Origin of the sequence: Massilia sp. (genome assembly GCF_046293535.1) — a bacterium.
In the GTDB taxonomy this organism is placed as follows: Bacteria; Pseudomonadota; Gammaproteobacteria; order Burkholderiales; family Burkholderiaceae_D; genus Telluria.
In genome coordinates, this window is record NZ_JBKBOV010000033.1 from 1 (window position 1) to 56,622 (window position 56,622).

The following is a 56,622-nucleotide window of genomic DNA, read 5'->3' on the forward strand; positions in this document are numbered from 1 at the left end:
CTCCGCCACCGTCGGCGCCGGCCCGCCCGGCGCCAATGCCGCGGCCGAGCTGCGCCGCCAAGGTTTCAGCGGCCGCGTGCTGCTGGTGGGCGACGAGCCCCACGCGCCCTACGAGCGCCCCCCGCTGTCCAAGGACGTGCTGCTGCGTCCGCAGGACACGCGCTGCGCGGTGCACCCGGAAGGCTTCTACGAGGAGCAGGGCATCGAGCTGAAACTGGGCGTGTCCGCGCTCGCGCTCGACGCTAGAGCGCGCATCCTGCGCCTGGCCGACGGCCAGGATATCGCCTACGACAAACTGCTGCTGGCGACCGGCGCCCGCGCGCGCCGCCTGCCGCTGCTCGATGCGCTCGGCGCCAACGTGCACACGCTGCGCACGCTCGACGACGCGCGCGGCCTTGGCGCCGAACTGCGCCCGGGGCGCCGCGTCGTGCTGGTCGGCGCCGGCGTGATCGGGCTGGAACTGGCCTCCAGCGCGGTCGACCTGGGCGCCCGGGTCACCGTGGTCGAGCCGACCCGCACGGCCATGGGCCGCTGCGCGCCGCCGCTCCTGAGCGGCTTCCTGTGCGATGCGCACCGCCGCCGCGGCGTCAGCCTGCGTTTCGGCGCAGGGGTCGACAGCGCGCGCCGCGAGAACGGCGACATCGTCCTGGACCTCCAGGACGGCACCCGGATCGTGGCCGACGCCGTGGTCTACGGCATCGGCGTCGAGCCCGACGTCGCGCTCGCGCGCGGCGCCGGCCTGGAACTCGACGGCGGCATCGTGGTCGATGCCGGCTGCCGCACCTCAAACCCGCACATCTACGCGGCCGGCGACGTCGCCGTGCGGCGCGGCCAGCCGCGCCGCGAGACCTGGGAGAACGCCCAGAAGCAGGGCATCGCGGCGGCGCGCGCCATGCTCGGCCTGCCGCTCGACGCGGAAGGCGCGCCCTGGTTCTGGACCGATCAATGCGGCTACAACGTCCAGTGCGTGGGCGACATGGCGGCGCCGCGCTGGATCGTGCGCGGCGACCTGGGCGCGCCGCCCTGCGTGCTGTTCGGGCTCGACCTTGATGGCGCGCTGGTGGGCGCCATCACCGTCAACCTGGGGCGCGAGATGCGCAGCGCGCGCGAACTGGTGGACCGGCGCGCCCGGCTGGCGCCGGAAGTGCTGCAGGACCCCGGCCAGGCGCTGCGCGCGCTGGCCAAGGCGGCAGCCGAGCCGCAGCCGGCCTGACGCCCGGCGCCCTGAACGGCGCCGGCCCCGAGCGGACCGTCGCCGACCACATATTCACCGATCCGTCCCATGACGGCTGGAGTTTGACGATGCCCATCCATCTTGAATGTCTGTCCCATACGCCGCTGCACGGCTACTTCGATCCGGCGCCGGAGGTGCTCGCCGAAGTCGAGCGCGTGCAGGCGGCGGCGCGCGAGCGCGTGCTGGCCTACGACCCGGAGCTGGTGGTCGTGTTTTCCCCGGACCACTACAACGGCTTCTTCTACGACATGATGCCGCCGTTCTGCATCGGCGCGGCCGCCGACGCGATCGGCGACTATCAAAGCCTGGCGGGGCCGCTGGACGTGCCGCGCGCGCTGGCCAGGGAACTGGCCGAGAGCGTGCTGGCCGCCGACATCGATTGCGCCTTGTCCTACAGGATGCAGGTCGACCACGGCTGCGCGCAGGCGCTCGAAGTGCTGACCGGCGCCCTGGACCGGTTTCCGGTGATTCCGGTGTTTATCAACTCGGTGGCGCCGCCGATGGCCAGCCTGCGCCGCGCGCGCCTGCTCGGCGAAGCGATCGGCCGCTTCCTGGCGCGCAGCAACAAGCGCGTGCTGGTGGTCGGTTCCGGCGGCATCTCGCACGAGCCGCCGGTGCCGGAACTGGCCGGCGCCGACGCGGAACTGGCGAACCGCTTGATCGACGGGCGCAACCCCACGCTTGAAGCGCGCCGCCAGCGCCAGGAGCGCACCGTGGCCGCCGCCCGCGCCTTCGCGGCCGGCACCAGCAGCATGCGTCCGCTCAACCCCGAGTGGGACCGCGCCTTCCTGGAACGGCTGGCCGGCGAACTGCCGGCGGTCGACGGCATGACCGACGCGGCCATCACCCGCGACGGCGGCAAATCGGCCCATGAGATCCGCACCTGGGTCGCCGCCTTCGGCGCGCTGTCGGCCTGCGGCCCTTACCGTGCCTCGATCGACTTTTACCGCCCGATTCCCGAATGGATCGCGGGTTTCGGAGCCATGCACGCCGTCCCCCTGACGGCGGCATAAACCGGACAAGCAAAGGAGAAAGCCTTGACCTCCCCACAACTCATCGACACCCTCGCGGCCAGGCTGCGCGAGGCGGAACAATCGCGCCAGCCGGTCGCACCGGTGCGCGGCGACATCAAGCCCGGCGACATGGCGCTGGCCTATGCCGTGCAGCAGGCCAACGTGGAAGCGCGCCTGGCGTGCGGCGAGCGCATCGTCGGCCGCAAGATCGGCCTGACCTCGACCGCGGTGCAGCGCCAGCTGGGCGTGGACCGCCCCGATTTCGGCGCGCTGTTCGCCAGCATGGCCTGCGGCGACGGCGAGACCGTTTCCCTGGGGCGCCTGATCCAGCCGAAGGTCGAAGCCGAGATCGCGCTGGTGCTCGAGCGCGACCTGGTGCACGAGAAGCACAGCTTCGCCGACATCCTCTCCGCCAGCGCCTACGCGCTGGCCGCGATCGAGGTGGTCGACAGCCGCATCCGCGACTGGGACATCCGCTTCGTCGATACCGTCGCCGACAACGCTTCGAGCGCGCTGTTCGTGCTGGGTTCGCGCCCGGTACGGCTGGACCAGCTCGACCTGGCGGGCTGCCAGATGACGTTGCAGCGGGACGGCGAACAGGTGTCCAAGGGCGTCGGCGCGGCCTGCCTGGGCAACCCGCTGAACGCGGCGGCCTGGCTGGCCGACACCATGGTGGCGCTCGGCACGCCCCTGCGCGCCGGCGACGTGGTCCTCACCGGCGCCCTCGGCCCGATGGTGGCGGTGACCGGGCCGGGCACCTTCACGGCCCAGATCGACGGGCTGGGCGGCGTGCGCGCGGTATTCGGCGAGTAAGCAGACAAATACAAGGACTGAAGCGATGAGCAAGAAACTCAAGGCCGCGATCATCGGATCGGGCAACATCGGCACCGACCTGATGATCAAGATCCTGCGCCACGGCCGACACATCGAGATGGCGGCGATGGTCGGGATCGACCCGAACTCCGACGGGCTGGCGCGCGCGGCGCGCATGGGCGTGGCGGTCACCCACGAAGGCGTGGAAGGCCTGGCCCGGCTGCCGGCCTTCGCCGACATCGACGTCGTGTTCGACGCCACCTCGGCCTCGGCCCACGTGAAGAACGACGCCTTCCTGCGGCAGCTGAAACCCGGCATCCGCATGGTGGACCTGACGCCGGCCGCGATCGGCCCCTACTGCGTTCCGGTGGTGAACGGCGACGCGCACCTGGACGCGCCCAACGTGAACATGGTCACCTGCGGCGGCCAGGCCACCATCCCGATGGTGGCGGCGGTGGCGCGCGTGGCGCCCGTGTCCTACGGCGAGATCGTCGCCTCGATCTCGAGCCGCTCGGCCGGCCCCGGCACCCGCGCCAACATCGACGAGTTCACCGAGACCACCTCGCGCACGATCGAGCAGGTCGGCGGGGCGCGCAAGGGCAAGGCCATCATCGTGCTCAACCCGGCCGAACCGCCCTTGATGATGCGCGACACCGTCTACTGCATGACCGAACTGGACGCCGACCAGGACGCGATCCGGCGCTCGGTGGCCGAGATGGCGGCCGCCGTCCAGCAATACGTGCCCGGCTACCGCCTCAAGCAGGAGGTGCAGTTCGACCGCTGCGAACAGGGCCTGAACCTGCCCGGCATCGGCCGCACGGCCGGCCTGAAGGTCTCGGTGTTCCTGGAGGTCGAAGGGGCCGCCCACTATCTTCCGGCCTATGCCGGCAACCTCGACATCATGACCAGCGCGGCCCTCAACACGGCCGAACGCATGGCCGAACGTCGACTTTCCGCAAGCGCGGCTTAAGCGAGGAATGCACATGTTCGACAAGACCAAGAAGATCTACGTCTCCGACGTCACCCTGCGCGACGGCATGCACGCGGTCCGCCACCAGTACAGCCTGGAACAGGCGGTGGCGATCGCCCGGGCCCTCGACGCCGCCGGGGTCGATTCGATCGAAGTGGCCCACGGCGACGGCCTGCAGGGCGCGAGCTTCAACTACGGCTTCGGCGCCCATACCGACCTGGAATGGATCGCCGCGGTGGCCGCGAACGTCCGGCACGCCAAGGTGGCGACCCTGCTGCTGCCGGGCATCGGCACCATCCACGACCTGAAGAACGCCTACGAGGCCGGCGCGCGCGTGGTGCGCGTGGCCACCCACTGCACCGAGGCCGACATCTCGCGCCAGCACATCGAGTACGCCCGCGAACTGGGCATGGACACGGTGGGCTTCCTGATGATGAGCCACATGACCACGCCGCAGGAACTCGCCCAGCAGGCGAAAAAGATGGAAAGCTACGGCGCCACCGCGGTGTACGTGGTCGATTCGGGCGGCGCGATGAACATGTACGACATCGCCGAGCGCTTCAAGGCCTTCAAGGACATCTTGAAGCCCGAGACCCAGACCGGCATGCACGCCCACCACAACCTGTCGCTGGGCGTGGCCAATTCGATCGTGGCGCTCGAGCACGGCTGCGACCGGATCGACGCCAGCCTGACCGGCATGGGCGCCGGCGCCGGCAACGCGCCGCTGGAAGTGTTCGTGGCGGCGGTCGACCGCATGGGCCTGGCCCACGGTTGCGACGTCCGCAAGCTGATCGACGCGGCCGAGGACATCGTGCGTCCGCTGCAGGAGCGTCCGGTGCGGGTCGACCGCGAGACCCTGGCGCTCGGCTACGCGGGCGTGTACAGCAGCTTCCTGCGCCACTCCGAAGCGGCGGCCCAGAAGTACGGCCTGCCGGCCTTCGACATCCTGGTCGAACTCGGCAAGCGCCGCATGGTCGGCGGCCAGGAAGACATGATCGTCGACGTGGCGCTCGACATGCTCAAGCGCCGCGCCCAGTAACACAGCCATTGACACACAAGGAGACACACGATGAGCAACAGTGCAATCAAGTTCGATGAAGCATCGACCAGCAAATTCGTCCGCACCGAACATGGCGGGCAGGAGTTGAACATCCACTACAACGACGTCGGCAGCGGCGCCGAAACGGTGGTGATGCTGCACGGCTCCGGGCCGGGCGCGACCGGCTGGGCCAACTTCCACCGCAACATCGAGCCGCTGGCGCAGGCCGGCTACCGCGTGATCCTGATGGATTGCCCGGGCTGGGGCAAGAGCGATTCGATCGTGAACACCGGTTCGCGCTCGGAACTGAACGCCGCCTTTCTCAAGGCGCTGCTCGACGCGCTGGCGCTCGAACGGGTGCACATCGTCGGCAACTCGATGGGGGGACACAGCGCGGTGGCCTTCGCGCTGGCCCACCCGGAGCGCGTCGGCAAGCTGATCCTGATGGGCGGCGGCACGGGCGGCCCGAGCCTGTACGCGCCGATGCCGACCGAAGGCATCAAGCAGCTCAACGCCGTCTACCGCGAGCCGAGCATCGAGAACCTGAAGCGCCTGATGAACGTGTTCGTGTACGACGCCAGCGCGATCACCGACGCGCTGATGGAGCAGCGCCTGGCCAACATCCTGGCGCGCCGCGACCACCTGGAGAACTTCCTGGCGAGCCTGGCCGCGAACCCGAAACAGTTCACCGACTACGGCCCGCGCCTGGGAGAGATCAAGGCAAAGACCCTGGTGATCTGGGGCCGCGACGACCGCTTCGTGGCCATGGACACCGGACTGAAACTGATCGCCGGCATCCCGGACGCGCAGCTGCACGTCTTCAACCGCTGCGGCCACTGGGTCCAGTGGGAACACGCGGACGCGTTCAACCGCATGGTGCTGGACTTCCTGGTCCACTGAACAGTGATGCCGGCTTGACGTAGCGCCGGTTCGACGATGGATGGAGGAGCGGCGCGGCGGCAAACGGCGCGGCGCCGCGCCCTCCGCCAGGAAAGCCCTTGCTCTCCTGGGGATGCGGTTTGGAGCGGTTCAGTTCGGCTTGCGACGGCGCAGCGCCAGACCGGCCAGGCCGATCGCGAGCAGGCCCAGGCTGGCGGGTTCCGGCACGTCGGCGCTGCGCTCGAAATTGGTGGTGGTGGTGAGGCCGGCAATGGTCCACGAGATGTTGTCGACCGCACCGTTGTAGGCGCCCCAGCCGCTGCCCACGCCGGAGCTGAAACCGATGATCAGCGCGTTCGGCATGAACGCCTGCCAGTCGGCCAGGCTGCTGTCGAACGCGTATCCGTTGCCGTTGAGGTCGTATTCGCTGCCCAGGCCGAGGCTGAAATTCCACATCTTGGTGCTGGCGCTCACGGTATCGGACTGCCAAGCGTCGACCGGCACCGCGCCCGGGGTATTGTAGGAACGTTCGAAGACCAGTCCGCCACGGTCATTCGTGGTTGCGAGGTTGCCGTCCCGATCGAGCAGCACGCGCAGAGAAGGATGCAGGTTGGCAGCGGCGGCGCTGGTGGCGTCCCGATACCAGTCGTAGGACATCGACTGCAGCGTCGAGAACAGGCCGAGTGAGCTCGTCGACGCGTACAGGCTGCCGACCTTCACGGCGCCCGGCAGGTATTCGATGTCGGCCTTGCTGCCGGCTGGCGCGGTGAAGGACACCGAGCCGTTACCCGAACGCGGGTAGTCACCGTCGATTCCGATGACCGCATTCGAGCGCACATTGTTGTAATACCAGCCGCTGGTGCCGACCGCCTGGCCGCCGCCAGGGGAGCCGCCGGCGAAGGTGTAGGCGTCGCCGCCCGGACTATTGGCGGTGACGACGGTGGCGTGCGCCGCAGGCATGGTGAAGATGGCGGCAATGCCCAGCGCGGTAATGCGACTGATCGAGACTTTCATGATACCCCCGGTTGATTATAGGAATAGAACAGCGCTTATCTCATAGCAATAAGTATTCCAGGAACGACAACTGTCGCATAATCAGGTACTTACATCATCGTGGAACGCAGTTTATCCAGGATGTGTAAGTAACTCCGACAGGCGCCGGCCTGCCGGAGGGAGCGGCGCTGCATCAGCGCACGACCGGTAGCTCGATGTAGCTCTGGTTGCCGGCGTCGTGATGCACCGCGTTGTCCGCGATGACCCCGGCTTTCTCGCTTTCGTTCGGCCCGCCCGTGTTCAGGTTGCGCACGAACTTCGGGAAGTTGGACGAGGTGACCTCGACCCGGATGCGGTGGCCGGCGCCGAACTGGATCGCGGTGGCGATCGGGCTCGGGCGGATGGTCACGATTTCGCCCGGGGTCAAGGGCGCCGGCTGGTCGAAGCCGTTGCGGTAGCGCGCGCGGAAGATGGTGTCGCCGATGATCCAGGCGGTGCCGTCCGGGGCCACGTCGACCAGTTTCACCGCGAAGTCGGTGTCCTTCGCACTCGACGAGACCTTCAGCACCGCATCCACGAAGCCGGCCACGCTCACCGGTGCCGGCAGCGGATCGCTGGTGTAGACCAGCACGTCGCTGCGCGCCTCGACCGGCCGCTGGTCGAAGGCGCCCGGGACCACGATGCCGCCGTTGCAGCAGTCGCCGCCGCCGATGGTCTGCACCGGGTTCATCGGATCGTAGCGGTAGCGGTCGGCGGCCTCGTTCGCGCCCGGCGCCTCGGTCGTCAGGCGGCCGTCGCCGTACAGGGAATTGGCGCGCCCTCCGGAGCGCAGGTACAGGCGCATCGGCTTGGCCTTCTCGGGCGGCCAGGTGCCGGCGCTCTGCCAGCGGTTGGCGCCCATCTCGAAGTAGCGCACGTGCGGGGTTGTCGCCGGGAAGGCCTTGGCGTCGCCCTTGAGCCAGCGGTCGAACCAGCCGTAGATGGCGCCGTCGACGTCGAAGCTGGTGTCGCCCATGTTGCGCTCGCCGATGGTGTTGTCCGGGCCCAGCCGGGAAAACGCGCAGTGCACGTTCGGGGCCACCACCGCGTACTGGTTGCTGCTGGCTTGCTTGTCGGTGCCGGCCGCGCGCGCATGGTTGAACAGCTCCAGGTTGGGGCCGATCGAGACGTCGTACCAGCTGTTGAACCAGAGCGCAGGCACGCCCCAGCCCATGCCTTCGTGGTACAGGCCGCCCTTGCGCCAGGCCGGGTCGGCAGGGGAGCGCTTGATGAGTTGCTCGAAGGTGCCGGCCGGCTCGCCCAGCGAGGACAGCAGCTGGTCGACCGGCAGGTGCTTGATCTGCTTGTTCCAGTCGACTTTCGGCTTGGCCGGATCGAGGTCGTTGTAGGCTTCGACGCGGGCGCGCAGCTTGTCGTCGCTAATGGCCGGCAGCTGGGCGCGCAGCGGATTGTCGACGCCGTACAGCCAGACGAAGAACAGGTTGCGCGGCACGCCGCCGGTGTACCAGTTGCCCTGTTCCTGGAAGCGGCCGACCTTGCCGATGCCGGCACCGGCCGCCATCGGCACCATGGCCGCGTGCGCCGGGTGGTTCAGGGCGGCGAGGGCCAGCTGCCATTCGGCCGAGGACGAGCAGCCGAGGGTGCCGACCTTGCCGTTCGACCAGTCCTGGGCCGCGATCCAGTTCAAGGTGTCGTAGCCGTCGTTCTGCGGATTGCCCAGGATTTCCCAGTTGCCTTCGGAGAAATAGCGGCCGCGCTCGTTCTGGACGATGAAGGCGTAGCCGCGCTTGACCGATTCGAGCACGTAGCGCTGGGTCGATCCCTTCAGCTTGCCCTCGTTGTAGGGTGTCTTCCACAAGATGGTTGGCAGGCGGCCGCTGGCGTTCTTCGGCATGTAGACATCGGTCGACAGCTTGACGCCGTCGCGCATCGGCAGCATCACGCTCCGGCGCGACGTGGCGATCAGCGCCAGTTCCTTTTCCAGGGCCTCCTGGCTGTACTTGCTGTAGTCCTGCGCCGCGACGACGACGTGGGCGTCGGCCGCGAACAGGGCGAGGGCGACGCAACTGGCGACAATCTTTTTCAAGCTGACTCCTTGGCTCATGGGTTGTGGGCTTCGGAGTAATACTTTATCAACAGCTTTCCTGTTGAGCTAGCGCAACTTGACGAATTGGCTTGCCAAACGTGAAACAGCCGTAGGCTGTGGCTTTATCGCGTCTTTACGTGCGCAGCCGGCACCGGCGCGCCGGCGGCCAGTTGGCGCTGGCGCAGCCAGTAGCCGAGGGCCAGCAGGGACAGCCAGGCCGGGATCATCCACACCGACACCCGCAGCCCCGGCGTCAGGTACATCACCACCACGACGCCGGCCAGGAAGGCCAGGCACAGGTAGTTGGTGAGCGGGAACCAGGGGCTGCGGAAGGCGGTCTGCTGGCCCGCGGCCTGCTTGGCGCGGCGAAAGCGCAGGTGGCTCCAGCAGACCATGCCCCAGTTGATGACGAGCGCGGCCACGGCCACGCCCATCAGCATGCCGAAGGCGTCCCTGGGAAGGAAGTAATTGATGCAGATGCAGATGCCGGTGGCCACCGCCGACACGCCCAGCGCCGCCAGCGGCACGCCACGCTTGCTCAGCTTGAGGAGGGCGCGCGGCGCGTTGCCCTGTTCCGCCAGGCCGAACAGCATGCGGCTGTTGGCATACACGCAGCCGTTGTAGACCGACAGGGCGGCCGTGAGCACCACCAGGTTCAGGATGTTCGCGACCACGTTGCTGTCGAGCGCCGCGAAGATCAGGACGAAGGGGCTGCCCCCCAGGGCCACCTTCTGCCACGGGTACAGCATCAGCAGCACGGCCAGCGCGCCGACATAGAAGATGGCGATGCGCCAGATGGCCTGGTTGATGGCGCGCGGGATGGTGCGGCCGGGATTGTCGGCTTCGGCCGCGGTGATGCCGATCATCTCCAGGCCGCCGAAGGAGAACATGATCACCGCCATCGACAGCGCCAGGCCGGCAAAGCCGTTCGGGAAGAAGCCGCCGTGCTGCCACAGGTTGGCCACGCCGGCCTGCGGGCCCGCCGTGTCGCTCACCAGGAGGTAGACGCCGAACACGATCATGCCGACCACGGCCGCCACCTTGATGATCGCGAACCAGAACTCCAGTTCGCCGAAGGCCTTCACGTTCAACAGGCTCAGGGAATTGACGAGGACGAAAAAGCCGAGCGCCGAGACCCAGGTCGGGATGTCGGGGAACCAGTACTGCACGTAGATCCCGAGCGCGGACAGCTCGGCCATGCTGACGAGGATGTACATCACCCAGTAGTTCCAGCCGGAGACGAAACCGATCATCGGGCTGCCGTACTTGCTGGCGAAATAGCCGAAGGAGCCGGCGACCGGCTCGTCGACGATCATTTCGCCGAGCTGGCGCATGATGAGGAAGGCGATCAGGCCGGCGATCGCATAGCCGAGCAGGGCGGCGGGGCCGGCCTGCTGGATGGTCTGGGCCACGCCGAGGAACAGGCCGGTGCCGATGGCGCCGCCGAGGGCGATCAGCTGGATGTGGCGGTTCTTCAGGCCACGTTTGAGTTCATGCTTGGCGTTGTCCATCGTTGGCCCCAAGGGGAAAATTGCCTTAAAGCCAGCGATTTTACTGCAAGCAGGGCCGCCATGGAGGGCGGCCCTGCCGAAACTTCGCTTGCGGATTCAGAAGCGGCGGTAGCCGCGGCGGCCGAGTGGATAGCGCTGCGCCATCTTGCCACCAAACTTTTTCCAGAGCAGGCCTGCAATGGCCATCATGATCATCTTGCGCATGCTGTCCTCCATTCGTGTAAGGGCTGGCCGCGCGGCGCGCGGCATCGCCCCCACCTTAGCAAAGAACGGGCAAACCGGGCGCAAGCCTGGTGGAGGACGGGCCGCTCAGCGCCCCGCGCCCCCATCCGCGCCGACGAGGTACCAGACCCGTAGCCCGATGTCGGACGTGCGCAGGCTAGCCATGCCGCCGGCGATGCGCGTGAGGGTTTCGATGTTGAGCGGCTTGACACCGGTGCGCTGCAGCCAGGCGTTGGCTTCGACCAGGGCGCGGTCGATGCCTTCGGGACGTCCGTATTCGCTGGACGAGAAATCCCGGAATGCGATCATGGGGAAGCGGATGACTGACTCGACAGGTAGTAATCGTGTACCGCCGTGTATGCTAGAAATGCCCCGCCCCAGAAGCAGCTCGACCAGAGCAGGACGATGGCCGCGGCGGCCGCGAGCGAGCGGACCGGAAAGTCGGGAGAAGCGTTCATTGGAATGGGCTCAGCCGGGCATGACGAAGAAGGCCATGATGCCGGCCAGTCCCGCGCCCAGCATCATCAAGAGGAAGCCCGACATGCGCGCCAGCGAAGCCAGGCGGCGGCCCTGGGGCCGGCTGCGCAGCAGGTAGAGCGGGATGCCGAGCGGCGCGAGGGCCACCACGGCGCTGCTCAGCCAGCGCGGGCGCCGGTACAGCCGGGCCTCGCTGTCGAGGCGATACCAGTAATAGGGCAGGAAGCTCGACAGGAAGGCGGACAGGATCATCCACCATACGGGCATGTGCATGTGGGCGGCGGCGTACAGGGCGTCGGACATGCCGCAGGCAAACATGAGCGCCAGGAGCGCCCACAAGGTGTTCTTGGGAGTCATTGCATCGAATCGGAAGCGAGGCGGCGAGAATACCACCGGCACCGGGGTGCGAAATTCAACAAAAATCACGGGTGTGCGCAAATATGCATGGCTCATGAGGTTTGCGCGGCCGGAGGCGCTTGCTTGCACGGGGAGGGAGCCCACCGTACACTGAGCCATTCGGGCGGACTGCTGGCGGCCAAGAGCGGAATCATGAACTAAGGTCCTCGGCTTGCCAGGGCGACCGGCAATGTAGATTGCTGTTGCTCCCGCAGTAAAACCATAAGATGAGGAACTAGAGCGCATGAAGAAATCGGTAGTGATTATCCTTGTCCTTGTCAGCGCAGGGGTTTGCGCCTTTGCAGTAGGCATACGCGGTGGATGGGCGGTGGGACAAACCTATTTCGAATTGAAGGTACAACGCGAAGCGTCACGCTAAGCAAAGCAATGCAGGTGTGCAGACATCGTGGCAATACAAAGCGAATTTGTCGTCCGCTTTGGGTGGTAAGCGGACTCTACAATAGGTCCGCTATCGGCCAGAAGCGGACGTACCCCTTTTTTTGACACTAAACATGGGACCGAAAACTCAAGAGCTAATCCACGTTTTAGCGGAACTCGCCGGCCTACTTGAAAGCGATGGCGAGCAACATTGGCGCGCCTGGATGCTACGCGCCAAAGCTCGGTTAGAAAATTCGGACTACTCGGGTATTGAGTATCTGCTTAGTGCGTATGGCGGGATGGGATCATTCAATGACTTTGTCGCTGGGCAAAGCACTGTCGCTGGGCAGTTTGCATGGAAACCGGGGTACAAAGAGCTGAACGATGAGATTGACGGCTTGCGAACCAGGGCATGGTCACTCGCAAAATACATCAAGCAGGATCATGTGATCGACCGCTCCTGAGTTGTGTCCGCTTCGGGTCGTAAGCGGCACTAGTAATATAATTTTTAATGCTTACCACTATCTCTTTTGACTCGTCTACTCGGCCTGTCTACACACACTTGGAACCCATGGTCGATCTGCTTCTTCAGCATGGGAATGAACTAGCGCTTCCATATCGATGGGAGAGAATCGGACCGGATTCTTCTGATTCTTGGCAAAGCGCATCGATTTCGATCTGATCGAGTCGACATGCGTGTTGCCTGAGACCGTGCGTCTTGCACGCTCTGAAGGAAGTGTGGAATGCGACCTCACTTGGGCGAGCATCAAAGGCGGCATCGCCCTAGTTGTTCAGGTATTGCATGCCACCTGAAAATCGTTAGTGAAGGTCTGCTTCGGGGCGGAAGCTCACTGACCAGGGCAGTCTGCTCGCGGCATGATCTTCAATTTATCGACGCATCGCATGCGGTTTCGCCCTGCGCGAGAATCGATATCGCCATGATCCGGGCCGCACCCGGTCTTCCTCGACGACGTGGCCCTGGCGGACATATTTCTTCTTGCCGCAAGTATTGCTACATTAGCGCGGAGCCCAGGACAGGGTGGGCAATTCCTCCATGGGACTGCGCGGGATATCGTCCGTGGAGGGTGCAGAATGACTCGGCAGCGAGCGCCGTCAATGGCCGCGCATGTCGGAAACGCACAAAGGAGCAGGAATGCCTCGATTCGAACTGACCGCCCGCGAACTCATCGTTCATTTGGGTAAGTATGAAAGGATCATGGCGCTTGTGCATGATGTCCGGGTTCCACTCGTGGACGTCAAGCAGGTCAGGGTGGATCCCGGCTATGGGGGGCCAGGCGGCATGCGGCTCGGCTGGCGCCTTCCCGGGACGCACATACCGTTCCTTGTCGCGGCCGGCACCTTCGTTCGTAATGGAGAAAGGCAGTTCGTCTTCACGCGGCTGGGGCTGCAGACGATCGTCCTCGAGTTGGACCACAAGGAGTGGCGCCGACTGGTGATCGGCGTGCCGGATGGCCACGCCGAGGCGGATCGCATCAATGCCGCCCTTGCACGTCTGGACAGGTGCGCGCAGGGGCGCGATCGCTAGACCGGTTGCTGCGCCAGGCCCGCATCGGCTCGGCGCCCCTTGCGCCCTTTCGCAGCCGGCGCCCGCGGCAAGGTGTACACATCGGCCACCAGCGTGCTGTCGCCGATCTGCCGGCTGGGCGATGCCGAATCGTGCACCACCAGCAGGGCATCCTGGCCATCCTTGTCGACGGCGAACAGCGCGATGCCCTCGGGGTGGTCGACCCCTTGGCCGAAGGGCAGTTCCAGCACCAACTCCAGTTCGTCCGCCGGCACCACGCACTCCTTGCCGGGCGCGGCCGCGCCGCGCCAGCGCAGCAGGCGCACCGGGCCGTCCAGGTCCATGGTGGGGCCGGCCAACACCAGGATGTCCTTGCCATGCACGCACAGGTCGCGGATCCCGAGCCCGCGCAGGTCCAGGAAATGCTTGCGGTACAGGCGCCCCTCGTCGTCGACCGGGCCCAGCCGCAGCAGGCCGGGCTGCTCGTCCTCGACGGGCGCGACTTCCACCACCAGCGCCCAGCCGCGCAGCACCGGACCGCGCAGGCCGAGCAGCAGGTGCTTGCCGGCCACCGCCAGGCCCTCGACGTCGAAACCGTTGTCCTTGCCGGGAATGGCGAGAAAGGGGCCGAGGTGTTCGTCCTGGCGCAGCAGGGCGGTCAGTTCGTTGCCCTGGCGGTCGCCGCGCAGCATGGCCGCGCGCCGGACCTTGCCCTTGTGGACCGTTTCCTTTTCCAGGGTATGGCCGTCGCCGTCCTTGCACAGGGGGATGCGCGCCAGCAGGTAGCGGTTGGCGTCCAGGCTGACGCTGGCGAGGCGCTTGTGCGCTTTCTTCACGCCGTCGCCGTCCTTCGGCTGCTTGCGGCGCAGGCTGTGCGAGCCCACCAGCCACAGGTACTTGCCGTCGCTGGCCAGGCCCTCGATGTCGGCTTCGTTGATGTCGTCCTCGCTCTCGCCATGCGGCGGCAGCGGCAGGTCGAGGTAGTCGTGCAGCGCGTACTGGCGGTGCGCGCGGGTGAAGCTGCTGCGGCCCGTGCTGTCCACCCCGGAGACGGTCAGGCGCTCCAGGCTGACCGATTCGTCGTTGGCGAGCCAGAGCGAGCTGCCCATGCGCAGCGCCACCGACAGGCCGTCGCGCAGCTCCTTGCCGTAGCAAAGCTCGTCGCGCTCGGGATGGAATTCGAGGAGGACGATGTTGGTCGGGTGCATGCAAGATTCTGGCGGCGGCGTGCGGGATTGCCGGCAAAAGATAGCATGCGCCCGGTCCGGCCGGCGCTCAGCAGTCCGGTCTGTTCTGCATTGCCGGCGCCGGGCGCGCGGCGCGCGTGACCAGGATCACCCCGCCGCACACGAGCACCAGCGCGGCCAGATTGGTCCAGGTCAGGATGTCCTCGTGCAGCCAGATGGCCGACAGCGCGGCCAGGTAGAGCAGCAGCAAGGTAGAGGCCAGGTCCAGCCGCCCCAGGCCGCCGCCCGCCGCGTAGCCGGCAGCGAGCAGGGCCAGGCCACCGATCGCCAGCTGCCAGGCGGTCATCAGCATCGCATCCATGTGCTGCGACAGGCGCTTGCCGTAGATCGACGCGGCCGACAGCACGAAGGCCGCCAGCACGATGAAGCCCTCGCCCTGCAGGCTGACGCTGGCGCCAAGCAGGCTGGCGTCGGCGTTGACCGCCAGCACGCCGGCCAGCCCGAGCAGGCAGCCGGCAAGCTTGCGCGCGGACAGGCGGTCGTCGCGGTACAGGAAGTGGGCCAGCAGGACACTGAAGAAGGTGGTGGTCGCGTTCAGGATCGAGGCCCGTACCCCGGTGGTATAGGCGAGCCCGATGTAGAAGAACACGTACTGCAGGCTGGTCTGGGCCAGGCCCAGCGCGACGAGCTGGCCCAGCCGGGCGCGCGGGGGCAGGGGAGGCTTCCTCTGCAGCAGCCAGGCAACCGCGGCGACGCCGAGCCCGGCCAGCAGGAAGCGGTAGCCGGCATACACCAGCTTGGACGGGATATCCGGCTGCAGGATGCCGAGCATGGCGTAACCGCTCTTGATTGCCGGGTAGGAGCTGCCCCATAACAGGCAGCAGAGGGTCGCGAGCGCGACGACGACCATCGGTCGGGAAAACAGAGTGGTCTCGGGCGGTGGGGCGGGGACTGCGGATGACGCGGGATGCATGCGGTGATTCGTCCTAGGCTACGGTCAATGTCATCGGACATCATACAACATAGCAGGGAGTCTTGCTCGAGGGCAGGCCGGCAAGCGGCCGGATCAGCGCAGGTAGGGGGCCAGGTTGGCGGCGATGCGCCTGAACTCCGCTTCGCTCAGAGGCAGGGCGCGAAAGGCCGCCCAGGCTGCGCGCGGCTTCATGTTGGTGGGCGTGGCCGCGTCCGAGCCGTACAGGACCTTGTCGAGGCCCACCATGCGGATGCGCTCGGCCATCTCGCGCGCGTGCGCCCGCTTGACGCCGGGCGTGACGATCGAGGCCACGTCGAAGTACAGATTGCGGGTGTGCGGGTCCTTGCGCGCGGCCGCTTCGGCGAACACGCGCATCGCCTCGTTGGCCGGCGGATCCTCGTAGCCCGGGCCAGTGCCGGCGAAGTGCGCCACCTGCACCATGATGTCGGTGGCCTCGGGCATGAGCTGCTCGAGGAAGGCGCGCGCCTGCGCCTGGCCGTAGGGGCGCCCCAGCGAGATCGACGCGCGCATGTGCACGGCGATCGCCATGCGGTGCCGGTTGGCGGCGCGGAACACCTGCTTCAGGCGCGCCAGGTGCTCGGGCTTATCGAGCTGGACGTCGGAGTTCCCGAAATGCAGCTTGAGCCCGGTACGCAGTTGCGGATGGGCGGCGCAGCGCGCGATCTCGGCCAGCGCGTATTCCTTGAGCGGGTTGAGGCCGCAGAAGGCGCGCAGGCGCTCCGGATACTTGGCGACCTGGGCCGCGGTCCAGTCGTTCTCGGCCTTCACCTTGGCGTACTCGTCCTCGACCACGCGCGATGGGCGCCCATACATGTAGGCGGTCGACATCACGGCCGCGCGGCGGATGCCGGCCTCGTCAAGAAGCGCGACCAGTTCGGCGGCCGGGATTTCGCGCAGCGCATCCGGCCCCGGCGCGGGCGCGATGAAGGCGATGATGCCCGGGCTGAACAGGTGCTGGTGGTGGTCGGCGACGGGGACGACCGGGGCCGGCGCGGCGGCGGAGGCGGACGCGGGCAGGGCGAGGCACAGGGCAAGCAGCAGCGTGGCGCGCGGACGCAGCATGGCGAACAAGGACGGCATGGCGAACCTCGGTTCCGGGAACGGGCTTTCAGCCTAGCGGCTGGCGGCCATGCTGTCCACGACAAATGGATGCATGTGTCGCCGCCTTGAAGACGGTGGCGACCGGAAAGCGGTGCGGCCGTTTTCCTGCGCCCGGCGGGTGCAGCGTCACGGCCTGCATGCGGTGTAGTCAAATGGCTTGCCTGGGTCTTCCCCCACGGCTGGTGAATCCCGGATCCCCGCTCCTACATCACGGTGACGACCACACGGCGGCGGTGCGGCGCGCTGCGGTGCTCGTAGAGGTAGATGCCTTGCCAGGTGCCGAGCAGCAGGCGGCCGTCGCCGACCGGCACGCTCAGGCCCGACCCGGTCAGCATGTTGCGCACGTGGGCCGCCATGTCGTCCGGCCCTTCGGCATCGTGGCGGTAGGCCGGGTCGCCGTCGGGCGCGAGCCGCCCCAGCACGGTCTCGAGGTCGCGCCGCACGTCGGGGTCGGCGTTCTCGGTGATCAGCAGCGAGCAGCTGGTATGCTGGACGAAGACGTGGGCCAGGCCGCAGCGAACGCTGGAGGCGCGTACCACCTCGGCCACGGCGTCGGTGATGTCGCGGGTACCGCGTCCCGGGGTCTGGATCTCGAGGATGTGCTGGTGCGCCATGGCGTACTCCGGTTGTGGTTGCTCAGCCCGCGGATCAGGCGGCTGCCGGCGCCGCCCCCAGGCCGCCCAGCACGGCCAGCAGCTCGTCCAGCGGCGCCGGGCGTGCGAACAGGAAGCCCTGCATCAGCGGGCTGCCGTGGCCGGACAGGTAATCGGCCTGCTGGGCGGTCTCGATGCCCTCGGCCACCACCCGCAGGCCAAGGTGCTCGGCCATCGCCAGGATCGATTGTACGATCGCGGTGCCGTTGACGTCGTTCGGGGTGTCGCGGATAAAACTCTTGTCGATCTTCAGTTCGTAGAGCGGCATGCGCTTGAGGTAGGCCAGGTTCGAGTAACCGGTGCCAAAGTCGTCCACCGAGAAGCGGATGCCCAGGGCCGCCAGTTCGTGCATGCGCGCGATGGTCTGGTCCAGGTCGGACACCAGCAGGCCTTCGGTGACTTCGAAGATCAGCTGCCGAGCGGGCACGCCGGTGTCATGCAGGACCCGGGCCACCGTGTCGACGAAGTCCGGCTGGCGGAACTGGACCGGGCTGACGTTGATCGAGAGCGGCAGCGGATGGCCGGCCGCGCTAAGTCGCAGCCAGGCTTCGCAGGCCTGGCGCAGCACCCAGTTCCCCAGCGGGACGATCAGGCCGGTGTTTTCCGCGATCGGGATGAACACGTCGGGCGGCACCAGGATGCCGTCGGCGCGGCGCCAGCGCATCAGGAGTTCGGCCCCGACCGGGCGCTGGTCGCGGTCGACCTGCAGTTGCAGGTGCATGGCCAGTTCGCCCTTCTCGAGGGCATTGGCGAGGTCGCGCTCGAGGGTGAGCTTTTGCTCGGCATCGGCCAGCATGGTGGTCTCGAACAGGGCCACGCCGTTGCGGCCGCTCGCCTTGGCCTGGTACATCGCGGTGTCGGCTTCGCGCAGCAGGTCGTGGGCGGTCTGGCCGGCGCGCAGCGGCAGGGCCACGCCGATGCTGCCGGTCGAGCGGTACACGTGCTCGTCGATGGTGACTTCCTCGCCCAGCGCCGCCAGCACCTTGTGCGCCACCTTGAGCGCGGCGCTGGCGGCGAGCTCGGGGTCGTCGCCCAGGTCGCTGAGCAGGATGACGAATTCGTCGCCGCCCAGGCGCGCCACGGTGTCGCGCGCGCGCACGGTCGCCACCAGGCGCCCGGCCGCGCTGCGCAGCAGGGCGTCGCCGGTGGCGTGGCCGCGCGCGTCGTTAACGTACTTGAAATTGTCGAGGTCGATGAACAGCACGGCGCCGAGCGCGCCGCCGGCGTTGCGCGCGTCGACCAAGGCATCGAGCCGCTCGGTGAACAGGCGGCGGTTCGGCAGGCCGGTCAGCACGTCGTAGAAGGCCAGGTTGTGGATCGCCTTGGCCGAGTTGCGACGCTCGGTGATGTCGCGCCCGACCACCACCCAGTGAGTGCTGCGCCCGCCCTCGCTGGCGAAGGGCACCAGTTCCATCTCGGCCCAGAAGGCTTCGCCGGCCTTGGTGTAGAGCAGCAGTTCCGACTTGACCGGCTCGCCCCGCGCGACCGCGCGCAGCACGCGCGCCACCTCGTCCGGATCGGTGTCCTGGCCGTGCAGCAGGCGCATGCTTTTCCCGATGATCTCGTCGCGCCGGTAACCGGTGCGGCGTTCGAAGGCCTCGTTGGCCGAGATGATCGGCTGCTGCGCGCCCGGCGCGTCGACCGCCTGGGCGATCAGGACCATGTCGTTCAGGCGCGCCACCGCGGCCGAGGTCAGGCGCAGTTCGGCGTTCAGTTCGTGCAGCTTGTCCTGCTTGGATTCGAGGGTCGCGGCGAAGCCCTGCAGTTCGCCTAACGTGTCGGCCAGGCCCTTGACGAGGGCGCCGCAGGTCATCGTGATGAGCGCGCCCACGCACAGGTAGTTGAGCGTGACGATCAGGGAAGACAAGAGTTCATCCTGGCCGAGGCCGGCGACGTAGAGCTTGGCGTGGCCGGACAGGCCGAGCCCCAGGATGGTGAGGCCGCTGGCGAACAGCGCCCCCAGGGCCTGGCGGGTGCCCAGCAGGACCACCGCCAGCACGGGCGGGGCCATCAGGAAGATCTGGCTGACCGCGCCCACGCCCAGCATCAGGCCGACCCCGACCAGGAACAGCATCGCCAGGAAGTTCAGCACGCGCAGCGTGTAGGGGAGACGGTCGAACCACCAGATCGCGAAGACCCAGGCCAGGGCCACGATGTCCATCACGGCGATCGGCCAGATGCCGTCGACCAGGGCCAGGATCGCGCTGGGCACCGCGGCCAGCACGGCCAGCACCAGCACGGCCGACATCAGGGTCGAGAAAATCCGTGCGCGCCACTGGGCCAGATCGTCAAACTGTTTCATGCATCAGCCCTGTGGCGCCGGTTAACAATGTTTATCTATTGCCATCAAGATTTCAATGGAAGCAAGATTATAGTCGGAACCGGTCCCGGTAGTTGTTGCAAGTTGGCAACTGTGCAGTGCCGTTTCTAGAGGCTATGCTCCAGGCCCAGCATGCGGTTGGCTGGCACCGCCACGTCCATCAGCTTCGGACGCGGCAGGTCCAGGGCCGCCATCAGGGCCACGAACTCGTCGCGCGAGCGGCCGGCCAGGCGGGCGTTGTGGCGCTTCTCCCAGCCGATGGTGGATACCGACTGGCCACGGTAGTCGTGGCCGGGCCAGACGCGGGTGGTGTCGGGAAGCGCGAACAGCTTGGCCGTCACGCTGTCGTACAGGCTTTCCGCGCTGCCGCCCTGGAAGTCGGTGCGTCCGCAGCCGTCCACCAGCAGGGTGTCGCCGCTGAACAGGTTGCCGCGCCAGAGGTAGCACATGCTGCCGGCGGTGTGGCCGGGGGTGTGGATGACGGTGATGTGCTCGCGCCCGCCGAAGGCGACCAGGTCGCCGTCCTGCAGCTGCACTTCGGCCGGCGGGATCCCGCAGCCGCTCGGGACGCAGGCTTTCGCGCCGGTGAGTTCGCGCAACCTGCCGGCCGAGGTGACGTGGTCGGCGTGGGCATGGGTCTCCAGCACGTGGGTCAGCCTCAAACCGAGGCGCTCGAGGTGGGCGAGGTCGCGCTGCCAATGGCGGTCGACCGGGTCGATGATCACCGCATCGAGGCTGTCCGGGGCGGACAGGATGTAGGTGTAGGTCGAGGATTCGGCGTCGAACAGCTGGATCGGATTGACTTGCATGGGCTCTCCTGGGTGCGGCGTGTGTTTTACCATAGGACTGCTCGCAGGGGAAGGCGGAGGAGAACAGGATGGCGAACTTGGATTCCCGCAGTACGCCAATAAAGTTTACGGCTCCAGGGCCGCCAGCTTTTCCCTGAGCGTGGCTTCCGACAGCTCGCCCACGTGCCGGAAACGCAGCCGGCCCCCAGCATCGTAGAACAGGGTCGTCGGGAAGCCCAGCGAACCGGTGCGCGCGGCCAGCTGCCCGGCGGGGTCGACCACCACGTTCTCCATGCGCAGGCCCTGGGACGACAGGAAAGCCTGCACCGTGCTTGCCGACTCGCGCTGGTTGACGAACACGAAGCCGACGTCGGAGCGCTTGCGCTGCATCGCCGCCAGCGCCGGCATCTCGCGCCGGCAGGGCGGGCACCAGGTGGCCCACAGGTTGACCACCAGCGGCTTGCCCTGGTAGCTGCGCAGGGGCACTTCGGCGCCGTCCAGGCTGCGCACGCTGAGTTCGGGCATGGGCGCGTGCGGCGGGGCGAAGGCCGGCAGCGCCAGGTTCCCGCCCAGCCAGATCGCGATGCCCGAGAGGCTGGAGACCAACAGCGGACGGCGCAGGCCCGGCTGGCGGCGCGACAGTTCGGCGCCCACCACGCAGGCCACCAGCAGGCCGGCGGTGGCGTCGAAGCCGCCGTCGCGAAAGTCCAGCGCGCGCCAGGGGCTATCGGCGAACAGGTCGTGGTGGCGCAGCACGAACACCGCGCGCGCGGCGACGAAGCCGGCCAGCAGCATCTTCCACAGGATCGGACCGGGATCGAGCGCGCGGCGCCGGCGGAACCACTCGGCCAGCAGGTTGGCCGCCAGGATGCCGCCGACCACCAGCAGCACGCCCGTGGGCAGGATAAAGGGACCTAGTGTGACGGCATCCATCGGGATCTGTTCCTTGTTGAGACAGCCCGACGATACCCGGCGAAACTTAACAGAAGATTAATCCCGTTCCGGTTCCGACTCCACCGGCACGTAGCGCGAAACCATGATGCGGTCGATGCGGTTGCCGTCCATGTCCATGACCTCGAAGCGGAAGCCGTCCCAATCGACGATCTCGGCGGGCTTGGGGATGTAGCCGAGCTGGTAGAGCATGAAGCCGGCCAGGGTGTGGTAGGCGCCTTCGTCCTCGCCGGGAAATTCGGCGGCAGTCTCGAGCAGGTCGCGGAAGCGGTCGAGCGACACCCCGCCGTCCACCAGCCAGCTGCCGTCCGGGCGCTGCACGGCGTCGGCGTCGTGCTCCTCGCCGGCCACGGTGACGTCGCCCACCAGGGCGCTCATGACGTCGCTGAGCGTGACCATGCCCTGGATGTCGCCGTACTCGTCGACGATCAGGGCCAGTTCGGCGCGGTTCTTCTTGAACATCTCGAGCAGGGCCATGGCGCTCACGGTCTCCGGCACGTACAGCAGTTCCTGCACCGCGCCGTCGAGGTCGACCCCGTCGAGCGAACCGGTACGCACGGCCTGGCCGAACAGGTCGCGCGCCATCACGTAGCCGAGGATGTGCGAGCGGTCGCCCCGGCACACCGGGAAGCGGCTGTAGGGATTGCCGGCGATGGTTTCCAGGTTCTGCTGGCGGTCTTCGTCGAGGTCGAGGATCACCAGGTCGACGCGCGGCGTCATCAGGGACTTGAGGTGCTGGTCGTCCAGGCGCAGGGCGCGCTGCACGATGTCGTATTCGGTCTTTTCGAACACGCCGGTGTCGGCGCCTTCCTTGATGCTGCCGATGATGTCTTCCTCGGTCGGCGCTTCTTCCTTGGCTTCGCGGATGCCGATCAGGCGCACGATCGCGTTGGTGCTCAGGGACAGGAACTTGACGAAGGGCGCCATCATCACCGACAGCAGGCGCAGCGGCTGCGAGATCAGGGTGGCCACCGCTTCCGGGAAGGCCATGGCGATGCGCTTCGGGACCAGTTCGCCGAAGATGATCGAGGCGATGGTGATCGAGATGACGACTATGCCGAGCGCGACTTCGCGCGCATAGGGGCCGATCACCGGCACCGTGGCCAGTTCGGGCGTGAGGTGGGTAACCAGCGAAGCCTCGCCGAACGCACCGTTGAAAATGCCGATCAGGGTGATCCCGACCTGCACGGTCGAGAGGAAGTGACTGGGGTCGTCGGCCAGCTTGAGGGCCGCGCGCGCGCCCAGGCTGCCTTCTTCGGCGCGCCGTTCCAGGCGCATGCGCTTGGCCGAGACCAGTGCCAACTCGCTCATGGCGAACACTCCGTTCATCAGGATGAGGAAGGAGATGATCAGTATGTCGGTCAACACTGGCGCGGGGCCTCCGTCGGACTATCCGGGCCGCGACCGGTTACGCGCAGACGTGGCGTACGCCACATCATCGCATGCCGGAGGGGGTTTCCGCCACACGAATTGTCAAGTTGATATCTTCAGCCTGCCGGGCGGAAATGCTTGTCGATGCCGGCCCAGCACTGCTGGTAGTCGGCCTGCAGCTGCGGCGAGGACAGCGCGTACGCGGTCGGCGCGATCACGTGGCGGGTCTCGAACATGAAGGCCATGGTGTCCGCCACCTTGTGCGGACGGCTGGTGTCGGCGCTGCTGGCCTTGTCGAAGGTGGCGGCGTCCGGACCGTGCCCGCTCATGCAGTTGTGCAGGCTGGCGCCACCCGGCACGAAGCCCTCGGCCTTGGCGTCGTAGGCGCCGTGGATCAGGCCCATGAATTCGCTGGCCACGTTGCGGTGGAACCAGGGCGGGCGGAAGGTGTCTTCGCCGACCAGCCAACGCGGCGGGAAGATCACGAAGTCGAGCGTGTCCACGCCCGGGGTGTCGCTGGGCGCCTGCAGCACCAGGAAGATCGACGGGTCGGGGTGGTCGTAGCTGATCGAGCCGATCGTGTTGAAGTGGCGCAGGTCGTACTTGTAGGGGGCGTAGTTGCCATGCCAGGCCACCACGTCGAGCGGGGAGTGGCCAATGCTTGCGCGCCACAGGCCGCCGCAGAACTTGGCCACCAGTTCGAACTCGCCTTCCAGGTCCTCGTAGCGCGCGCAGGGCGTGAGGAAGTCGCGCGGGTTGGCCAGGCCGTTCGAGCCGATCGGCCCCATGTCGGGCAGCCGCAGGAGCGCGCCGAAGTTCTCGCAGATGTAGCCGCGCGCCTGGCCGTCGGGCAGTGCGACCCGGAAGCGCACGCCGCGCGGGATCACGGCGATCTCCTGCGGCTCCACCTCCAGCAGGCCGAGTTCGGTGGCGATCGACAGCCGGCCCTGTTGCGGCACCACCAGCAGTTCGCCGTCCGCGCTGTAGAAATAGCGCCCCTCCATGTCGCGGTTGGCGGCGTACAGGTGGATCGCGCAGCCGCTCATCGATTCGGGCGAGCCGTTGCCGGCCATGGTGACCCAGCCATCCAGGAAATCGGTCGGCGCGTCCGGCATGGGCAGGGGGCTCCAGCGCAGCTGGTTGGGCGGCGCCGGGGAGTCGAAGCGCGAGACGATGCGGCCGGCGCCGATCGGGGTGAAGCTGCCGTGCACGGCGGCCGGGCGGATCCGGTACAGCCAGGAGCGGCGGTTGTGGTGGCGCGGCGCCGTGAAGGCGCTGCCCGAGAGCTGCTCGGCGTACAGGCCGTAGGCCACGCGCTGCGGCGAGTTGCGGTGCTGCGGCAGGGCGCCGGGCAGGGCTTCGGTGGCGAACTCGTTGCCGAATCCGCTCATGTATCCGCTCATGTCGGGGATGGAGGGGCTCATGCTCACTCTCAGGTGCTTGAATGACGCTACTCTAGAAGAATCGCGCATGTTTTACGAGATGAATAGAAAAATGTAGACTATTCACCATCTAAATACTACTGGCCGCGCGCGCATGCCGCGCCCACAATGCAGCCCTGACAAAAGCGCCATGATCGAACCGCACAGCATCGACCTGAATTTGCTCTCGGTATTCCAGGAAGTCTACCGGGAACGCCAGATTTCCTCGGCCGCGCGCAGGCTGGGGCTGAGCCAGTCGGCGGTGAGCAATGCGCTGGCGCGGCTGCGGCGCAGCTTCGGCGACGAATTGTTCGTGCGCACCGCCAGCGGCATGCAGCCGACCCCGCTGGCGACGCAGATGGCCGAGCCGATCGGGGTGGCGATGGCCCAGGTGGCGCTGGCGCTGAACCAGCGCAGCCGCTTCGATCCGGCCACCAGCGGCAGGCGCTTCGTGCTGGCGATGACGGACGTGGGCGAGATCTACTTCATGCCGACCCTGATCGAGCGCTGCAAGCTGCTGGCGCCGCAGGTCGAGATCAGTTCGGTTCGGGCGGGCAGCCTGGCGCTGAAGGAGGAAATGGAAGGCGGGCGGGTGGACCTGGCGGTGGGGCCCTTCGAGGACATCTCGGAAGCGCTGTACCAGCGCCAGTTGTTCCGCCAGCCCTATGTGACGATGTTCCGCAAGGGCCATCCGCTGGGAAAGGGCGAGCCGAGCCTGGCGCGTTTCGTGCGGGCCGAGCACATGCTGGTCGATGCGAGCGAGAGCCCCTACGACCGCATCAACGCGCTGCTGGCGCGCGCCGGCGTGGGGCCGACGGTGCGCTTCCGGGTGCCGCATTTCACCGCGGTGCCGTATATGGTGGCGACGTCCGACCTGGTGGTGACGGTGCCGCAGAAGCTGGCCGAACGGGCCGCCGCGCCCTTCGGCCTGGAATGGATCGTGCCGCCGTTGGAGCTGCCCGCGCTGCAGACCAACGTGTTCTGGCACCGGCGCTACAACCAGGATCCGGGCAACCAGTGGCTGCGCGGCTTGCTGGCGGAAGTATTTGCAGAATGAGCCGCAGTTTTACCTGCGCGGCCGTGGAGACGGCCGCTGACCAACGACACTACAAGGAAGAGAAATATGGCAGACCTGTTTGAGAACCCCATGGGCCTGATGGGCTTCGAGTTCGTCGAGTTCGCCTCGCCGACGCCGGGCGTGCTCGAAGAAGTGTTCGAGAAGCTGGGCTTCACCAAGGTGGCGGTGCACCGCTCGAAGCAGGTGGCCTTGTACCGCCAGGGCGGCATCAACTTCATCATCAACAACGAGCCGAAGAGCTACGCCGCCTACTTCGCCGCCGAGCATGGCCCGTCGGCCTGCGGCATGGCCTTCCGCGTCAAGGATTCGCACAAGGCCTATGCGCGCGCGCTGGAACTGGGCGCCCAGGCGGTCGAGATCCCGACCGGCCCGATGGAACTGCGCCTGCCGGCCATCAAGGGCATCGGCGGCGCGCCGCTGTACCTGATCGACCGCTTCGAAGAGGGCAAGTCCATCTACGACATCGACTTCGAATTCATCGACGGCGTCGACCGCAATCCGGTCGGCCACGGCCTGAAGATCATCGATCACCTGACCCACAACGTGTATCGCGGCCGCATGGCCTTCTGGGCCGGCTTCTACGAGAAGCTGTTCAACTTCCGCGAGATCCGCTACTTCGACATCAAGGGCGAGTACACGGGCCTCACCTCGAAGGCGATGACGGCGCCGGACGGCATGATCCGCATCCCGCTGAACGAAGAGGGCAAGGCAGGCGGCGGCCAGATCGAGGAATTCCTGATGCAGTTCAACGGCGAAGGCATCCAGCACATCGCCCTGCTCACCGACGACCTGATCAAGACCGTGGACAGCCTGCGCGAGGCCGGCGTGCCCCTGATGAAGGCCCCGCCCGACACCTACTACGAAATGCTGGACGGGCGCGTGCCGGGCCACGGCGAGAACGCCGAGGAACTCAAGGCGCGCGGCTTGCTGCTGGACGGCGCGGTCAAGGACGGCAAGCCGCGCCTGCTGCTGCAGATCTTCTCGGAGACCCAGCTCGGCCCGGTGTTCTTCGAATTCATCCAGCGCAAGGGCGACGACGGTTTCGGCGAAGGCAACTTCAAGGCCCTGTTCGAGTCGATCGAGCGCGACCAGCTGCGCCGTGGGGCGATTGCAGGGGCGACTGCCGCTGCGTGAGGGCGCGGTTGATCGCGCAGAATTGGGCTCCCGCCTTCGCGGGAGCGACGTAAGCTCGTTCGCAGGAATCCTGCTCCGGATAAGCCAGCGCATATAATCGATGTCGTCCCGGCGCAGGCCGGGACCCAAGGCCCCTCGCGAACCACTAACCCACGCCGGCCGCCCGGTTTTGCTATGCTGAGCGCTTTGCACCAGTCAAAGCCCCATGCTCGCCGCCTTCACCATCCTGCTGCTGTTCCAGTGCCTTGGCGAAGGCCTGGTCTTCCTGCTGGCGCTGCCGATTCCCGGCCCGGTCGCCGGCATGCTGCTCCTGATGGCCGCCCTGATCGCCTCGCCGGCGCTGGAAAAGCGCATCGAGGAGGCGGCCAATACCCTGCTGTCGCACCTGTCCGTGCTGTTCGTGCCGGCCGGCGTCGGCATCATTGCCACCGCCGCCAGCGGCAGCGGCCACTGGTTCGCGATCCTGGCCTCGCTGGTCGCCAGCACCGCGCTGACGCTGGCGGTCACAGGCTTGCTGCTGCGCGGGCTCGGCAAGCGGGACGGCGATGCCTGAACTGCGCGATTTCACGGAATTCTGGGTCTACCTGTCGGCCTCGCCCCTGCTGGGCCTGACCATGACCCTGTGCGCCTACCTGGCCGCGCAGCGCATCACCGCCTTCTTCAAGGGGGCGCCGCTGGCCAATCCAGTGGCGATCGCGATCGCGCTGGTCGCCGGCGTGTTGTGGATGTCCGGCATGTCCTACCAGCGCTATTTCTCAGGCGCCCAGTTCGTGCACTTCCTGCTCGGCCCGGCCACCGTGGCCCTGGCGCTGCCCCTGGTGCGCCAGTTGCCGCGCCTGCGCCGCGCCTTTGTGCCGCTGGCCTTCGCCCTGGTGCTGGGATCGGTGACGGCGATCGTCTCGAGCGTGGCGATCGCGCTGCTGCTGGACGCCACGCCGCAGCTGGCCGCCACCCTGGGGCCGAAATCGGCCACCTCGCCGATCGCGATGGCGGTGTCGGAAAGCCTGGGCGGCATCCCCGCCCTGACGGCGGCGCTGGTGATCGGCACCGGCATCTTCGGGGCGATCGCCGGCCCCTGGCTGTTCGACCGCCTGCAGATCGCCTCGCCGGCGGCGCGCGGCTTCGCCCTCGGCCTGGCGGCGCACGGCATCGGCACGGCCCGGGCCTTCAACTCCAGCGCGGAGATGGGCGCTTTTGCCGGACTGGCCATGGGCCTGAACGGTGCGCTGACGGCCCTGATCGCCCCGGTGCTGGTGCCGGCGCTGCTGCGCTGGCTGGCCTGAACATTCCTACGGGCAGCGTCGCGCCCTCAATTCCCTCAAATCGTTAGACTCCGCCTATTTGGATACAAGGAGTCTTTCGTGACGACGGCAAGCAAGCGAATCAGCCTCGGGCTGCAAGGCGGCGGTACCTACGGCGCCTACACGTGGGGCGTGCTCGACCGCCTGCTGCAGGAAGAGCGGCTCGAGATCGCCGCCCTCAGCGGCGCCAGCGCCGGCGCCATCAATGCCGCGGTGGTGGCCGACGGCATGGCCCACGGGGGCGGGCGCGAGGGAGCCCGGCGCGCGCTGGCCCGTTTCTGGCACGCGCTGGCGGGCACCGCCATGTTCAGCCCCCTGCAGCGCACTCCGGCCGACCACCTGGCGGGCGGCTTCACCATGCGCCATTCGCCGGCCTACCAGATGCTGGAGATGGCGGGGGCGCTGGCGGGCGCGGTGCGGGAAATGCCGCTGACGGCGAACCCGCTGCGCCAGTTCCTGAGCGTGATGATCGATTTCGACCGGGTGCGCGCCTGCGAGCAACTGCAGGTGATGGTGAGCGCGACCAACCTCAAGACCGGCAGCGGCAAGCTGTTCTTGCGCGAGGAACTCGACGCCCAGCGCCTCATGGCGTCTGCGTGCCTGCCGACCGTGTTCGCCGCCGCCGAAGTCGACGGCGAACTGTACTGGGACGGCAGCTACGTGGCCAATCCGCCGCTGGCGCCACTGGTGGAGGCGGGCGCCGAAGACCTGCTGGTGGTGCAGATCAATCCGGTGGCGCGCAACGAGGTGCCGCGCAGCATGGCCGACATCAGCAACCGCGCCAACGAGATCGCCTTCAACATCAGCTTCCTGCGCGAGGTGAACGCCTTGCTGCACAGCGGCGCGGTGCCGGACGAGGAGGTCGGCGATTCGACCGTGGTGGCGCCGGTACGCCTGCACCTGATCAGCGCCGCCCACGCGCTGAAGGAACTGAGCATCTCGAGCAAGTTCAATGCCGAGCCGCGCTTCCTGCAGATGCTGCACGACCGCGGCGTGGCCGCGGCCGACGCCTGGCTGGCCAGGCATTTCGACGATATCGGGCGGCGCACGACGCTCGATCCCGCCATGGTGTTCCGTCCCTGAGCGGACCAAAGAAAAACCGGCCAGGCGGCCGGTTTGCAGGGCGTCGCGGACCGGCCGGGCAGCATCAGGCCGGGTTCGACTTCCAGGTCTTCTTCGGTCCGAAGGCCTTGACGGCGAACAGCGCGCTGGCCAGGCCGACCACCAGGGCTGCGCCGCTGCCGCCGAAGCCGACCGCATGCTCCTTGGCCAGTTTGCCGGCCTTCGGTCCCACCAATTGCATGCGGCGGCGCGTCATCTGGACGCCCAGCTCGGACAGGGCCTCGCGGCTCAGCTTGGCCTCGGCATGCGGCAGCAGCGTGGTTTCCTCGTCGGCCACGTGGTGCATCACGTCGCGCATCAGTTCCATCACCAGCTTGTCGTGGCGCGGGTCGGAGCCGCTGGTGCGGCGCAGTTCGGCGATCATGCGGCGCATCTCCATGTGCTCGGGCTCGGCCTTGTGCATGAAGGGTTCGCCCGAGTCGCGCTGGCGCATCACCGGGTAGAAGATTTCTTCCTCGAGGGTCGCGTGGATTTCCAGCGCGTCGCAGATGGTGTCGGCCAGCGCCTTCTTGACGCGCGGCGGCTTGTCCTTTTCGTACTGGTGGAAGGTGACCATCACGTGCGAATGGTCGAAGCGGATCATGTTGGTAATCGTCGGGCTCAGCTTGTTCAGGTTAAACATTGGTACCCCCTTTGTGGTCAACTATTCAACATGGTAGTGCGCTGCGGCTCGTCATTACTGTAGGAGTGCGCGCCGCGCCCTTGTCGGCCTGGTCCCCACGGCGGCGCGCGTCCAGGCCCGCAGTCTCGCGGCAAAGTGTAAAGTGGCCCGAAAAATACTCTTATTTATCAATTCCAACATTTCCATCAAGTTCCTTAATTGTCGCTCTAGTCCTACAAAGATACGCGCGAACACCTGATCCTCACCGCATGGTTGAACTGCCAACATGAGATATACGGTTGCCGGTCACGGCCGGCGCCATTGGTACGGTGTCGCCCCCGGCGCGCCCAATGACTCAACACCGGAGGAATTGTCCATGTTTGCACACAACAAACGCCTGCAGTACACGGTCCGCGTCAGCGAACCGAATCCAGCGCTCGCCAACCTGATGCTGGAACAGTTCGGCGGCCCCCAGGGCGAACTCGCCGCGGCCATGCGCTACTTCACCCAGGCCGTCTCGGAAGACGATCCGGGCCGCAAGGACATGCTGTTCGACATCGCCACCGAGGAACTCAGCCACCTCGAGGTGATCGGCCACATCGTCGCCATGCTGAACAAGGGCGCCAAGGGCCGCCTGGCCGAAGCCGTGGACACCGAAGCCGAAATGTACCGGGCCATCACCGGACCCGGCAACGACAGCCACATCACCCAGGTGCTGTACGGCGCCGGCACGCCGCTGGTGAATTCGGCCGGCGTGCCCTGGACCGCGGCCTACATCGATTCGATCACCGAACCGACCGCCGACCTGCGCTCGAACATCGCGGCCGAGGCGCGCGCCAAGATCGTCTACGAGCGCCTGATCGCGCTCACCGACGACCCGGGCGTGAAGGAGGCGCTGGGCTTCCTGATGACGCGCGAAGTGGCGCACCAGAAGTCCTTCGAGAAGGCGCTGTACGCCATCGAGCCGAACTTCCCGGCGGGCAAAATGCCGGCCGATCCGCGCTTTGCCAGCGTCTACTACAACATGTCGCAGGGTCCGGGCGAAATGCGCGGCCCCTGGAACCAGGGCGCCGACTGGGACTTCGTCACCGACCGCGAGAAGCAGATGGCGGTGGACGGCGGCTCCGGCGAGGCCGAGGTGGCCCTGCCGAGCGGCGACATCGACATCCTCAAGCAGATGGCGATGCGCACCATGTCCGACCCGATGTCCTCGCCGCGCACCGGTGCCGAACTCGGGATGAGCATGCAGTCCGCCGGCGGTGGTACGATGGCCGGGCAATCGGGCAGCGCCATGGGTAGCGCCGAGCTCGGCTCGAAAGGCGGGCAGCTCGACGACACCGGCATGAGCAAGCCGCAGGACAAAGGCACCGCCAAGGGCATGAAGGCCATGAAGAAGTAAGCACGCGCCGCGCGGCCCGGTACGGTCCGGCGCCGCGCGGCTTCTCGACGGGAATTGCATGAACACGAATGCGGACAAGGCGCATGACAACCGGCTGATCGCAGCGCGGGCGCTGCTGCGCACGCTGACGGTGCGCCGCGTCGTTGGTTTTCTCCTCTGCAGCATCGGCTGCATCCTGCTGCTCGGCAGCCTGGTCGAACAGCTCATGAACGCGAATCCCAAGATGCACCGCGCCCTGCTGGGCGGCGCCACCGCCGCGGCCGCCACGGCGCTGGGCACCTTGCCGGTCTTGTTCGCACAGAATTTCTCGAAACGCAGCTACGACTGCTTCCTCGGCTTCGGCGCCGGCGTGATGCTCGGCGCGACCGCGTTCTCGCTCGTGATCCCGTCGATCGCCGCGGCCAAGGCCGCGGGCGCCGGCAGCTGGGAAGCGAGCCTGATGACCGGCGCGGGCATCATGGCGGGGGCGGGCGCGATCCTGCTGCTCAGCCGCGCGGTGCAGTCCGAGCGCGTCCTCGCGCAGGGCGACGCCGGCGTATCGATCCGCCGCGCCTGGCTGTTCGTCTGGGCCGTGGCCCTGCACAACCTGCCCGAAGGCATGGCGATCGGGGTCGGCTACGCCGGCATCGACATCGACAAGGCCAACGCCCTGGCCACCGGGATTTCGATCCAGGACGTGCCGGAAGGCCTGGTGGTGGCGCTGGCCCTGCGCACGGTCGGCTACAGCCGCCTGACCGCGGTCGGCCTGGGCGTGGTCTCGGGCCTGATCGAACCGGTGGCGGCGGTCGCCGGCGTCGCGCTGATCGGCATCGCCGCCGGCTTGCTGCCCTTCGCGCTGGCGGCAGCGGGCGGCGCCATGCTCCTGGTGATCGTCAACGACGTGATTCCCGAATACCGCCAGAACGGCAACGGCACCTTCGCCAGCATCGCGCTGGTGTTCGGCTTCATCCTGATGACGGTGCTCGACACGGCGCTGGCCTGAGCCTGGGCGGGGGTGCCGCCGCTCAAGCCGCTCCCAGGTGCCGGGCGAACCAGTCGCAGGCGGCCTGGGCGACCTCGTCCAGCTTGCCGGTTCCTCGAACAGCTGGCCGGCCCCGGGCACCAGGAGCCGCTTGTCGCAGCGGAGCAGCCGGAGGCCTGGCGGTTCGGTTCGACCACCACGGCGTCGTCGCCGCTGGCGGTCAGGAGGGTGAGGCGATCACCGCGCCCAGCGCGTGCGCACTGGCCAGGTGCCTTCGAGCCGGGTGGTCCCGGCGTCGAGCGTGACGGGTTGCGTACGCATCATGGCGGCTCGGGGGAAGACATCGGTTTGACCGCGTCGCGGCCTGAAAATTCACCATGGCTATGGATATGATGCGCTTGACTTCATAAATATGACGAGCGTAATATGAGGCTCATCATATTTTGGAGCGTCCCATGAGCACGTCCGCCAAGGCCAGCAAACGCGAGCAGTCCCATCACCGCATCGTCGAAGCGGCCAGTCGCGCCGTGCGGCGCCATGGATACGCCGGCGTCGGCGTGGCCGAGGTCATGAAAGAGGCTGGCCTCACCCATGGCGGCTTCTACGCCCATTTCGATTCGCGCGACGCCTTGCTGGTCGAGGCGATCGAGCATGCGGGCGCCATCAGCAGCGCGCTGCTGGACGAGCGGATCGCGGCGCGCACCGGCGACGCCGGCAATGCCTTGCAGGCGCTGATCGAGCTTTACCTGTCCGACGAACACCTGGCGCATCCGGAAGACGGGTGCGTGGTCGGCGCGCTGGCGAGCGAAATGCCGCGCCAGGAAGAGTCGGTGCGCGCGGCCTCGGCGCAGCGGGTCGACCGCCTGGTGCGCCGGGTTGCCGCAACGCTTCCCGGCGACGCCGACCCCGGCCTGGCGGGCGTGATTGCCGGCGCCCTGGTGGGCAACCTGCAACTGGCGCGGATCCATGGTGACAATGCCGAGGGCAGGGCGGCGTTGGCGGCCGCCCGCCGCTCCCTGGTGGCGCTGTTCGCTTTCCGGGTCGGGTGAGGTGGGGGCGGAGTCTTCAGCGACAGATAATATGATTCAAATCATATGATCCCGATCATATATTTGACCCATCATATGATGAGAATCATATGATGGGCATCATGCGCTAATTCCGTTCAGTTAGCAGAAAAACGTCACTCCGGCGAAGGCCGGAGCCCGAGCCAAGCGCTTCGATAGCGCACGCAGAACCTGGATTCCGGCGTTCGCCCACTGCTGTCCGGGATAATCGCTCACTCTACATTAATAGGGGTTTAGGGAAGCGGTGGCCGTGTAAGAGTAGCCAACAAACAAACTTTAAGCCTCTAACTCGTCGTACGCGCCACTGGCGTGCATGACGTGCATACGCCGAGCGGAAAGAAAAACGCCCCGGGGCGCCAGGCGCCGCGGGGCGTTTGCTCGGGCAGGCGAGGCGCCTCAGTCGCGAATTTCGAGCGCCCGGTTCAGGCTCAGCGCCGCCAGCGAACCGACCGCACCCGAGAGCAGGTACAGCGACACGTAGCCGAGGCCGAAGTGCGCCGACAGTCCCAGTGCGACCAGCGGAGCGAAGGCCGCGCCCACCAGCCAGGCCAGGTCCGAGGTCAGGGCCGCGCCGGTGTAGCGGTACTGCTGCTTGAAGTTCGCGGTCACCGCGCCGGCGGCCTGGCCGTACGACAGGCCCAGCAGCACGAAACCGACCAGGATGAAGGTGTTCTGGCCGGTCACGCCGCCATCCATCAGCGACGGCACCGCCAGAGAGAACAGGCCGATCAGCACGGCCAGGGTGCCCAGGGTGGTGCGGCGGCCGACCTTGTCGGCGATGAAGCCGGAGGCCAGGACGGCCAGCACCGCCAGGCCGGCGCCGCCCATCTGCACCAGCAGGAACTCGTCCATCGGACGGGTGTCGTAGAGCTGAATCCAGGACAGCGGGAACACGGTCACCAGGTGGAACAGCGCGTAGCTGGCCAGGGCCGCGAGGGCGCCGATGGCGATGTTGCTGCCCTGCGACTTCACCAGTTCGCCGACCGGGGCCGGGTCGAGTTCATGGGCATCCAGCAGGCGCGAGTACTCGCTGGTGGAGACCAGGCGCAGGCGCGCGAACAGGGCCACGATGTTGATCGCGAAGGCGCAGAAGAACGGGAAGCGCCAGCCCCACACCAGGAAGTCGTCCTGCGACAGGTTGGCCACCAGGTAGGCGAACAGGCCGGCGGCGATCAGGAAGCCGACCGGAGCCGCCAGCTGGCCCAGCATCGCATAGAAGCCGCGCTTGTTCTCCGGGGCCGAGAGGGCCAGCAGCGAGGGCAGGCCGTCCCACGAGCCGCCCTGGGCGACGCCCTGGCCGATGCGCATCAGCGCCAGGATGACGATGGCGGTCGCGCCGATCCGGTCGTAGGACGGCAGGAAGGCGATCACGCAGGTGCTGGTGCCCATCAGGAACAGGGCGACCGTGAGCTTGATTTCGCGGCTGAACCGGGTCTGCAGCCACATGAACACCACCGTGCCCAGGGGGCGCGCGATGAATGCGAACGAAAAAACGATAAACGAGTAGAGTGTGGCTTCGAGCCGGTCCGCCCACGGGAAAAATATCGCGGGGAACACCAGAACTGAAGCGATCGCGTAGACGAAGAATTCGAAATATTCCGAGGCGCGGCCGATGACCACGCCGACGGCAATTTCTCCCGGGTGGATCTCGCCGTCCCGGGCGTTGATGTTGCGGGCCCCGCTGGTAGGGTGGGTGATGGGAGCGGCACCTGCGCCGCCGTACGTCGTCGTGCTTTGCATATCTTCGTCTCCTTGGGGTCAACCCGGCCTGCTGCAGTTCGAGCGTCGCACCCTGTTCTATTGTTTTAGCGCCATCCCAGCGATGTCGTAATTGCAATATAGCAAGGGTGGGACAAAGTGTCCAATGGTTGCCGTAGGCCGTTGGCGTTACAGTAGCATGTTCTTATTCCCATGTAACGTTAGATACCTAGCATGATTCCTAAAATTGTCCGCCGCGGACTCCCATTACTTCCGCTTGCAGCGCTGGCCGGCTGCAACACGGTCGTCATGAATCCCACCGGCGATATTGCAAAGCAGCAGGCAGACCTGATCACGATCTCGGTTCTGCTCATGTTGATCATCATCGTCCCGGTGATGATTCTGACGGTCCTGTTCGCGTGGCGTTACCGCAAGGGCGCCAACGCGAAGTACGAACCCGATTGGGACCACTCGACCAAGCTCGAGCTCGTGATCTGGGGCGCGCCGCTCCTGATCATCATCGTTCTCGGCCTGATCACCTGGGTCTCGACCCACAAGCTGGACCCCTATCGTCCGCTCGACCGTCTCGACGAGAACCGCCCGATCCCGGCTTCGACCAAGCCGCTCGAAGTGCAGGTGGTGGCGCTCGACTGGAAGTGGCTGTTCATCTATCCGGAGCAGGGCATCGCCTCGGTGAACGAACTGGTCACCCCGATCGACGTGCCGATCCGCTTCAAGATCACCTCGTCGACCGTGATGAACACGTTCTACATCCCGACGCTGGCCGGCATGATCTACGCGATGCCGGGCATGGAGACGACCCTGAACGCGGTGCTGAACAAGACCGGCGACTACAAGGGCCTGTCCGCCAACTTCAGCGGCGAGGGCTTCTCGCACATGTACTTCGCCTACAAGGGCGTGACCGGCGGCGAGTTCGACGCCTGGGTGCAGCAGATGAAGACCAAGCCGGGCGTGCTGGACCGCGCCGACTACCTGAGCCTGGAAAAGCCTTCCGTGCGTGAGCCGGTGCGCTATTACGGCCAGGTGGAAACCGCGCTGTTCAACCGCATCCTGAACCGCTGCGTGGCCGAAGGCAACGTCTGCATGAACGAGCAGATGTCCCAGGACCACAAGCGCAATGCGATCGCGGCCGCGGCCAAGCGCCTGCCGAGCAAGGCCCAGTTGGAGCAGATGGCGCAACTGGCGGAAGCGGAAATGTGCATCACGCCGGAAGCCGGTGGTCCGGCAGTCGGCACTCCTAATTATTCTGTGAAGAAGTAATCATGCAAGAATCTCTCGACCTGACGAAGCTTATCTTCGGTCGGCTCAGCTGGGACGCGATTCCGTTCCACGATCCGATCCTGCTAGCGACCTTCGCTGGCGTGGTGGTCGGTGGTGCGGCCCTGGTGGGCCTGATCACCTACTTCCGCCAGTGGGGCAACTTGTGGAACAACTGGTTTACCAGTATCGACCACAAGAAAATCGGTATCATGTACATGATCCTCGGCCTCATCATGTTCCTGCGCGGCTTTGCCGACGCCTTGATGATGCGCGCCCAGCAGGCTTTCGCCTTCGGCGCCAACAAGGGCTTCCTGCCGCCCGACCACTACGACCAGATCTTCACCGCCCACGGCGTGATCATGATCTTCTTCGTGGCGATGCCGTTCGTGACGGGCCTGATGAACTACGTCGTGCCGCTGCAGATCGGCGCCCGCGACGTCGCCTTCCCGTTCCTGAACAACTTCTCGTTCTGGATGACCACCATGGGCGCCGTGCTGGTCATGGCCTCGCTGTTCGTGGGTGAATTCGCACGTACCGGCTGGCTGGCCTATCCGCCGCTGTCGGGCATCCTGGCAAGTCCAGGGGTCGGCGTCGACTACTACATCTGGTCATTGCAGATCGCGGGCGTCGGCACATTGCTGTCCGGCGTGAACCTGATCGTCACCATCGTCAAGATGCGCGCGCCGGGCATGGGCCTGATGAAGATGCCCGTCTTCGTCTGGACCTCGCTGTGCACCAACATCCTGATCGTGATCACCTTCCCGATCCTGACCGCCGTGCTGGCCATGCTGGGCATGGACCGCCTGTTCGACACCGCGTTCTTCACGAACGACCGTGGCGGCAACGCGATGATGTACGTGAACCTGATCTGGATCTGGGGCCACCCGGAGGTGTACATCCTGATCCTGCCGGCCTTCGGCATCTTCTCGGAAGTCGTCTCGACCTTCTGCGGCAAGCGCCTGTTCGGCTACACCTCGATGGTCTACGCGACCTGCGTCATCATGGTGCTCTCGTACCTGGTGTGGCTGCACCACTTCTTCACCATGGGCAGCGGCGCGAGCGTCAACTCGTTCTTCGGCATCACCACGATGATCATCTCGATCCCGACCGGCGCGAAGATCTTCAACTGGCTGTTCACCATGTACCGCGGCCGGATCCGCTTCGAATTGCCGATGATGTGGACCGTGTCGTTCATGCTGACCTTCGTCATCGGCGGCATGACCGGCGTGATGCTGGCGATCCCGGCGGCCGACTTCGTGCTGCACAACTCGCTGTTCCTGATCGCGCACTTCCACAACGTGATCATCGGCGGCGTCGTGTTCGGCCTGTTCGCCGGCTTCAACTACTGGGCACCGAAGATGTTCGGCGTCAAGCTGAACCAGTTCTGGGGCCATGTGTCCTTCTGGCTGTGGTCGATCGGCTTCTGGGTTGCTTTCACCCCGCCGTACATCCTGGGCTTCATGGGCGTCACCCGCCGCATGAGCCACTTCGAGGATCCGTCGATCCAGTGGCTGTTCCAGATTTCGCTGGTCGGCACCCTGATGATCGCCGGCGGTATCGGCGCGCTGCTGCTGCAATGCTTCTTCACCTGGAAAGACCGCGCCAAGCTGCGCGACGTCACCGGCGACCCGTGGGATGGCCGTACGCTGGAGTGGGCGACCTCGTCGCCTCCGCCGGACTACAACTTCGCCTTCACCCCGGTGGTGCACGACAACGACACCTTCGCCGACATGAAGAAGAACGGCTACCAGCGTCCGCTGAAGGACTTCGTGGCGATCCACATGCCCAAGAACACCTGGGCAGGCTTCGTGATCTCGGCGCTGTCGGCGGTGGTGGGCTTCGCGATCATCTGGCACATGTGGCTGCTGCTGGTCGTGTCCTTCGTCGCCATGATGGCCGCGATCATCGTCCACACGTTCAACTACAAGCGCGATTACTACATCCCGGCGGAAGAAGTGGCCCGTACCGAGGAAGCGCATACCCGACTGCTGAAGAGCTACGTCTGAAACGATTATGGCAAATAATGTAACCATGAACGGCGGCCTGACCGCCGACGAGGTGACCGCGCGCTACATGGTGCGCGAGCACCATCCGGAGCAGGGCACGCTGCTGGGCTTCTGGATCTACCTGATGAGCGACTGCCTCATCTTCGCGTCCCTGTTCGCCACCTACGCGGTGCTGGGCCGTAACTACGCCGGCGGTCCGACCGGCGCCGAGCTGTTCGACCTGACGCTGATCGCGATTAACACCGCCTTCCTGCTGCTGTCGTCGATCACCTTCGGTTTCGCGATGATCTCGGCCCAGGCCAAGAAGAAGGGCGCGACCCTGCTCTGGATGGGCGTGACCGGCGTGCTGGGCGTGGCCTTCCTGGCGCTCGAGATCTACGAGTTCTACCACCTGATCCACCAGGGTGCGGGTCCGCAGCGTAGCGGCTTCCTGACGGCGTTCTTCGCGCTGGTCGGCACCCACGGCCTGCACGTGCTGTTCGGCGCGATCTGGCTGGTCGTGCTGATGGTCCAGCTGGCCAAGTTCGGCATCAACACCGAGAACTTCCGTCGCCTGCAATGCCTGTCGCTGTTCTGGCACTTCCTGGACGTGGTCTGGATCGGCGTGTTCACCTTTGTCTACCTGATGGGAGTGCTGCCATGAGCGACCACATCCACCACCACGAGGTCGATCACGACGGCCATACCAGCTTCGTGACCCACTACTCGATGAAGGACTACGCGATCGGCTTCGTGCTGTCGCTGATCCTGACCGCGATTCCGTTCTGGCTGGTCATGGGCAACGTGCTGCCGCCCGAGACGACCAAGTACGTGATCATGGGCTTCGCCGCCGTCCAGTTCGTCGTGCAGATGATCTACTTCCTGCACATGAACTCGAAGTCGGAAGGCGGCTGGAACATGATGGCGCTGATCCTGACCGTCGTCCTGCTGGTGATCGTGCTGGCCGGTTCGATCTGGGTCATGTCCCACATGAACGCCAACATGATGCCGGCCATGGGTGGAGCAAGCGACACCACCCACGGCATGCACGACATGCAGTAAATGCAGTACCCGCGCGACCAGCAGGCAGGTCCTGCCGCCCATCCTCCACGCAGCGCTTTCGCGCGGCGGATGCTGGCGGTGGCGGCCCTGCTGCTGCTCGCGCTTTTTTTCGCCCTCGGCACCTGGCAGGTCGTTCGCCTGCAATGGAAGCTGGACCTGATCGAGCGCGTCGAATCGCGCGTGCATGCGGCGCCCGTCGCAGCGCCCGGCCCCGAGCGCTGGGCCCAGGTTTCCAGGGAAACCGACGAATACCGGCGCGTACGCGTGGCCGGACACTACCTCTACGAACTCACCGCTCCCGTCCAGGCCCTGTCCGAGCTGGGCGCGGGCTTCTGGCTGCTCACGCCGCTCTGTACGGCCGAAGGCCACATCGTCTTCATCAACCGCGGCTTCATTCCCGCCTCCGAAAACAAGCCAGGCACCTATCCTGCCCGCCGCGCCGCCGCCGATCCCTGCGCGACCGGCGGCGAGCGGGTCGAGGTCACCGGGCTGCTGCGCATCAGCGAGCCGGACGGCGGCTTCCTGCGCGACAACGATCCGGCGAACAACCGCTGGTTCTCGCGCGACGTGCAGGCCTTGGCCGCCGCGCGCGGCCTGCAACAGGTTGCGCCGTTCTTTATCGATGCCGGCAAGAACCATGCTCCGGCAGGCGCGCCCGAGCGCGCCGTCGGCGGCCTGACCGTCGTCTCTTTCACCAACAATCACCTCGTCTATGCCCTGACCTGGTATGCGCTGGCCCTGATGGTCGGCGCTGCCTGGTGGTGGATCGGCCGTCACGGCGCTACAATGCGCGACGATGACTGACACCACCCCACGGGCATGATCCAGAATCCCCTCGATTTCTTCGCCAAGGCGGCGCGCAGCTCGCCCCAGGCGGCGGCGGCGAACGTCGAATTCGCCGCCGGCCACAAGAACATGCTGCAGCTGATCGAGCTGCGCTGGATCGCCGTGATCGGCCAGGTCACGACCATCGCCTCGGCCATCCTGATCTTCGAGATCGAACTGCCGCTGCTGCCGATGCTGCAGGTGCTGGCCTGCCTGATCGCCTTCAACGTCGCCAGCCACCTGCGCTGGCACGAGCGCCGGCCGGTCTCGAACACCGAGATGTTCATGGCCTTGCTGGTCGACGTCGCCAGCCTGACCGTGCTGCTCTACCTGTCCGGCGGCATCACCAATCCCTTCGCCTTCCTCTACCTGCTGCAGGTGATCCTGTCCGCGGTGCTGCTCGAAGCGATGTGGACCTGGACCATCGTCCTGATCACCATCGCCTGCATGGCCGGCCTGGCCATGTACGCCCAGCCGCTGGCGCTGCCATTCGACCATGCGCGCGGGATCTCCAGCCTCTACATCCAGGGCCTGCTGGTCTGCTTCGCGCTCAACGCGGCGCTGCTGGTCATGTTCATCTCGCGCATTTCCGACACCCTGCGCGACAAGGCCGCCCAGCTCGCGGCCCTGCGCCAGCAGGCGGTCGAGGAAGAACACATCGTGCGCATGGGCCTGCTGGCCTCGGGCGCGGCCCACGAGCTGGGCACGCCGCTGGCGACCGTATCGGTGATCCTGGGCGACTGGAAGCGCATGCCGCAGTTCCGCAACGACCCCGGCCTGCTGGAAGAACTCACCGAGATGCAGACCCAGCTCCAGCGCTGCAAGACCATCGTCAGCGGCATCCTGCTGTCGGCCGGCGAGGCGCGCGGCGAATCGGCGGTGCGCACCACCGTGCGCAGCTTCCTCGACGGCGTGGTGGGGGGGGGGGGCGCCAGCCGGCAGGCAGCCACCTTCCAGTACAATAACCGTATCCGGGAAGACCGGCCGGTCGCGTCCGATTCGGCGCTCAAGCAGACCATCGACAACCTGCTCGACAATGCGCTCGAGGCCTCGCCCGACTGGGTCGGCCTGGACGCCTGGATCGAGGACGACATCCTGTACGTGATGGTCACCGACCGCGGGCCGGGCTTCGCGCCCAGCATGCTTGGCCAGATCGGCAAGCCCTACCAGTCCACCAAGGCCAAGCCGGGGCGGGGCCTGGGCCTGTTCCTGGCCGTGAACGTAGTGCGCAAGCTGGGCGGTTCGGTGGTCGCCGCCAACCGGGCGGAGGGCGGGGCGCAGGTGAGCCTGACGCTGCCGCTGGCAAGCATCGAACTGGAAGAGGAAGGCATTTGACAGACATTACTGAGCGCCTGCTGCTCATCATCGAGGACGACGAGGCGTTCGCACGTACCCTGAGCCGCTCGTTCGAGCGGCGCGGCTACCGGGTGCTGGTCGCTCACGGCCATGAGGAGGCAGCCGCGCTGCTGGCGCAGCATACGCCCGGCTATGCGGTGGTCGACCTGAAGCTCAAGGGCAACAGCTCCGGCCTTGCTTGCGTGCAGCTGCTGCACGAGCACGACCCGGACATGCTGATCGTGGTGCTGACCGGCTTCGCCAGCATCGCCACCGCGGTCGAGGCGATCAAGCTGGGCGCGGTCCAGTACCTGGCCAAACCGTCCAATACGGACGACATCGAGGCCGCCTTCGGCCACGTGGCCGGCAATACCGACGTCGAGGTCACCAACCGCTCGACCTCGATCAAGACGCTGGAGTGGGAGCGCATCCACGCGGTGCTGGCCGAAACCGACTTCAATATCTCGGAGGCGGCGCGCCGCCTCGGGCTGCACCGGCGCACGCTGGCGCGCAAGCTCGAGAAGCAGCGGGTCAAGTAGGGGAGGGGCCGTGACATCGCGTGTGCTGCTGGCCTGCCTGGCCCTGTCGCTCGCCGCGCCGGCCGCGCAGGCCGCCGATCCCCTGGCGGCCGGCCGGGCCGCCTTCCAGCGCTGCGCCAACTGCCACCAGGTCGGGCCTGGCGCGCGCAGCCATTTCGGGCCACAGCTCAACGGCATCCTGGGCCGCCGCGCCGGCGCCGCGCCCGACTTCGACTATTCGCCGGCGCTCAGGAAAGCCGGCTTCACCTGGAACGACAAGAACCTGGCCGCCTTCCTGCGCGACCCGGATGCGGTCGTCCCCGGCAACAAGATGCGTTTCTGGGGCTTGCGCAGCGAGCGCCAGATCGCCGACCTGCTGGCCTATCTGCGCGCGCATCCGGCGCCGGCGGCAAGCGCGCGCCGATGACGATCCGCCCCTGAGATGGCCAGGCAGCTCGGCACCGTCCTGGCGCTCGCCGTGCGCGCGCCACGCTACGCACGGCGCGAGCAGGTCCAGGCCCGTTCCGGCCACGGCCTGGCGGACGATAGCCACGCCGATCCGCGTTCGCCGCGCCAGGTGCTGCTCGCAGGCGCAGCCGCCTACGAAGCCCTGGCGCTGCCGCCCGGCGCCTTGCGCGAGAACCTCCTTCTGGATCTGGACACCGCCGGCATGGCCTCCGGCACCGTACTGCGCATCGGCAGTCAGGCGCGCCTGCGCCTGAGTTTCCAGTGCGAAGCCTGCGGCAGCCTGGACCAGCATGCGCCCGGCCTGGCGCGCGCCATCGGCGCCCGCCGCGGCATGCTGGCCCGGGTGCTGGCCGGCGGAGAAATCCGCATCGGCGACCCGGTCACCGTGCTCGAGGAACGCTTGGCGGCGCTGGCGGAGGACTGGCGCGAGCGCGTGGCCCGGGTGCTCGAGGCGGTGCCGCCCGGACTGGTGATCGGCTACGCCGACCTGGCCCATGTGGCGGGCGTCCAACCGAGCTATTGCCGCGCCTTTCCACGCCTGCTCGCCCGGCTCGGCCCGGCGTATGCGGCGAGGGCGGCGCCGGCGCGCCTCGCCGCGGCCCTGGAGAGCTGGGACGGTAGCGGCTTTTACGGACCAGGCGAAGCCTAGGCGCCCAGCTTGCTCAGGGCAAAGGCGGCCGGGAAGCCCGCCGCGGCCCCGACCAGCAGGGCGCCGCCCGCCAGCAGTCCCCACAATCCCGCCTGCAGCCAGACCGGCACGGCCATACGTCCCTCCTGTGCGTCGTGACGATTGTAAGCACGGCAGGCCTGCCTTGAGGCACAATTGCGCTATTTGCAGCTATTTGCAGCTATTTGTAGAAGCGCCGCCATGCAGATCCGCCTTTCCACCGACACCGACACCGACGCCCTGGCCGCGATCTGGCGCGCGAGCGTGCGCGCCACCCATGATTTCCTCTCGGCCGCCCACTACCGCGAGCTCGACGTCCTGGTCGCCCGGCACTACCTGCCGGCGACCCGGGTCTGGGTAGTGGAGGACGCGGCCGGCCTTGCGCGCGGCTTCCTGGGGCTGAGCGGGGCCCACGTCGACGCCCTGTTCATCGACCCGGCCAGCCGCGCCCAGGGAGCGGGGCGCCGCCTGCTGCACCATGCGCAAGGCATCGCCGGGCGCTTGAGCGTCGATGTCAACGAACAGAACCTCCAGGCGGTCGGTTTCTACCGCCACATGGGCTTTGCGCTTACCGGGCGCTCGCCGACCGACGATGCCGGGCGCCCCTATCCGCTGCTGCACATGCGCCAGGAATGAACCGCCGGCGCGAGATATGTATAAGTACATTTGGACAAATTGGGTTGCCTTCGCACTATTTTTAGTCCATCATAGCTGGGTGGTGCCAGCCAGCAACGGCCCGGCACCCGATCAGCGATGAGGCGGTTGAGTCCGTTTCTTTTCGTCCCCCGCATCGTGCCGGGGGACTTTTTTCGGTGCCGCGGCCCATCCTGCCGCGGCTGGCGCGATCGCGGCGCCCGCCGGCCCACCGCCAGGCCGAGGCTGAAGCTTCCCCCTGCGCGCCCACCGGAGGAAACTTGAGCACAACGTTTTCCCCGACGTCCCCGGTATCCGGGGCCGTCGCTTCCCCGGCCCCGCTGCGCGGCCTTGCGCCCATGCTCGTCGCCGTGCTCGCGCTGGGCGCGCTGCATGTCCCGCAGGCCGGCGCGGCCGGACGCAAGCCGGCCGCGCCGCCTTTCGCCGACTTCAGCCAGCTGAGCGGTTCGCGCGCCGGCAGCTGCGCCGCGCCGGTCGAGCCCGGCCTGGCCGCCCTGGGCGAGCCGACGCTACGCCATTGCGCCTGGAGCCAGCACCTGGAAATGCTCTACTGGAAGGACGTGCCGGCCACGCCCAATACCTGCCTGCCGGCGCCGGCCATCGCCTGGCACCGCCTCGGCGTCGGAGTGCGCGCCGTGCTGCGCCCATGGCACGCGGCCGCGAGCGGCCAGTCGCTGCTGGTCCAGACCGGCGGCCTGGTGCAGGCCGGCATGGTGGCGCGCCAGGAAGACGGGCAGTGGGCGGTGGTGCTGTGGCGCTGGCGTCCCTCCGACCGGATTCCCACCCGGCAGTGGCAGGCCGGACACTGGAAAAAGGTCGCCGAAGCGGTCCGCGCGATCGACGCGGCCAATCCGGCGCCCGCCCGCACGCCCCTGATGACGGCCTGGCTGGAGGCCACCAACGGCAAGCCGCGCCTGCTGGGCGCCGACACCTGGCGCTGGGTCAGCGACGCGGCCTGCCTGGACCTGCGCACCGCCAGCCTGGGTCAGGCCCAGATGCACCTGCCGTATTCGCGCGACGACGCCCGCCTGGAGCAGCGCAGCGCGATGCAGGTGCTGCTGGCGCGGCGCTTCCCGTCCGCCGAGTGGCTGCGCAACTTCAGCCTGATCGAACCGGCCATTTCCGGCGACCGTACCGGCGCCAAGTTCCTCGCGGTCTGGCGCGAGAACGCCACGGTGTCGGGGCAGCTGTGGATTCCGCTGCGCGACCAGGGCGGCATCGTACGGGCGCGCATCTCGAGCGACCTGGCGGCCGCCCCGGAGGCCGCGCTGCAGGAGGCGGCCAAGGCGCGCGCCGCCGTGCTCGAGCGCGAACTGAGCGCGCTCGCCCATGCCTGGGAGGCCCGCCATGAATGAGGAAATCACGACGCCGCTGTGGCTGCTGTCGCCGCTCGCGGTGCTGGGCGGGGGCCTGATGCTGGCCCTGGTGCTGGGCATGCTGCTGCAGCGCTTCAAGGTGCCCAAGCTGTACGGGGCGGTGCTGGCCGGACTGCTGCTGGGCGCGACCGGCGGCAACCTGATCGACCGTCCGCTGCTGGCGCAATTCCAGGAACTGCTCAACGCCGCCTCGGCCCTGGTGCTGTTCGAGGTCGGCCGCAAGATGGACCTGGCCTGGCTTCTCAAGAGCGGGCGCCAGGGCGGCAGCCTGCTGCTGGCCACGCTGGCGCGCTGCGTGGCGGTGGCCGTGGTCCTGCGCCTGCTCGGGCTGCCATGGGGCGCCTCGATCTTCATCGCCTCGATCCTGATCGCCGTGAACCCGGTCATCGTCAACTCGATGGTGGCCGACGAGAACGCCAGCGGCACCAGCACCTTCGCCACCGCCAACATGGTCGGCCTGAGCAGCCTGGTCGCGCTCCTGATGCTGGCGCTGACGATGGCGTGGACCCGCAGCCAGGGCGTGGACGCCGGCACCGGCTTCGGCGAAGAGCTGATGCGCCAGGGCGGCAAGCTGGTGCTGGGCGCGGCGATCGCCTTGTTGTCCTACGGCCTGTACGCGGCCGCGACGCGCTTGTGCAAGGTGCCGGCCACCATGCGCCCCGGCATGCTGCTGGCGGCGCTCCTGATCGACCTCGGCCTGTGCTCGGTGTCGGCCGCCAGTTCGCTGCTGTCGCTCCTGTTGATGGGACTGCTGCTGCGCAACGTCGAGCGGCGCGACAACGTGTTCCAGGCCCAGCTCAAGACCGCCCAGGACATCGGCTACGTCCTGCTGTTCCTGATGTCGGCCGCGCTGGTCGACCTGCAGGGCCTGGCCCAGGGCTGGACGCTGCTGGGCGCCCTGGCCGTGTTCGCGGTGCGCATCCTCGCCACCCGCGCGGCCCTGGTGCCGGCCACGGCCTGGGACCGCAACAAGAAGCACGCGATGGCGCTGTCGATGTGCTCGCTGGTCAGCTATGGCGGCCTGGTGGTCGACACCACGCTCAACGCCTATACCGGGCTGGACGCGGCGTCCAGTGAGATGATGGGGGCGCTGCTGGCCCTGAACGTGCTGCTGGCGCCCGGCCTGACCTGGCTGGGGCTGCGCATGGCGGGCGAAACCTACCGCCAGGGCGCGCCGCACGAAGAGCGCAGCGTCGCCTACAAGGAGGAGATGAAAGCATGAGCGCACTCCTGAACAACGACGAAGCGGCGCGCCTGGCGCAGGCCCAGGCCCAGGCGGTGGCGGGCAAGGGCCCGGCCTTCCTGCCGGACTTCAAGCCCTCGACCCTGGGGACCATGGGCATCGAGCTGGAACTGATGGTGCTCGACCGCCTGACCTACGACCTGTTCCCGGCCGCGCCGGACATCCTGCGCGTGCTCGACAAGCACGACAAGCCCTGGGTCCACACGCCCGAGATCACCACCTCGATGCTGGAAGTGGCGACCTCGATCCTGCAGTCCTACGGCGAAGCCAGCGAGCAGCTCGAGCACATCCGCTCCACGGTCCAGCGCGCCGCTTTTGAAGTCGGCGCCTCGGTCTCGGGCGGCGGCGCCCATCCGTTCCAGCGCTGGAACGAGCAGCGCATCTTCCCGAAGGAACGCTATTTCGAGTCGGAGCGCAAGTACGGCTACCTGGCCAAGCTGTTCACCGTGTTCGGCATGCACGTGCACATCGGCGCCGGCAGCGCCGACGAGGCGGTGCGCCTGTGCGCCTGGCTGACCCAGCGCGCACCGCTGTTCATCGCGCTGTCGGCCAATTCGGTGTGCTGGCAGGGCGAGGTGTCGGGCTTTTGCAGTTCGCGCAGCAACGTCGTCGGCGCCTTTCCGATGAGCGGCATCCAGCCGCACGAGTTCCGCAGCTGGCAGGACTTCCGCGACTATTTCGACCGGCTGGCCGGCTTCGGCATCGTCAACAGCATCAAGGATTTCTACTGGGACGTGCGGCCCAAGCCGGAATACGGCACCATCGAGCTGCGCGTGCTCGATACCCCGCTGCGGCCGGAATACGCGGCCGCGCTGGCCTGCTATGCGCGCGAGCTGTGCATCGAATTCGCCGACCAGCCGGGCCGCTGGCCCGCCAACGGCAGCCGCGAGCTGTACACCTGGAACCGTTTCAACGCCGCCCGCGACGGCGTCGACGCCAGCTGGATCGATCCGGAAACCGCCGTGTCGCTGCCGGTGGCCGAGGTCATCCGCGCCGACCTGGAACGGCTGGGCCGCCGTTCGACCGATCCCGATTTCCCCAAGGCGCGCGCGGTGATCGAGACCTTGATGAAGGATGGCGGCCAGGCCGGCCTGCTGCGCCGCCACCTGGCCGGCGGCGGCGGCATGAACGACCTGGCGCGCGTGGCCAGCGAGATCTTCGAAGCGCGCCAGCCGGCCGGCGCCTAGGCCGGCGCAGCCGGTTCAAAGCTGGGAAAGGGGCGTGCGTCCGGCCGTTTCGTCCACGTCGAGCCGGGCGATCAGGCGCGCCAGGTTCTGCTCCAGCTGCTGCAGGGTCGCCTCGTCGAGGCTGGCCAGCGCGTCCGGCAGCACGCCGGCGAAGGGCTGGGGGGCGCGCGCCAGCACCGCGCGCCCGGCGTCCTGCAGATGCAGCGCCACGTTGCGCCGGTCCGCGCCCTCGCGGCTGCCGGTCACGTACCCCTTCTCGACCAGTCCGCGCACCAGGTTGCTCGCGGTCGACTGGTGGATGTCGAGTTCGCGCGCCAGCCCGGTGGCCCCGATGCCGGGCTGGCGCTCGATGACCGACAGCGCCCACAGCTGGGCGCCCCCCAGTCCCGCCTCGCGCTCGACCTGCCGGAAGTGGCTCTTGACTGCATTGAAAACGATACGGAACTGCCGCAGGACGCGTTGCGGCTGCTCGTCCTGGGCGAAAGGGGCGGGATTTTCTGGCATGGCGCGATCATAGCGGAAATTCGGCGCGCCGGCACAGGCGGCCGCGGCCTTTGCACAGCCAACGTGGCCCGGCCGAAACGTGGCGCGGCGCCGGCGCGCATTTGCTAGGATAGGCGGCATGAATCGGCTGCTCGCCCATCCGCTGCTACAGCGGCGGCGCATCGTGTCGCGCTCCGCCATGGCGACCCTCCTGGCCGGGTTCGCGCTGACGGCATCCCTGTTCGGCGTGGCGCGCGAACTGGAGGCGGAGGGTGCGCGCGCCGATCTCGAGCAGCGCGCCGCCGTGCGCGCGGCGGCGGTCATGCGTGCCTTTGCCGACGCCATGCACGACCTGCGCGCCCTCAACCTGCTGTTCGTCGCCAGCGGCGGCACGGTCTCGCGCGACGCCTTCGATGCATTCGCCCAGCCGCTGGCCGCCGGCGGCGGCTACGTCAAAGCCCTCGAATACCAGCGCTTCGTCAGCCTGGCCGAGCGTCCCGCTTACGAAGCGGCGCAGCGCCGCTTCTGGCTGGATTTCACCATCACCGAGCGCACTTCCAGCGGCGAACTGCGGCCTGCGCAGCCACGCGAGCGCTACCTCGTCAACGATTACGTGGTGCCGATCGTCGGCAATGCCGGCGTGTTCGGCTACGACGTGCTGACCCATCCCGTCGAGCGCGCCACCATCGAGCGCGCGATCGACTCCGGCGCCGCCACCGCCAGCCCGCTGCTGCGCCTGGTGCAGGGCGACGGCTCGCTGCGCGGCATGGTGGTGGCGATGCCGGTCTACCGCGCAGGGGCGGACCTGGCGAGCGTGGCGGCGCGGCGCGCGGCGGCCCTCGGCATCACGGCGGTGGTCATCGATGTCGGCGTGCTGGTGGGAGGCAGCCTGCATGCCGCGCGCCTCTTGAGCGGCGCCGATGCCGCGCTGACGCTGCACGGCCGGGCTCCGAACGGCGCCCGCGTGGCGGTATTCAGCCACCCGGGCGCGCCGGCCCCGCAGGGGAACTGGGAACGCTGGCTGGGCGGCGGGCCGAGCACGCTCAGCCATCGTTTCACTGTGGCCGGTTCCGATTGGGAACTGAGTTCGGTGCGCCAGGCGCGCCGCCTCGACAGCCAGGTGGGTTCGCTGTCGATCCTCGGCTACGGCTGTGTGCTGACCCTGGCCGTGGCCGCCCTGGTCCAGCAGCGCAGCGCCCGCACCCGGCGCATCGAGTGGCTGGTCGAACGGCGCACCGCCGACCTGGCCCTTACCGCCGGCGCCCTGCGCCTGCACCAGCGCGCCATCGAGTCCGCCGCCAATCCGATCCTCCTGATCAGCGCGGGCCGGCCCGGCTATCCCGTCGAATACGCCAACCCGGCCTGCGAGCGCACGCTCGGCTACGGCCCCGGCGAACTGGCCGGCCAGCCGCTGGCCAGCCTGGTGCAGGCGGACGGGGACGACCCGGGACTGGAAGAGCTGCGCCAGGCCCTCCATGCGCGCCGCAAGGGCCACGCCCTGGTGCGCCAGGCGGCGCGCGATGGCCGCGAACTGCTCAGCGAGGTCTACATCGCCCCGGTTAACGACGCGCACGGAAACACCGAGCATTTCGTCGTCACCACCTACGACGTCACGGTGGCCAAGCGCTACGAGGCCGAGCTGGCGCACCGGGCCCGCTACGATACCCTTACCGGGCTGGCCAACCGCGCGCTGCTGGCCGACCGCATCGAGCGCGCCATCGCCACCGCCGCGGACGGGATGCCGGTGTGGGCGGTCGCGCTCGACATCGACCATTTCAAGCTGATCAACGACACGCTCGGGCGCCGACTCGGCGACGAAGCGCTGCGCGTGCTCGCCGCGCGGATAGCCGGCGCGCTCCGCCAGGCCGACACCGCGGCGCGCTCGGGCGGCGACGACTTCATGCTGGTGTTCACCGAGTGCCGCGACGAGCGCCAGGCCGCGGCGCGCCTGCAGGCGGTGCGCGACGCGATCGCCGAGCCACTCGAGGTGGGCGGGCGCAGCCTGGTGTTCGGCTCCAGCGCCGGGGTGGCCGGCTACCCCGCCGACGGCCGCGACCCGGAAACCCTGGTCAAGCACGCCGAGGTGGCGATGTACCGGGCCAAGCAGACCGGCCGCAACGCGGTGCAGTTCTACGCGCCGCACATGAATGCGCACGCCAGCGACCGGCTGGCCCTGGAAGGCGCGCTGCGCAACGCCTTGCGCGAGGACCAGTTCGAGCTCTACTTCCAGCCCCAGGTGGAACTCGGCAGTGGTCGCGTGGTCGGCACCGAGGCCCTGATCCGCTGGCGCCACCCGCACTTCGGCACCGTGCGGCCGGAACGCTTCATCGCGCTGGCCGAGGAAACCGGGCTGATCGTGCCGATCGGCGCCTGGGTCCTGCGCGCGGCCTGCCGCCAGAACCACGACTGGCAGCGCGCCGGCCTCGGGCAACTCCGGATCGGCGTGAACCTGTCGGCGCGCCAGTTCTCCGAACCCGACCTGGTCCAGACCGTGCGCGCGGTGCTGGACGAGACCGGATTGCAGCCGGATTCGCTCGAGATCGAGCTCACCGAAAGCATGATGATGGCCGATGTCGAAGCGGCGATCGGAACCATGCGCTGCCTGAAGGCCATGGGCGTCAAGCTGTCGATCGACGATTTCGGCACCGGCTATTCCAGCCTGGCTTACCTGAAGCGCTTCCCGGTCGACGTGCTCAAGATCGACCGCTCGTTCGTGCGCGACATGGTCAGCCCGGACGGCGCGGCCATGGTCGACGCCATCATTTCGCTGGCCCACGGCCTGCGCATGCAGGTCATCGCCGAAGGCGTCGAAACCATCGAGCAGCTCGACTCCCTGCGCGCCTACGGCTGCGACGAAGTGCAGGGCCATATCTACGGCCGCCCCGAGCCGGTCGGAGCGATCGAAGCGCTGCTGCGCAAGGGCAGGGTAGAGCCGAGCCCGCTCCATGCCTGAACCCATTGCCGCGGCCGGACGCGCGGCAGGCGAGCCGGACCGGGGTCGGCGCGCCGGTCAGCTATACTTGTCGCATACACAAGGCGCACAGGAATGTGCGCTTCACCGGCATTCGCAGCAAGGATTTCTATAGTGGATCAGGAAGAAAAGAGCGGCACCCGTGACGGCGCGCACGACAAGACTGGAAACGGCGCGCCCGGCGCCTCGCGCGGTGCCGCGCTCGGCCGCCATGGGCGGCGCCTGTTCGAGGGCGCGCGCGGCCGCGCCCAGGCGGGGTATTCGATGGCGCAGGCGCGCCTGCGCGACCGCCCGCGCTGGGAGCAGGCCCTGCTCATCGGGCTGTGGAGCATGGCCGCCGGCCTGTCGGCCTTCTTCCTGTACCTGGTGATCCTGATTCCGCTCACGCCCGGCATCGACGACCTGCGCCAGGCCAGCACCGCGCGTCCCAGCGTGATCCTGTCGAGCGACGGCAAGGAGCTCGGCAGCTTCGAGAAGGGCCTGCAGGAACGGATCAAGCTGTCGCAGATCTCGCCGCACGTGATCAAGGCCCTGATCTCGACCGAGGACCACCGCTTCTACGACCACCACGGCGTGGATTTCCGGCGCGTGGCCGGCGCCCTGGTCGCCACCCTGAAGGGCGACCCGCAGGGCGGCTCGACCATCACCCAGCAGCTGGCGCGCAACATGTTCCCTGAAGAGATCGGCCGGGCGCGCAGCGTGAACCGCAAGATGAAGGAGCTGATCACCGCGATCAAGATCGAGAATACCTACAGCAAGACCGAGATCCTCGAAGCCTACCTGAACACGGTGCCTTTCCTGTACAACGCCTACGGCATCGAGATGGCGGCGCGCACCTACTTCGGCAAGACGGCCGCGAAACTCGACGTGCTGGAAGCGGCGACCCTGGTCGGCATGCTCAAGGGCACGCACTACTACAACCCGGTGGCCAACCCCGAGCGCTCCAAGTCGCGCCGCAACGTGGTGCTGTCGCAGATGGCCAAGCACGGCGCCTTCTCCGAGGAGCGCTACCGCACCTTGGCCAAGCGTCCGCTGCGGGTGCGCTTCGCGCGCCTGAACGACCGCAGCGGCAAGGACGACCATTTCACCGCCTACGTGCGCAAGTGGCTGCTCGACTGGGCCGAAGAGAACGACTACGACCTGCAGCTCGACGGCCTGGTGGTGCACACCACGCTCGACATGGAGCTGCAGGCGGCCGCCGTGCGCGCGGTCGAGCGCCAGGCCAATACGCTGCAGGCGATCGCCGACGTCGAATGGGCCTACCAGGGCATGCCGCGCTCGACCTCGGCGGGCATGTACACCTCGATGCGCCGGGACGTCGATCCCTTCGCCTGGTACTGGCGCTCGCGCGGGCGCGAGCTCGACGCTTTTGTCCGCGAAAGCGGCGAATACCGCCAGGCGGTGGAATACGGCGAAGCGCCCGCCGCCGCACTCAAGCGCCTGAAGGGCGACCGCGCCTTCATGCGCGAGCTGAAGGCCACCAAGTCGCGCCTCGAAGCCGGCTTCGTGGCGATGGACCCGCATACCGGCGAGGTGCGCGCCTGGGTCGGCAGCCGCGACTTCGAGCGCGACCAGTTCGACCACGTGGCCCAGGCCGCGCGCCAGCCCGGCTCGACCTTCAAGCCGATCGTCTACGCCGCCGCGCTGGAGAGCGGCATCCCGCCAGACCAGACCTACCGCGACGTGGTGCAGGACATCAAGGTGGGCGGCACGGTCTGGCGCCCGACCGACATGTCGGGCAACAGCGGCGCGATGATGAGCATGCGCGACGGCCTGATCTACTCCAAGAACACCATCACCGCCCAGGTGATGCAGCAGGTCGGCGTGAGCCCGGTCGTGCGCCTGGCCCAGGGCATGGGCATCCGCCAGAGCAAGCTGGCGGCCGTGCCCTCGCTGGCGCTCGGCACCAGCCCGGTGACCCTGCTAGAGATGGTCAGCACCTACAGCACCATCGCCGCCCAGGGCGAATACCGCAAGCCGGTGTTCGTGCGCCGCATCACCGACCGCGAGGGCAGGACCATCGCCGATTTCGCGCCGGAGGCGCCGCAGCGCGCGCTGTCGCAGGATACGGCCCTGAACCTGATCGACATGCTGCGCGGCGTGGTCGACCGCGGCACCGGCGGCGGCGTGCGCTACCGCTTCGGCGTCCAGGGGGACCTGGCCGGCAAGACCGGCACCACCCAGAACAACACCGACGGCTGGTTCATCCTGATGCATCCCAACCTGGTGGCCGGCGCCTGGGTCGGCTTCAACGACAACCGCGTGACGATGCGCAGCAGCTACTGGGGGCAGGGCGGGCACAACGCGCTGCTGCTGGTGGGCGACTTCATGCGCAGTGCCCTCGACAGCGGCAAGCTCGACCAGAACGCGCTGCTGCCGGGGGGACGCACTCGGCCGTCGCGCCCTGCCGAAGAGCCGGTGTACGTCGAGGAAGGCCCGGGCGAACTCGAGATCGACGAGGGAATGTCCGACGAAGAGGTGCCGGACCCGGCCCCGATCGAGGACGAGGAGGAACCGATCGAGACGCCGATCCAGCCGGTTCCGGTACAGCCGGCGCCGGTGCAGACGGCGCCGCCGCCGGTCCAACTGCCGGATATCCCGCCCCCGCCGCCGAGCTCGGGCGAGGAAGAGATCATCTAGCGCTAGGGCCGGCCGCCGCGGCCTGGGCCGGCGCGGCGCCGCGCAGCAGCGGATAGGGATTGAGCGGGCCGTCCTTGCCGTACACGCCGTAGTGCAGGTGCGGCGGCGTGGTCCTGGCATTGCCGGTATTGCCGACGTAGCCCAGCACCCGGCCTTCCTCGACACGCATGCCCGGCGCCACGTCCGAGAAGCTGTCGAGGTGGGCATAGTAGTGGCGCTGGCCGCCCGGTCCCAGCACCCACACCACCTGGCCGCCCAGGCGGTTGGTCCCGACCCGCAGCACGATGCCTTCGGTGGCGGCGCGCACCGCCGTGCCGCGCCTGGCGAAGATGTCGATCCCCTCGTGCCTGCGGCCCTCGCTGCGGCTGGCATGCCAGGTATCGCGCAGCGCCCTGGGCCGCACGCCGCTCACCGGCATCGCAAGCGTGGTCGGGGCCGGCATCGCGGCGAGCCGCATCGCATACACGGCATGCCGCACCCAGGGCTCGAGCAGGCCCCAGGCGCCGATGAGGAGGACTGCCAGTAGCAGGCTGCGCAGGAAGATTCGCATGTCGGCGTGCTCCATGAAGCGTTCCGCGACGGGAACGATAAGGCACACTTATGGGCGAAGCCCGGGATTCCCAGCCTTGTATCGGCGCTTCAGACCGGGTCGAGCGTGGGACGGACCGCAGCGCCCGCGTCCGCCTCGACGGCCGGCGCCGCGTCCTGGCGCAGCGGCAACACCAGGGTGAAGGTGCAGCCCTGGCCATGGCCCGCACTGTGAACCGACACCCGGCCTCCATGCAGGGCGGTCAGCTCCTTCACCAGGGCCAGGCCGAGGCCGAGCCCACCCTGGGCGCGGTCGATGCTGCTCGGGCCCTGCACCAGCACGTCGAAGATCTGGGGCAGGAGTTCGGGCGCCAGGCCGACCCCGGTATCGCAGAACTCCACCACGACCTCCCTACCTTCGGTCTTGCAGCGCACCGTGATGCTGCCCCCGGCCGGGGTGTACTTGATGGCATTGTGCAGCAGGTTGTCGACGATCTGTTCGAGACGGGTGCGGTCGCCGTCGACCCAGCCGGGCGCGAGCTCGGTTTGCCAGGCGTGCTTGCCGGCGTCGACCAGGCGCTTGGCCTCGACGCAGGCACGCAGCACCTCGGCCAGGTCGACCGGCGCGCGCTGCAGCACGATCTTGCCCGACAGGATGCGCTGCACGTCGAGCAGGTCGTCGACGATGCGGATCAGGTGGCGCATCTGGCGCCGGCTGATGTCGCGCGCATTGGCGGCCAGTTCCGGCTTCACGCCGGGCATGTCGAGCACGCTCATGGCCCCCGAGATCGCCGCCAGCGGGTTGCGCAGTTCGTGGCCCAGCATGGCCAGGAAATTGTCTTTGGCTTGGCTCTGGGCCTCGGCCAGGCGGCGCGCGCGCTGCTCGCTCACCAGCAACTGCTCGCGCTCGTGCTGCAGCGCCTGGCGCGCCGCGCTTTCGCGCGCCAGCGCCTCGCTGGTGTAGTGCAGGCCGTCGAGCAGGACGTCGACTTCGTCGACCTTGGTCGGGCGCGGGCGGGCGATCGCGCCGCGCGCCAGCGCGTTGGCGACGCTGCCGGCCTGCTGCAGGGCATTCGACAACTTGTTGCCGAAGAACATGGCGGTCAGGATCGCCATGGCCATCAAGAGGAGCAGGGCCAGCGTGGCGTAGGTAGCGGCGGTGCGGGCAGCCGCTTCGATCTCGGCCACCGGCACCCCGACCACGATGGTCCAGCCCGTGGCCGCCGAGCGCGTGTACGCGCCGTACACCTCGAGGCCTTCATGGGTCACGTGGCGCAGCACGCCGCTGCCGGCATGCAGGGCGGCGCTGCGCATCTCGGGATGCATTGGCTTGCCGGCGGAGGCCGCGCCACGGTGGTTGCGCGTGATGGTCACGCCCTTGGCATCGAAGATCCCGACCAGCCAGGTGGGCTCGAAGGTGCTGTTGGCGAATACCCGTTCGAAGTAGCGGGTGTCGAAGATCTGGCTCACGACGTGGCGCGCGCCGCTGCCCGCCGGGGTCGGCACGTCCACCGAGACCACGGCGCGCCGGGAGGTGCTGCCGACGAAATAGCCCGATACCCGGGTCCGGTCGGCGCGCAGGACCTCGGCCGCGAACGGGCGTTGCGATCCTTTCAGGTCGGCGCCGAAGGGCACCAGGGTATTGAAGACCGGCCGGGTATGCTCGTCGACCAGCATGGTCCAGGAAAGCGCGTCGGCGCCGTTCAGGCGCGTGGCGAGCCGGTAGACGCGGGCGAAATTGCCTTCCTCGAGGGACTCGGAATTGGCGATGACGCGCAGCAGCGCTTCCTTGGCGGCGATCTCGCGGTCGACCAGCAGGGCGGTGGCACGCGCGGTTTCCTGCACCCGGTCGATGCGCGACTCGCGCTCCCAATCGAGCAGCATGGTGACTCCGAGCCAGAAGGCCAGGGCGACCGGGATCAGGATGGCGGCTGCCATCAGATACAGGTAGGTGCGGGTCTTCATCCGTGTGGCTGAGTTGCGGCTGGCTGTGTTTGCTGAACGTGACGAAAGCTTAACAGGTTTCCACCGCGAACGAACACTACTGCCGAGCGGGGCCTGCCTGCCAGCCACGGTCACGGGCCTGCCGCTCGGCGGCGGCGTCGAGCGTGGCCCCGCTGATGCGGGCGTCGATCGCGTCGAGTACGGCCGGCGGCAGTTGCGCCGACGCCTGGCGGTAGTCACCCGCGGCCGCACCGCTGTCGGCCAGCACCGGCACACGCCAGTGGCCGCCTTCGCGGCAGGCCAGTCCGCTCGATCCGCCCAGCTGGAAGCTGCGGCAGTAGGCGCCCGACTGCGCGACGAAACTCAGGCCGATCCGGATGCCGCCGCTGCCCGGGTCTTGCGCCAGTTGCCGGTCCAGTGCCTGCGCCAGGGGTCCGCGCGCGCTCAGCGCGCCACCGGCATCGCGCGCCAATGCCAGTTCGCCTCCGGCGCCGAACCAGCCGCTGCCCAGGCTGCCGGCAAGCACTCCCACGGCCAGCGAGGCGGCGAGGGCGCCCCAGCGCGGCCAGGCCCGGTGCCGCCGCTGTTGCCGCTCCTGGCGCTCCTGTTCCTGCTGCCGGAGCGCGTCGCGCGCGCTGCGCGCGGCGTCGAGGTCGTGCACGCGCGCCGGCAGCGGCGCCTGCAGGCGCTGCGGCGCCGGCTCGTCGAGGATCCCGGCAAAGGCGGCGAAGACGTCGCCGCGCAGGGCCTGGTGGCGCGCGACGGCGGCCGC

Annotated in this window: 51 protein-coding genes (1 of these 51 only partly in view); 31 read left to right on the plus strand and 20 right to left on the minus strand. The window is 67.7% G+C overall.

Annotation, left to right across the window (positions count from 1 at the left end):
* The 6 genes from hcaD to ACK4S9_RS16585 form a co-directional block, all read left to right on the plus strand.
* Positions 1-1,213: 3-phenylpropionate/cinnamic acid dioxygenase ferredoxin--NAD(+) reductase subunit (gene hcaD / locus ACK4S9_RS16560; RefSeq protein WP_409727694.1), on the plus strand; the 1,213-nt coding region annotated here is incomplete at its 5' end.
* Positions 1,214-1,302: 89 nt separating this feature from the next.
* Positions 1,303-2,247 carry a 3-carboxyethylcatechol 2,3-dioxygenase gene (locus ACK4S9_RS16565; protein WP_409727696.1) on the plus strand — a complete coding sequence of 315 codons (945 nt, stop codon included), beginning with the start codon at positions 1,303-1,305 and terminating at the stop codon, positions 2,245-2,247.
* 24 nt (positions 2,248-2,271) lie between these two features.
* Entirely contained in the window at positions 2,272-3,060 is a 789-nt protein-coding gene (locus ACK4S9_RS16570; RefSeq protein ID WP_409727699.1) for a 2-keto-4-pentenoate hydratase, read from the plus strand.
* A 25-nt stretch (positions 3,061-3,085) separates the two neighbouring features.
* A complete protein-coding gene (locus ACK4S9_RS16575) occupies positions 3,086-4,030 on the plus strand; it encodes an acetaldehyde dehydrogenase (acetylating) (protein ID WP_409727702.1) in 945 nt (314 codons plus the stop codon).
* 13 nt (positions 4,031-4,043) lie between these two features.
* A complete protein-coding gene (gene dmpG / locus ACK4S9_RS16580) occupies positions 4,044-5,069 on the plus strand; it encodes a 4-hydroxy-2-oxovalerate aldolase (RefSeq protein ID WP_409727705.1) in 1,026 nt (341 codons plus the stop codon).
* A 30-nt stretch (positions 5,070-5,099) separates the two neighbouring features.
* The gene (locus ACK4S9_RS16585) at positions 5,100-5,969 is read left to right on the plus strand and encodes an alpha/beta fold hydrolase (protein WP_409727708.1); all 870 of its coding nucleotides are present in this window, start codon (positions 5,100-5,102) and stop codon (positions 5,967-5,969) included.
* Between the two features lie 129 nt (positions 5,970-6,098).
* On the opposite strand, the gene ACK4S9_RS16590 is transcribed toward ACK4S9_RS16585, so the two are convergent.
* From ACK4S9_RS16590 to ACK4S9_RS16610, 5 genes are all read right to left on the minus strand, one after another.
* Positions 6,099-6,962 carry a PEP-CTERM sorting domain-containing protein gene (locus ACK4S9_RS16590; RefSeq protein ID WP_409727711.1) on the minus strand — a complete coding sequence of 288 codons (864 nt, stop codon included), beginning with the start codon at positions 6,960-6,962 and terminating at the stop codon, positions 6,099-6,101.
* 172 nt (positions 6,963-7,134) lie between these two features.
* Positions 7,135-9,027: a CocE/NonD family hydrolase gene (locus ACK4S9_RS16595; protein WP_409727714.1), complete on the minus strand. Its 1,893-nt coding sequence runs from the start codon at positions 9,025-9,027 to the stop codon at positions 7,135-7,137.
* Positions 9,028-9,149: 122 nt separating this feature from the next.
* Complete coding sequence (locus tag ACK4S9_RS16600; protein ID WP_409727717.1) at positions 9,150-10,538, minus strand: amino acid permease; 1,389 nt, start codon at positions 10,536-10,538, stop codon at positions 9,150-9,152.
* 309 nt (positions 10,539-10,847) lie between these two features.
* Entirely contained in the window at positions 10,848-11,069 is a 222-nt protein-coding gene (locus tag ACK4S9_RS16605; RefSeq protein WP_409727720.1) for a hypothetical protein, read from the minus strand.
* 159 nt (positions 11,070-11,228) lie between these two features.
* Positions 11,229-11,594 carry a hypothetical protein gene (locus ACK4S9_RS16610; RefSeq protein ID WP_409727723.1) on the minus strand — a complete coding sequence of 122 codons (366 nt, stop codon included), beginning with the start codon at positions 11,592-11,594 and terminating at the stop codon, positions 11,229-11,231.
* Positions 11,595-12,145: 551 nt separating this feature from the next.
* Here ACK4S9_RS16610 and ACK4S9_RS16615 point away from each other — a divergent pair.
* Both ACK4S9_RS16615 and ACK4S9_RS16620 read left to right on the plus strand, forming a co-directional pair.
* A complete protein-coding gene (locus tag ACK4S9_RS16615; protein ID WP_409727726.1) occupies positions 12,146-12,475 on the plus strand; it encodes a DUF6966 domain-containing protein in 330 nt (109 codons plus the stop codon).
* A 689-nt stretch (positions 12,476-13,164) separates the two neighbouring features.
* Positions 13,165-13,557, plus strand: coding sequence for a hypothetical protein (locus ACK4S9_RS16620; RefSeq protein ID WP_409727729.1), 393 nt, complete (start codon positions 13,165-13,167; stop codon positions 13,555-13,557).
* On the opposite strand, the gene ACK4S9_RS16625 is transcribed toward ACK4S9_RS16620, so the two are convergent.
* The 9 genes from ACK4S9_RS16625 to hmgA all read right to left on the minus strand — a co-directional run bounded on the left by ACK4S9_RS16625 (position 13,554) and on the right by hmgA (position 24,325).
* Positions 13,554-14,744 (minus strand): DUF3616 domain-containing protein, encoded by a 1,191-nt coding sequence (locus ACK4S9_RS16625; RefSeq protein ID WP_409727732.1) that lies wholly within the window; start codon positions 14,742-14,744, stop codon positions 13,554-13,556. The genes ACK4S9_RS16620 and ACK4S9_RS16625 overlap by 4 nt on opposite strands.
* 67 nt (positions 14,745-14,811) lie before the next feature.
* Positions 14,812-15,696, minus strand: a complete 885-nt coding sequence (locus ACK4S9_RS16630; RefSeq protein WP_409727735.1) for a DMT family transporter — start codon at positions 15,694-15,696, stop codon at positions 14,812-14,814.
* Positions 15,697-15,789: 93 nt separating this feature from the next.
* Entirely contained in the window at positions 15,790-16,797 is a 1,008-nt protein-coding gene (locus ACK4S9_RS16635; protein WP_409727738.1) for an amidohydrolase family protein, read from the minus strand.
* A gap of 224 nt (positions 16,798-17,021) precedes the next feature.
* Positions 17,022-17,432, minus strand: coding sequence for a secondary thiamine-phosphate synthase enzyme YjbQ (locus ACK4S9_RS16640; RefSeq protein WP_409727742.1), 411 nt, complete (start codon positions 17,430-17,432; stop codon positions 17,022-17,024).
* A 34-nt stretch (positions 17,433-17,466) separates the two neighbouring features.
* Positions 17,467-19,773, minus strand: a complete 2,307-nt coding sequence (locus ACK4S9_RS16645) for a putative bifunctional diguanylate cyclase/phosphodiesterase (RefSeq protein ID WP_409727745.1) — start codon at positions 19,771-19,773, stop codon at positions 17,467-17,469.
* A 125-nt stretch (positions 19,774-19,898) separates the two neighbouring features.
* A complete protein-coding gene (locus tag ACK4S9_RS16650; RefSeq protein ID WP_409727747.1) occupies positions 19,899-20,600 on the minus strand; it encodes an MBL fold metallo-hydrolase in 702 nt (233 codons plus the stop codon).
* A gap of 105 nt (positions 20,601-20,705) precedes the next feature.
* Positions 20,706-21,512 carry a redoxin family protein gene (locus ACK4S9_RS16655; RefSeq protein WP_409727749.1) on the minus strand — a complete coding sequence of 269 codons (807 nt, stop codon included), beginning with the start codon at positions 21,510-21,512 and terminating at the stop codon, positions 20,706-20,708.
* 57 nt (positions 21,513-21,569) lie between these two features.
* Positions 21,570-22,895, minus strand: a complete 1,326-nt coding sequence (locus tag ACK4S9_RS16660; protein WP_409727752.1) for a hemolysin family protein — start codon at positions 22,893-22,895, stop codon at positions 21,570-21,572.
* A gap of 122 nt (positions 22,896-23,017) precedes the next feature.
* The gene (gene hmgA / locus ACK4S9_RS16665) at positions 23,018-24,325 is read right to left on the minus strand and encodes a homogentisate 1,2-dioxygenase (protein WP_409727755.1); all 1,308 of its coding nucleotides are present in this window, start codon (positions 24,323-24,325) and stop codon (positions 23,018-23,020) included.
* A 148-nt stretch (positions 24,326-24,473) separates the two neighbouring features.
* Here hmgA and ACK4S9_RS16670 point away from each other — a divergent pair, with 148 nt between their 5' ends.
* The 5 genes from ACK4S9_RS16670 to ACK4S9_RS16690 all read left to right on the plus strand — a co-directional run bounded on the left by ACK4S9_RS16670 (position 24,474) and on the right by ACK4S9_RS16690 (position 28,918).
* Complete coding sequence (locus ACK4S9_RS16670) at positions 24,474-25,379, plus strand: LysR family transcriptional regulator (RefSeq protein ID WP_409727758.1); 906 nt, start codon at positions 24,474-24,476, stop codon at positions 25,377-25,379.
* A gap of 66 nt (positions 25,380-25,445) precedes the next feature.
* Positions 25,446-26,534, plus strand: a complete 1,089-nt coding sequence (hppD, locus tag ACK4S9_RS16675; protein WP_409727761.1) for a 4-hydroxyphenylpyruvate dioxygenase — start codon at positions 25,446-25,448, stop codon at positions 26,532-26,534.
* Between the two features lie 205 nt (positions 26,535-26,739).
* Positions 26,740-27,087, plus strand: a complete 348-nt coding sequence (locus ACK4S9_RS16680; protein WP_409727763.1) for a CidA/LrgA family protein — start codon at positions 26,740-26,742, stop codon at positions 27,085-27,087.
* On the plus strand, positions 27,080-27,817 hold the full coding sequence (locus tag ACK4S9_RS16685; protein WP_409727766.1) for an LrgB family protein: 738 nt from the start codon (positions 27,080-27,082) through the stop codon (positions 27,815-27,817). The genes ACK4S9_RS16680 and ACK4S9_RS16685 overlap by 8 nt, the downstream gene beginning before the upstream one ends.
* Before the next feature lie 78 nt (positions 27,818-27,895).
* Positions 27,896-28,918 carry a patatin-like phospholipase family protein gene (locus ACK4S9_RS16690; RefSeq protein WP_409727769.1) on the plus strand — a complete coding sequence of 341 codons (1,023 nt, stop codon included), beginning with the start codon at positions 27,896-27,898 and terminating at the stop codon, positions 28,916-28,918.
* Between the two features lie 64 nt (positions 28,919-28,982).
* Here the strand turns inward: ACK4S9_RS16690 and ACK4S9_RS16695 are convergent, their stop codons facing one another.
* Positions 28,983-29,579, minus strand: coding sequence for a hemerythrin domain-containing protein (locus tag ACK4S9_RS16695; protein WP_409727772.1), 597 nt, complete (start codon positions 29,577-29,579; stop codon positions 28,983-28,985).
* A gap of 355 nt (positions 29,580-29,934) precedes the next feature.
* Here ACK4S9_RS16695 and ACK4S9_RS16700 point away from each other — a divergent pair, with 355 nt between their 5' ends.
* From ACK4S9_RS16700 to ACK4S9_RS16710, 3 genes are all read left to right on the plus strand, one after another.
* Positions 29,935-30,957, plus strand: a complete 1,023-nt coding sequence (locus tag ACK4S9_RS16700; protein WP_409727775.1) for a manganese catalase family protein — start codon at positions 29,935-29,937, stop codon at positions 30,955-30,957.
* Positions 30,958-31,015: 58 nt separating this feature from the next.
* Positions 31,016-31,939, plus strand: a complete 924-nt coding sequence (locus ACK4S9_RS16705) for a ZIP family metal transporter (protein ID WP_409727778.1) — start codon at positions 31,016-31,018, stop codon at positions 31,937-31,939.
* Positions 31,940-32,373: 434 nt separating this feature from the next.
* The gene (locus tag ACK4S9_RS16710; protein WP_409727780.1) at positions 32,374-32,967 is read left to right on the plus strand and encodes a TetR/AcrR family transcriptional regulator; all 594 of its coding nucleotides are present in this window, start codon (positions 32,374-32,376) and stop codon (positions 32,965-32,967) included.
* 414 nt (positions 32,968-33,381) lie between these two features.
* On the opposite strand, the gene ACK4S9_RS16715 is transcribed toward ACK4S9_RS16710, so the two are convergent.
* Positions 33,382-34,725 carry an MFS transporter gene (locus ACK4S9_RS16715; protein WP_409727783.1) on the minus strand — a complete coding sequence of 448 codons (1,344 nt, stop codon included), beginning with the start codon at positions 34,723-34,725 and terminating at the stop codon, positions 33,382-33,384.
* 192 nt (positions 34,726-34,917) lie between these two features.
* Between ACK4S9_RS16715 and cyoA the strand changes: the two genes are divergently transcribed.
* From cyoA to ACK4S9_RS16780, 13 genes are all read left to right on the plus strand, one after another.
* Positions 34,918-35,964, plus strand: a complete 1,047-nt coding sequence (gene cyoA, locus ACK4S9_RS16720; protein WP_409727786.1) for a ubiquinol oxidase subunit II — start codon at positions 34,918-34,920, stop codon at positions 35,962-35,964.
* 2 nt (positions 35,965-35,966) lie between these two features.
* Positions 35,967-37,970, plus strand: coding sequence for a cytochrome o ubiquinol oxidase subunit I (gene cyoB, locus ACK4S9_RS16725; RefSeq protein WP_409727789.1), 2,004 nt, complete (start codon positions 35,967-35,969; stop codon positions 37,968-37,970).
* 25 nt (positions 37,971-37,995) lie between these two features.
* Positions 37,996-38,613, plus strand: coding sequence for a cytochrome o ubiquinol oxidase subunit III (gene cyoC / locus ACK4S9_RS16730; RefSeq protein ID WP_409727837.1), 618 nt, complete (start codon positions 37,996-37,998; stop codon positions 38,611-38,613).
* Entirely contained in the window at positions 38,610-39,011 is a 402-nt protein-coding gene (gene cyoD / locus ACK4S9_RS16735; protein WP_036212632.1) for a cytochrome o ubiquinol oxidase subunit IV, read from the plus strand. Before cyoC ends, cyoD begins: the two co-directional genes overlap by 4 nt.
* Positions 39,012-39,815: an SURF1 family protein gene (locus ACK4S9_RS16740; RefSeq protein WP_409727792.1), complete on the plus strand. Its 804-nt coding sequence runs from the start codon at positions 39,012-39,014 to the stop codon at positions 39,813-39,815. It abuts the gene before it with no gap.
* A 15-nt stretch (positions 39,816-39,830) separates the two neighbouring features.
* Positions 39,831-41,171 (plus strand): ATP-binding protein, encoded by a 1,341-nt coding sequence (locus ACK4S9_RS16745; RefSeq protein ID WP_409727795.1) that lies wholly within the window; start codon positions 39,831-39,833, stop codon positions 41,169-41,171.
* Entirely contained in the window at positions 41,168-41,710 is a 543-nt protein-coding gene (locus ACK4S9_RS16750; protein ID WP_409727798.1) for a response regulator transcription factor, read from the plus strand. Before ACK4S9_RS16745 ends, ACK4S9_RS16750 begins: the two co-directional genes overlap by 4 nt.
* A 10-nt stretch (positions 41,711-41,720) precedes the next feature.
* On the plus strand, positions 41,721-42,116 hold the full coding sequence (locus tag ACK4S9_RS16755) for a c-type cytochrome (protein WP_409727800.1): 396 nt from the start codon (positions 41,721-41,723) through the stop codon (positions 42,114-42,116).
* Between the two features lie 15 nt (positions 42,117-42,131).
* Positions 42,132-42,806, plus strand: a complete 675-nt coding sequence (locus ACK4S9_RS16760; RefSeq protein WP_409727803.1) for an MOSC domain-containing protein — start codon at positions 42,132-42,134, stop codon at positions 42,804-42,806.
* Between the two features lie 219 nt (positions 42,807-43,025).
* The gene (locus ACK4S9_RS16765) at positions 43,026-43,460 is read left to right on the plus strand and encodes an acetyltransferase (protein WP_409727806.1); all 435 of its coding nucleotides are present in this window, start codon (positions 43,026-43,028) and stop codon (positions 43,458-43,460) included.
* Positions 43,461-43,738: 278 nt separating this feature from the next.
* The gene (locus tag ACK4S9_RS16770; protein WP_409727809.1) at positions 43,739-44,833 is read left to right on the plus strand and encodes a hypothetical protein; all 1,095 of its coding nucleotides are present in this window, start codon (positions 43,739-43,741) and stop codon (positions 44,831-44,833) included.
* The gene (locus ACK4S9_RS16775) at positions 44,826-46,076 is read left to right on the plus strand and encodes a cation:proton antiporter (RefSeq protein WP_409727812.1); all 1,251 of its coding nucleotides are present in this window, start codon (positions 44,826-44,828) and stop codon (positions 46,074-46,076) included. The genes ACK4S9_RS16770 and ACK4S9_RS16775 overlap by 8 nt, the downstream gene beginning before the upstream one ends.
* Complete coding sequence (locus ACK4S9_RS16780) at positions 46,073-47,284, plus strand: YbdK family carboxylate-amine ligase (RefSeq protein WP_409727815.1); 1,212 nt, start codon at positions 46,073-46,075, stop codon at positions 47,282-47,284. The genes ACK4S9_RS16775 and ACK4S9_RS16780 overlap by 4 nt, the downstream gene beginning before the upstream one ends.
* Before the next feature lie 15 nt (positions 47,285-47,299).
* Here the strand turns inward: ACK4S9_RS16780 and ACK4S9_RS16785 are convergent, their stop codons facing one another.
* The gene (locus ACK4S9_RS16785; protein ID WP_409727818.1) at positions 47,300-47,788 is read right to left on the minus strand and encodes a MarR family winged helix-turn-helix transcriptional regulator; all 489 of its coding nucleotides are present in this window, start codon (positions 47,786-47,788) and stop codon (positions 47,300-47,302) included.
* A gap of 118 nt (positions 47,789-47,906) precedes the next feature.
* Here ACK4S9_RS16785 and ACK4S9_RS16790 point away from each other — a divergent pair, with 118 nt between their 5' ends.
* Positions 47,907-50,720 carry an EAL domain-containing protein gene (locus ACK4S9_RS16790; protein ID WP_409727820.1) on the plus strand — a complete coding sequence of 938 codons (2,814 nt, stop codon included), beginning with the start codon at positions 47,907-47,909 and terminating at the stop codon, positions 50,718-50,720.
* Positions 50,721-51,002: 282 nt separating this feature from the next.
* On the plus strand, positions 51,003-53,378 hold the full coding sequence (locus ACK4S9_RS16795) for a penicillin-binding protein 1A (protein ID WP_409727840.1): 2,376 nt from the start codon (positions 51,003-51,005) through the stop codon (positions 53,376-53,378).
* On the opposite strand, the gene ACK4S9_RS16800 is transcribed toward ACK4S9_RS16795, so the two are convergent.
* From ACK4S9_RS16800 to ACK4S9_RS16810, 3 genes are all read right to left on the minus strand, one after another.
* Positions 53,371-53,928: a M23 family metallopeptidase gene (locus ACK4S9_RS16800; protein WP_409727823.1), complete on the minus strand. Its 558-nt coding sequence runs from the start codon at positions 53,926-53,928 to the stop codon at positions 53,371-53,373. The genes ACK4S9_RS16795 and ACK4S9_RS16800 overlap by 8 nt on opposite strands.
* 89 nt (positions 53,929-54,017) lie before the next feature.
* Positions 54,018-55,871: an ATP-binding protein gene (locus tag ACK4S9_RS16805; RefSeq protein WP_409727826.1), complete on the minus strand. Its 1,854-nt coding sequence runs from the start codon at positions 55,869-55,871 to the stop codon at positions 54,018-54,020.
* Positions 55,872-55,947: 76 nt separating this feature from the next.
* Positions 55,948-56,622, minus strand: the 3' portion of a protein-coding gene (locus ACK4S9_RS16810; RefSeq protein WP_409727829.1) for an anti-sigma factor family protein. 102 nt of this gene lie beyond the right edge of the window; 675 of the gene's 777 nt are visible here — the last part of the coding sequence; its start codon lies beyond the right edge, outside the window; it ends in the stop codon at positions 55,948-55,950.

Bases quoted from the DNA above. Each gene is read 5' to 3' on its own strand.
- ACK4S9_RS16565 (WP_409727696.1), top strand. From the start codon at position 1,303: ATGCCCATCCATCTTGAATGTCTGTCCCATACGCCGCTGCACGGCTAC.
- ACK4S9_RS16575 (WP_409727702.1), top strand. From the start codon at position 3,086: ATGAGCAAGAAACTCAAGGCCGCGATCATCGGATCGGGCAACATCGGC.
- dmpG (WP_409727705.1), top strand. From the start codon at position 4,044: ATGTTCGACAAGACCAAGAAGATCTACGTCTCCGACGTCACCCTGCGC.
- ACK4S9_RS16585 (WP_409727708.1), top strand. From the start codon at position 5,100: ATGAGCAACAGTGCAATCAAGTTCGATGAAGCATCGACCAGCAAATTC.
- ACK4S9_RS16590 (WP_409727711.1), bottom strand. From the start codon at position 6,962: ATGAAAGTCTCGATCAGTCGCATTACCGCGCTGGGCATTGCCGCCATC.
- ACK4S9_RS16600 (WP_409727717.1), bottom strand. From the start codon at position 10,538: ATGGACAACGCCAAGCATGAACTCAAACGTGGCCTGAAGAACCGCCAC.
- ACK4S9_RS16605 (WP_409727720.1), bottom strand. From the start codon at position 11,069: ATGATCGCATTCCGGGATTTCTCGTCCAGCGAATACGGACGTCCCGAA.
- ACK4S9_RS16610 (WP_409727723.1), bottom strand. From the start codon at position 11,594: ATGACTCCCAAGAACACCTTGTGGGCGCTCCTGGCGCTCATGTTTGCC.
- ACK4S9_RS16615 (WP_409727726.1), top strand. From the start codon at position 12,146: ATGGGACCGAAAACTCAAGAGCTAATCCACGTTTTAGCGGAACTCGCC.
- ACK4S9_RS16620 (WP_409727729.1), top strand. From the start codon at position 13,165: ATGCCTCGATTCGAACTGACCGCCCGCGAACTCATCGTTCATTTGGGT.
- ACK4S9_RS16625 (WP_409727732.1), bottom strand. From the start codon at position 14,744: ATGCACCCGACCAACATCGTCCTCCTCGAATTCCATCCCGAGCGCGAC.
- ACK4S9_RS16630 (WP_409727735.1), bottom strand. From the start codon at position 15,696: ATGCATCCCGCGTCATCCGCAGTCCCCGCCCCACCGCCCGAGACCACT.
- ACK4S9_RS16635 (WP_409727738.1), bottom strand. From the start codon at position 16,797: ATGCCGTCCTTGTTCGCCATGCTGCGTCCGCGCGCCACGCTGCTGCTT.
- ACK4S9_RS16640 (WP_409727742.1), bottom strand. From the start codon at position 17,432: ATGGCGCACCAGCACATCCTCGAGATCCAGACCCCGGGACGCGGTACC.
- ACK4S9_RS16645 (WP_409727745.1), bottom strand. From the start codon at position 19,773: ATGAAACAGTTTGACGATCTGGCCCAGTGGCGCGCACGGATTTTCTCG.
- ACK4S9_RS16650 (WP_409727747.1), bottom strand. From the start codon at position 20,600: ATGCAAGTCAATCCGATCCAGCTGTTCGACGCCGAATCCTCGACCTAC.
- ACK4S9_RS16655 (WP_409727749.1), bottom strand. From the start codon at position 21,512: ATGGATGCCGTCACACTAGGTCCCTTTATCCTGCCCACGGGCGTGCTG.
- hmgA (WP_409727755.1), bottom strand. From the start codon at position 24,325: ATGAGCCCCTCCATCCCCGACATGAGCGGATACATGAGCGGATTCGGC.
- ACK4S9_RS16670 (WP_409727758.1), top strand. From the start codon at position 24,474: ATGATCGAACCGCACAGCATCGACCTGAATTTGCTCTCGGTATTCCAG.
- hppD (WP_409727761.1), top strand. From the start codon at position 25,446: ATGGCAGACCTGTTTGAGAACCCCATGGGCCTGATGGGCTTCGAGTTC.
- ACK4S9_RS16680 (WP_409727763.1), top strand. From the start codon at position 26,740: ATGCTCGCCGCCTTCACCATCCTGCTGCTGTTCCAGTGCCTTGGCGAA.
- ACK4S9_RS16685 (WP_409727766.1), top strand. From the start codon at position 27,080: ATGCCTGAACTGCGCGATTTCACGGAATTCTGGGTCTACCTGTCGGCC.
- ACK4S9_RS16695 (WP_409727772.1), bottom strand. From the start codon at position 29,579: ATGTTTAACCTGAACAAGCTGAGCCCGACGATTACCAACATGATCCGC.
- ACK4S9_RS16700 (WP_409727775.1), top strand. From the start codon at position 29,935: ATGTTTGCACACAACAAACGCCTGCAGTACACGGTCCGCGTCAGCGAA.
- ACK4S9_RS16705 (WP_409727778.1), top strand. From the start codon at position 31,016: ATGAACACGAATGCGGACAAGGCGCATGACAACCGGCTGATCGCAGCG.
- ACK4S9_RS16710 (WP_409727780.1), top strand. From the start codon at position 32,374: ATGAGCACGTCCGCCAAGGCCAGCAAACGCGAGCAGTCCCATCACCGC.
- ACK4S9_RS16715 (WP_409727783.1), bottom strand. From the start codon at position 34,725: ATGCAAAGCACGACGACGTACGGCGGCGCAGGTGCCGCTCCCATCACC.
- cyoA (WP_409727786.1), top strand. From the start codon at position 34,918: ATGATTCCTAAAATTGTCCGCCGCGGACTCCCATTACTTCCGCTTGCA.
- cyoB (WP_409727789.1), top strand. From the start codon at position 35,967: ATGCAAGAATCTCTCGACCTGACGAAGCTTATCTTCGGTCGGCTCAGC.
- cyoC (WP_409727837.1), top strand. From the start codon at position 37,996: ATGAACGGCGGCCTGACCGCCGACGAGGTGACCGCGCGCTACATGGTG.
- cyoD (WP_036212632.1), top strand. From the start codon at position 38,610: ATGAGCGACCACATCCACCACCACGAGGTCGATCACGACGGCCATACC.
- ACK4S9_RS16740 (WP_409727792.1), top strand. From the start codon at position 39,012: ATGCAGTACCCGCGCGACCAGCAGGCAGGTCCTGCCGCCCATCCTCCA.
- ACK4S9_RS16745 (WP_409727795.1), top strand. From the start codon at position 39,831: ATGATCCAGAATCCCCTCGATTTCTTCGCCAAGGCGGCGCGCAGCTCG.
- ACK4S9_RS16760 (WP_409727803.1), top strand. From the start codon at position 42,132: ATGGCCAGGCAGCTCGGCACCGTCCTGGCGCTCGCCGTGCGCGCGCCA.
- ACK4S9_RS16765 (WP_409727806.1), top strand. From the start codon at position 43,026: ATGCAGATCCGCCTTTCCACCGACACCGACACCGACGCCCTGGCCGCG.
- ACK4S9_RS16775 (WP_409727812.1), top strand. From the start codon at position 44,826: ATGAATGAGGAAATCACGACGCCGCTGTGGCTGCTGTCGCCGCTCGCG.
- ACK4S9_RS16780 (WP_409727815.1), top strand. From the start codon at position 46,073: ATGAGCGCACTCCTGAACAACGACGAAGCGGCGCGCCTGGCGCAGGCC.
- ACK4S9_RS16785 (WP_409727818.1), bottom strand. From the start codon at position 47,788: ATGCCAGAAAATCCCGCCCCTTTCGCCCAGGACGAGCAGCCGCAACGC.
- ACK4S9_RS16790 (WP_409727820.1), top strand. From the start codon at position 47,907: ATGAATCGGCTGCTCGCCCATCCGCTGCTACAGCGGCGGCGCATCGTG.
- ACK4S9_RS16795 (WP_409727840.1), top strand. From the start codon at position 51,003: ATGGCGCAGGCGCGCCTGCGCGACCGCCCGCGCTGGGAGCAGGCCCTG.
- ACK4S9_RS16800 (WP_409727823.1), bottom strand. From the start codon at position 53,928: ATGCGAATCTTCCTGCGCAGCCTGCTACTGGCAGTCCTCCTCATCGGC.
- ACK4S9_RS16805 (WP_409727826.1), bottom strand. From the start codon at position 55,871: ATGAAGACCCGCACCTACCTGTATCTGATGGCAGCCGCCATCCTGATC.